The sequence below is a fragment of the Mycobacterium aquaticum genome, assembly GCF_002086485.1.
Lineage (GTDB): Bacteria > Actinomycetota > Actinomycetes > Mycobacteriales > Mycobacteriaceae > Mycobacterium > Mycobacterium aquaticum.
Genome location: NZ_MVHF01000059.1, coordinates 1 through 44,312 on the forward strand (window position 1 = coordinate 1; position 44,312 = coordinate 44,312).

Below are 44,312 nucleotides of genomic sequence, written 5' to 3' on the forward strand. Positions count from 1 at the left end.
TAACCCACGAACATGGGTGAGCGAGGCCCCGGCCCGCAACCCCCGACACAACGCCGACGGTCACTCATACCGTCTAGGCACACGCCCGACGGCACGCCGGGCCGGATAACACCGGCCGCCAGGCGAATACGGGGCGAAGGCGGGTCGATTCGGTAGCACCAGGGCCCGCCCATGGCAGGATTTGCCGGCCGGGCGGGTTCAGCCAACCTGGGATCCGAGGGCGGAATCCGTTCGCGGAGTGTCGGATTCACCGTGTGATTCACACCCGCAAGCGAAAATCAGCCGCGTGACATTAGTCTGGGTTCATGGCTGACGAACGCATCCGGCCACCGTGGTGGCTCAAGTACGTCAACAAGGTGATGATCGGGCTCAACAAGCTCGGCGTCGGCGGTGACAAGGGCCCGGTCGTGCTCACTGTCACCGGCCGTAAGACGGGCAAGCCACGCACGACACCGGTCACCCCGATGACCGTCGACGGCGAGCGCTACATCGTCGCCGGGCTACCCCGTGGGGACTGGGCCGCCAACGCGCGGGCCGCCGGTGAGGCGACCATCAACCAAGGTCGCCGCGCCCAGCGGGTGCGCATGGTCGAGATCCCAGCCGAGGAAGCCCGTCCGCTGCTGCGGCAGTTCCCCATCCTGGTGCCCACCGGCGTCGGGTTCATGAAGAACGCCGGGCTGGTCACCGGGCCGAACCCCGACGAGTTCGAAGCCCTCGCCGGCCGCTGTGCGGTTTTTCGGCTCGACCCGGTGTGACCCCGTGCCTCAGAGGTGCGGCGCCTCCTTGATCTTGCTGTCCTGCTTGCCCGCCGTCTGACAGAACGTCTGCACCGACACCTTGGTACCGGTGATCTCGAGCTGGGCCGCGTCGGTGCCCTTCTCGTCCTTGAGCATCTTTGCCACGGCATCGTTCTGGGTCTTCTCGTCCGCACCCAGGTAGTCCTTGCAGCTGGTGTCTCCCCCGGTGGCAGCCGGCGAGCAGCCGACCAACATCACACCGGCGACCAGACCAGACAACAACATGCCTGCCGAACGTTTCATCGCAGCCCTTTCTGTCCGCGCACAAGACACGCGCACCGTGCTTCATACCCCTGGACCGTGCCGGCCAAACCCCGCTCTACAGTCGAGCAGGTGAGCTCTGATTCCAGCGCAGCCAGTCCGTTCGACCCCGCGGCGTGGGAACCGGTCGCCGGGTTCGCCGACCTGACCGACATCACCTACCACCGGCATGTCGTCGACGGCGCCAAACAGCCGACGGTCCGCATCGCATTCGACCGGCCCGAGGTGCGCAACGCATTCCGCCCGCACACGGTCGACGAGTTGTACCGGACGCTCGACCACGCCCGCATGTCGTCGGATGTCGGTGTGATCCTGCTGACCGGCAACGGCCCGTCACCCAAGGACGGCGGCTGGGCGTTCTGCTCCGGCGGCGACCAGCGCATCCGGGGGCGTACCGGCTATCAGTACGCATCGGGGGAAACCGCCGAGACCGTCGACCCGGCCCGCGCCGGACGGCTGCACATCCTGGAGGTGCAGCGGCTGATCAGGTTCATGCCGAAAGTGGTGATCTGTCTGGTCAACGGCTGGGCCGCCGGCGGCGGGCACAGTCTGCACGTCACGTGCGATCTGACGCTGGCCAGCCGTGAGCATGCCCGGTTCAAGCAGACCGACGCCGACGTCGGCAGCTTCGACGGCGGGTTCGGCAGTGCGTACCTGGCGCGCCAGACCGGGCAGAAGTTCGCCCGCGAGATCTTCTTCCTGGGCCGCAGCTACGACGCCGAGACCATGCACCAGATGGGTGCGGTGAACGAGGTCGTCGACCATGCCGATCTGGAGACCGTCGGCCTGCACTGGGCGGCCGAGATCAACGGCAAGTCACCGCAGGCCATCCGGATGCTCAAGTTCGGCTTCAACCTGATCGACGACGGACTCGTCGGCCAACAGGTATTCGCCGGAGAGGCAACCCGTTTGGCCTACATGACCGATGAGGCAGTGGAGGGCCGCGACGCCTTCCTGGAGAAGCGCGATCCGGACTGGAGCGCGTTTCCACGCTACTTCTGACGGTTATCCGCGGCCCGCGTACGGCATGGCCCGCGCCATCACCGTGATGGACGGAACGGACACCTCCAGCGGCAGATCGACGATGTGGCCGATGGCACGCGCCACGTGGTCGACGTCGAAAGTCGGCTCCGCCGCGAGGCTTCCGTCGGCCTGCAGGGTCTGATGGCTGAACCCGGCGGTCATGTCGGTGGCGGCGTTGCCGATGTCGATCTGCGTCACGCAGATGTCGATATCGCGCAGATCCAACAACATTGACGCGGTCAACCCGCTGATCGCGTGTTTGGTGACGGTGTAGGCCAGGCTCTGGGGGCGTGGGCGGTGCGCGGATATCGAACCGTTGTTGATGATGCGTCCGCCCCGCGGCTGCTGTGCGGCCATGACCCGGGCGGCCTCCCGCGCACAGAACACGGCACCGTCGACATTGGTGCGCCACACGGTGTGCCACTGTTCGTCGTCGATCTCGGCGATCGACGCCGACGGCCCGAACACCCCGGCGTTGTTGAACAGCACATCGACGCGGCCGAATGCTGACACCGCGTCGTCGAACAACGCCCGTACGGAGACCGGGTCGGTCACGTCGGTCGCCACCACCAGCGCATTCGGTCTGCCGTCGGCAGTTTCGCTGAGCGACTCGGGCCTGCGGCCGGCCAGTACCACCTGATGACCGGCGTCCAGGAGCACCCGCGCCGTCGCCCTGCCGATTCCACTGCCTGCCCCGGTAATGACCACAACTTTGTTCACGGGACCGATTGTCGCTCAGGACGGCGTGTACCCCGGCTGCGCCAGCAGATCCCGAATCCCCGCATCGATGAAGTCGGTGTCCGCCGGGTTCACGCCGCCTCCGGCGAAATGACCCCAGATGCCCGGGATGACGCGCACTTCGCCGTGCGGGATGAATTGGCTTGCCCAGTGCTCGTCTTCAGGCGGGAAGTACAGGTCCTTTTCGGCAGGCATCGCCAACAGCGGGCACTTGATGGACGCCAGCGCCTTCTCGACGTCACCGCCGAATCCCGGTGTGTTACCGACGTTTCCGCTGTGCCAAGTTCGCAGCATCGCAATGAGATTGTTGGGATCGCGTCCGTCGCGGAAGAAGTTCTCCCAGAAGCCGTAGAGAAAATCGTCGAACGACGTGAAGCCGAGCTCACGCCACGCTTCCTGCCAGTAGAACGCCTGCGAATAGCCCCAGCCGGAGTAGACCCGAGCGAATGCGCGTAATCCCTTGACCGGCAGCCTGTCCGGGGAGTAATCGCCATCGGCCCACACCGCGTCCGCCGTCAGGGCGAAGATCAACGACTCGAGGAACACCTTGTTGTGTGGCGCGGTGATGCTCGACCCGCAGAACGGCGCTGCGCGCTGCACCATCTCGGGATGGCTCACTGCCCACTGGTAGGTCTGCCCGGCACCCATCGACCAGCCGGTCACAAGTTCGATGGTCGATATCCCGAACTTCTCCGTGACGAGTTTGTGCTGCGCCTCGACCTGGTCGTAGAACGTCACATCGGGAAAGCGGGCCCGGTCATACGGAGCCGGAGTGTTCGACGGCGAGGACGACAGCCCGTTGCCGAGCATGTTGGGCACGATGATGAACCACTCGTCGGGGTTGAGCGCCTTGTCGGCGCCGATGAGCCATTCGTTGTCCGTGTGCCACCCCGAATACCAAGTGGGGTAGACGATCACGTTGGTCTTGTCCGCGTTCAGCGTGCCGTACGTCTTGTACGCGAGGGTTGCGTTGCGCAGCGTGAGACCGCTCTGCAAGGTGAAGTCGCCAAGGTCGAAATATTCGGCATCAGTGGGCGCTGGCACGATGGGGTCCTTCCGGTCTGTCGTTGAGTCGGGACGGGCACAACAGGATTGACGCTTGACAACGGCGCAGGCGTAAGCACCTTTCCGGGCGTCACCGGGCAGTTATTTCCAAATGGGCATAACAGGTCTGAACCTACACGCTCGTCGAGCCGGGTAAGGCGCAACGGCCAAATCGCTCGGACCACCTCAGGCGGCTGGCGGTACGAGCCCGTTCCTAGACTCGACACATGAGCAAGAGCCCGCTGCGCCGGCTGTCCGAACAGCTGTTGCTGACCAGCATGCGTCCGCCCCTGACCGACCGGTTGCACACTCGCGACGACATCGACATCGCCGGGAAGCGCATCCTGCTGACGGGCGCATCCTCCGGCATCGGTGAGGCCGCAGCCGAGAAGCTGGCCGCCCGCGGTGCCACCGTGGTGGCCGTGGCCCGTCGTCAGGAACTCCTCGACGATCTCGTCGGACGGATCACCGCCACTGGCGGCGAGGCCGTTGCGCACGCAGTCGACCTCTCCGACATGGATGCGATCGACGAACTGGTCGCGACAGTGCAGCGCGACCTGGGCGGCGTGGACATCTTGATCAACAACGCCGGACGGTCGATCCGCCGCCCGCTGGCGGAATCTCTGGACCGCTGGCATGACGTCGAACGGACCATGACGCTCAATTACTACTCGCCGCTGCGGCTCATCCGCGGGCTGGCGCCGGGCATGCGGGAGCGGCGCGACGGGCACATCATCAATGTGTCGACGTGGGGCGTGATGAACGAGTCCTCACCGCTGTTCGCGGTCTACAACGCCTCGAAGGCGGCACTCAGCGCGGTCAGCAGGGTCATCGAGACCGAATGGTCCGCGGCCGGCGTCCATTCCACAACGCTCTACTACCCGTTGGTGAAGACCCCGATGATCGCGCCGACCCGCGCCTATGACAACCTGCCCGGGCTGTCGGCGAGCGAGGCCGCCGACTGGATGGTGACCGCGACCCGCACCCGCCCCGTGCAGATCGCGCCACGGATGGCTGTGACGGCCAAAGCGCTCAACACCGTGGCCCCCGGACTTGTCGACGCCATGATGAAAAGGCAGCGCGTCCAGCCGGTCTGACGTGTCGGCGCACACAGACCGTGGCCCGGTGGTAAACAGTCAGCTATGGAGATCCTGGCCAGCCGGATGCTGATCCGGCCGGTGGACTACCCGAAATCGGTGGAGTTCTACCGCGATGGCATCGGGCTGGCGATCGCCCGCGAGTACCCGGGCGGCACGGTCCTCTACGCCGGGCAGTCGCTCATCGAGTTGGCGGGCCATCACTCCCCAGGCGAATCCGGCGTCTTTCCGGGTGCATTGTGGTTGCAGGTGCGCGACGTCTACGCCACCCAGGCCGAACTGGAGGGCCGTGGTGTGCCGATCGCCCGGGCCGCCCAAGAAGAACCGTGGGGTCTGCACGAGATGCACGTGACCGACCCCGACGGCGTGACCCTGATCTTCGTCCAGGTCCCCGACAATCACCCGCTGCGCCGCGACACCCGACAGTGATGGGCCAGACATGACGAAAACCCCTGCCGTGGCAGGGGTTTTCGCGTCATGAGCTCAGCGGGTCGGCGTCGCCAACGGCCAGCCGACCGAGGCCAGCCGGGACGCCACCTGATGAATCTCCTCGGGATTCGGCTCCTTCTCGGTGATCTGGTGGATCGCGCGGTGGATCTCGTCGTCCGTCACCGGCGCATCGCCGTTGCTGGACCGCAGGATCGTCTGCGCGGCCTTGATGACCTCGTCCTCGGTGAGCGAGCGCTTCAGCAACGCCAGCAGCGGGAAATAATCCTTGGGCGGCACGCCTTCGGGATAGCCCTCGTGCAGCCAACCCAGGACGTTGTCGATGACGCTCGTGCCTTCTGTCATGTCAGCTCACTTCCCTGGAATGAACGGGACGGGGTTGAAACCGAAGTGGTGGATGATCGTCGTCTTGGTGATGTACAGGATCGCGATCACGATCACCGCCGCGACCACCGCGAACAGCAGCAGTCCCAGGGCCTTGAGCGCCTGGTTCGGCGCCGAGACCGTGCCGTCCTCGTGCGTGCCACCGGCACCGCTGGAGTACGCCACCAGCCCGCCCGCAAACAGCGCAGGCAGCCCGGCACCGAGAATCAGTCCAACCACCAGCACCTTGAAAATGGCTTCTACATAAGTCATCTGTCAGTCCCTATTCGTTGCGTCTCGGAGTCGCTCAGACCGCTGCGGCTTTGTCGCCGCTTTTGGTGGCCTCGCGGACCTCGGCGGGCACCACCGAGTTGGTCGTGTCGTCCCAATCGGCGTTGACGTTGCTGTGGTCGACCTTCTGCTGCTGCGCCCGCCACCACATGTAGCCGGAGAGGGCGAGCAGGATGACGAAGATCGTGCCGTCGCCGGCAAGCGCGGAACCGGTGAGCGACTCGATGCCCTCGGAGAGCCAGAAGGACAGTGCACCGACGATGCCCGCGGCGGGCAGTGTGACGAGCCAGGCCAGCGCCATGCGGCCTGCGACCGCCCAGCGCACCTCGGCGCCGGGCTTGCCCACGCCGCTACCGAGGATCGAACCGGTCGCCACGTGCGTGGTCGACAGCGCCATACCAGCGGCCGACGAGCTCAGGATGACCACCGCCGAGGACGCCTCGGCGGCGAAGCCCTGCGGGGACTCGATCTCGACGAGACCCTTGCCCAACGTGCGGATGACGCGCCAGCCGCCGATGTAGGTGCCAAGGCCGATGGCCAGTGCGCACGACAGGATGATCCAGAACGGCAGGCCGTCCTTCTTCACGTCGCCGGTCAGATGACCGGTGGTGATGAGCGCGAGCGCGATGACACCCATGGTCTTCTGCGCGTCATTGGTGCCGTGAGCGAGGGCGACCAGCGAAGCGGTGGCGATCTGGCCCCAGCGGAAGCCCTCCTCGCGCCGCTTCTTGATGACGTTGCGGGTGATGCGGTACACCAGCCAGGTGCCTACCGCGGCAACGATTCCCGCGATCAGAGGCGACGCCACGGCCGGAATGAGCACCTTGGAGATGACGCCACTCCAGTTGACGCCACTGCTGCCCAGTGCGGCGATTCCGGCACCGATCAGACCGCCGAAGAGCGCGTGCGACGAGCTGGACGGGATACCGAAGAGCCAGGTGAGCAGATTCCAGAGGATGCCGCCGATGAGGCCCGCGAAGATGATGGTGAGGCCGGTCGACGAGGAGATCGACGGGAGCAGGTGTCCGGTTTTGCCGTCCTGCACCTTCAGCACCGATGTGGTGACGGTGACAGCCACCTCGACGGAGAGGAACGCGCCGACCAGGTTGAGGATGCCGGCGAGGAGAACGGCCACCTTGGGCTTGAGAGCGCCCGTCGCGATCGAGGTCGCCATGGCATTGCCGGTATCGTGAAAACCGTTTGTGAAGTCGAAGGCCAGTGCTGTTGCTATCAACAACACCAGGATGATCAGCTCTGCGCTCATGGCGCTAATTCTGGGGGACCACTGGCAATTTTGACCAGCTGACGCATCACCTCGTTTGGCCCTCCCAACAGGCAATTCAACTTGTTCGGCGATGAGTTCACCGATTGTTCATCTTAGAGCTTCAAGGCGTTTGCCCGTGGCAACAATGCGCCGGACGGCTGCGATATGTTCACTGTGATCCACAGCCCCCGACGGCACTACCATCGATGCAGTCTCCGTCGCATGTCCCGGGATCCCCGCCCGGTCCCCCATCAGGAGTTGCCGCAGTGAACACGTTCCTCGCCAAGATCGCGGCTTGGCTGAAGTCCGGCTATCCGGAAGGTGTGCCCGACGCCGATCGGGTACCACTCCTGGCGCTGCTGGCCCGTCGTCTCACCAACGATGAGGTCAAGGCCGTCGCCCGCGACCTCATCAACCGGGGAGAGTTCGACAAGTTCGACATCGGGGTGCAGATCACCCAGATCACCGATGAATTGCCCCGTGCCGAAGACGTCGAACGGGTACGGGAACGCCTGGCCGCCAAGGGCTGGCCGCTGGACGACCCGCGTGACAGCGAGACCGGCGACGATCGCCCCGACGACAATGAGGGGTCGGCATAGCCACCCTGCGTCCGGTCAGCATCGGGGAAGCGGCGCCACTTCTGCCGGTGCTGGAGAATCTGCTGGCCGGCCGGGATACCGCGATCCTTCCGGTACCCGCAGCCGACGAGCGCCAGGCATCGCTGCTCACCACAGCGCTGCGCGCCGGCTCACCGATCGATGACGATGTCGCAGTGGTGGTGTCGACATCGGGCACCACCGGCGCTCCGAAGGGCGCCCTGCTGACCGCGGCCGCATTGTTGGCCAGCGCCGAGGCCACCCATGACCGGCTCGGTGGTACCGGGCGGTGGCTGTTGGCGCTGCCGGGTTATCACATCGCCGGGCTGCAGGTTCTGGTCCGCAGCGTTGTCGCCGGCACGACTCCGGTGTCGATCGCCCCGTCCTTCGACGTCGACGAACTGCCCGGCGCGATTGCGGCGATGGGCTCCGGACGGCGATATGCGTCGCTGGTCGCGGTGCAGCTCGACAAGGCGCTGCGCGACGCCGGCGCGGCGGCCGCGCTCGCCGAACTCGACGCGGTGCTCATCGGCGGCGGCCCGATGCCCGCAGGCGTTGCCGAACGAGCCGAGGCAGCCGGCATCACGGTGGTGCGGACATACGGGATGAGCGAGACCGCCGGAGGCTGCGTGTACGACGGGGTGGCGCTCGACGGGGTGACCGTGCGCATCGTCGACGGCCGCATCGTCCTGGGCGGTGCCACCGTGGCGAAGGGCTACCGCAACCCGATCAGCCCGGACCCGTTCGCCGAGCCTGGGTGGTTCCGCACCGATGACATTGGCGTGGTGGATGATTCGGGTGCCCTGAGGGTGTTGGGCCGGGTCGACGACGCGATCAGCACGGGCGGCCTGACCGTGTTGCCCCAGCTGGTCGAGTCGGCGCTGGCGACCCACCCGGCGATCGCCGACTGTGCGGTGTTCGGGGTCGCCGATGAACGGCTCGGCCAGCGCGTGGTGGCAGCGGTGGTGCTGTCTTCCGCAGCCGCACCGGAGGTGGCCGAGCTGCGCGCGCACGTGGCCCAGACCCTCGATCCGACCGCGGCGCCCCGCGAGATCCACATCGTCGACGAACTACCGCGGCGCGGCATCGGCAAGCTCGACCGTCGAGCGCTGGCAACCCGATTCGGGTGAACCTCGGCACGGACCGGACAAATCGGTTGCAGGTTTGGGCATCATGGACTCATGCGCCAGGAAGTGACATCGGTGGACCAGCTGCGTGCCATCGTCGGGTTCCCCAACACATACGTGGCCAACAAGGTCTCGCCGCGGCTCTCGGAGGCCCAGCAGGACTGGCTCAAGCACTCCCCGCTGGGCTTCGTGGCCACCACCGACGCCGACGGCCGCGTCGACGTCTCACCCAAAGGTGATCCGCCGGGATTCGTGCACATCATCGATGACACCACCATCGCCATCCCCGAGCGGCCGGGCAACAAGCGCGTCGACGGGTATGTCAATGTGCTGCAGAACCCGCATGTCGGCACGGTGTTCCTGATTCCCGGCCGCGGCGACACCCTGCGGATCAACGGCACCGCCAAGATCCTCTCCGACGCAGACTATTTCGACACGCTGGTGGTCGACGGCAAGCGGCCCATCCTGGCCCTGGAGATCGCCGTCGAGGAGGTGTTCTTCCACTGCGCCAAGGCATTCCTGCGCTCGGACGCCTGGAAGCCCGAATCCTGGAACCCGACGGCGGTGCCGAGCGTGGCGCAGCTGGCCAAGGCGTTCAAGCCCGACCTGAGCCAACGCGAACTCGACGACTACTACAGCGAAGACAACCTGCGCAAGATCCTCTACTAGACAAGGGGTTTCACCAGAACCGCGCGAGTGTAGAGCAGTTGGAAACCGCGCCGCTGCACGTTCTGCTGAGATTGCGAACCGGGCGAGGTGGTGACGACGGCGATGTCACAGCCCGCGGCCGCGGCGTCGGCCAGCCGGGTGGCGAGCAGCGCCGTCTGCACGCCTCGCCTGCGGTAGGCCGGGGCGGTCGCCGCACCGGTGAGCTGGGCGATGCCGTCGGCGAACCGCGCGCTGCCACCGCCGGCCACCACGCCGTCACACAACGCGACATATGCTGTGGCGCCTGCCTTTTCCATGTCCCGCTCGACCCGCTCGATGACGTCGCGGGGAAACTCCTCATGGGTAGGCACACCGACACCGTCCGGGTGCGCGAACCCTTCCACCACCACGTCGACCCACGCCGCCAGATCATCGGCGCGGCGAACCTCGACACCGGGCACCGACTGCTCGTCACCGTTCGGAACCCGGCCGAGAATGTCCTCGAACCCGGTCACGTGGTAACCGCGAGCGGTCAGCATCGCCGCGATCGCGGGGTCCGCCAGAGTGGACAACTCCACCTGGGTGGCCGCACCGCGACCGGCCATCATGTGTTCGACCTCGCCGAGCAGCGCAGTGTCCGGCACGCCGTCGAACCCGAGCCCCACCACCTTGTTCAGCGGTGAGTGGGGTTCTGCGAAGCACGCGTATCCGCCGGCCACCGGCACCGCGAGCACATCGGCGCCGCGGCCGGCCGCCGCGTGCGTTGCGGCGACGATGAGCTGTGTCTCGGCCCGTTCGATACGCGCCGCCAGGTCGGTGCCGCAGAAGAGTACGTCGGTGTCCACGTCGCCCACGATCCCATCTGATTCGGGTCCGTCGCCACCGAAAATTGGGTGAAAGCCGTCACCGAATGGTCAGACACGCCCGGGCGACGTCCCATTAGGGTTGGGCGCATGCAGATCGGACGCCGGGAAGCTGTCGCGGTGGTCATCGGTCTGTTCCTGGTGGTCGCGGCGTTCGTGGTGCCGCACCTACATCTGGGCATCGTCACGCCGTTGATCAACAGCACGGCCACGCAGATTCACAGCTTCGCCGACACCGCACCGATTTTCGGCTGGTGGAACGCGCACGTCGGTTGGGGTACCTTCCCGGCCATCGTCATCGCGGCGGCCGCCGTGTGGTGGGGTCCGACCCTTGCACGGCGGATTCCGTGGCGGGCTCTGCCCGTGGCGGCCTGGGCCGTATCGGGCGGGTGGGCGTTCTCGCTGGCGATGATCGACGGCTGGCAGCGCGGCTTCGCCGGGCGGCTCACCGCGCCGCACGAGTATCTGAACCAGGTGCCGACCATCACCGACATTCCCGAGGCACTCCGCACGTTCTCGTCGAGAATCCCTGGCCATCATCCCGATTCGTGGATCACCCACGTATCCGGGCATCCGCCGGGTGCGCTGCTGACCTTTGTGTGGCTGGACCGCCTCGGGCTGGGTGGCGGCGCGTGGGCCGGGCTGCTGTGTCTGCTGGCCGGATCCAGTGCCGCAGCGGCGATCGTCGTCGCGGCCCGGGCTCTCACCGACGAAGCCACCGCGCGCCGGGTCGCGCCCTTCGTGGCGGTGGCGCCGACCGCCATCTGGATCGCGGTCTCGGCCGACGGCTACTACGCGGGTGTGGCCGCGTGGGGTATCGCCTTGCTGGCCTTGGCAGTACACGGTCGCCACCGCATGCTGTGGGCGGTCGGCGCGGGCCTGTTGCTCGGGTGGGGCATCTTCCTGAACTACGGGCTGGTCCTCATGGCACTCCCAGCGCTGGCCGTGCTGCTCACTGCGCCCGACTGGCGGGCCGGGCTGCGCGTGCTGGGGCCTGCCGCAGTGGCGGCGCTGGCGGTGGTGGCGGTGTTCCTTGCCGCGGGGTTCTGGTGGTTCGACGGTTACACGCTGGTCCAGCAACGCTATTGGGGCGGCATCGCCGCCAACCGGCCGTTCCAGTACTGGTCGTGGGCCAACCTGGCCTCGGTGGTGTGTGCCATCGGACTGGGCAGCGTGGCCGGGATGAGCCGGCTGTTCGACGTGGCGGCGATCCGTCGGCAGCCGGGGCTGCGACTGGTACTGGTCGCCGCGCTCGTGGCGATCCTGTTCGCCGATCTCAGCATGTTGAGCAAGGCAGAGACCGAACGCATCTGGCTGCCGTTCACGGTGTGGCTCACCGCGGCGGGTGCATACCTGCCACCGCGCTCAGCGCGGCTCTGGTTGGCGGTCAACGTGCTCGGCGCGCTCGTGCTCAACCATGTCATCCTCACCAACTGGTGAGAGCCGCTTGCACAAGCCGTACACTAGCACGCTCAGCCACACCACCCCGAGGGAAACCGCCAGTCCCAGTGGGTAATTGCGGTCCAACACTGTCATGTTGTCGCGCCGCATGCCGGGCCGGCCGTACACCGGGATCGCCAACAGCACCAGCACCACGCTGCACAACACCGCCACGGCGACGGGTGACCGGGAACTGGCCGGGATCAGCCGATGACCCACCCACCCCACCGCCGCGCACAGCGGGGCAAAGACGAAATCGTGTACCACCACCGCGACGAGCGCCCACATCACGATCCGGACGATGATCACCGGCGGGTTCTGCAAGGTCAGCAGGGCGCCATAGCCCACCAAACCCAGTCCCATCGCTGCCAGCAGCAGCCGCGTCGTTCTCATCCCACCACCTCGATCCGAGACAGCCATTTCGTCTGCAGCACACCGGGTCTGCTCGGGGCGATCAGCCGGCACGGGTACCCGTGGTCGAGGTTCAAGGGTTCTCCGTTCAGCCGCAACGCGATCAGGGTCGCGCTGTCGCGGGCATGTCGAGCCGGCAGCACCGTGCGCGAGTACGGGCCCGGCGGTTCCAGCGAGATCATCCGCACATCGGAATCCGCGCCGCCGCCGACCGTGGCGACCAGATCGGCCAGCACCACCCCGCTCCATTCCGCGTCGACGCTCCAGCCCTCGACACACGCGATCGGCAGCCTTCGGATGGTCTGCGGCAGGGCCGCGAGTTCGGCGACGGTGAAGGTACGCACCACGGCTCCCCTGGCCACCGTCAGCCGGTAGTCGGGCGAGGTGGCGCTGCGCAGCACACCGGCCGCGATCGCGGACCGATTCACCGGAACCGCTTGCGGCCCTTGCCCAGATCGCGGCGCCAGCACCGACACGCGGCGCAGGAACGGCACGGTCTGGCCGGCCGTGACGATCGTCGCGAGTGCCACCGCGAGCCAGGTACCGCGCAGCACGGTGCGCCGGGTAGGCCCTTGGGGTGCCCGTTCCAGTGGCTCGAGCGGTTCGCCGAGAGCCACGCGGATCACCGGCAATTTGACCGCGACGTGCACCAGCACGGCACCCGCGGCGACGTAGGCCATGGCGTAATGAGCGGTGGTGAAGAAGAACTTGAAGGCGTACCACTGCGCGATGTTCATGAGCCCGGTGGACAGCTGAAACAGCATGGCGCCGACCAGAACCAGGATCGACAGCCGCTCCAGCTGACGGACCACCCCGCCGATCAGTGGGCGCTCGAACAGCTTCGGCCACACCGACCACAGCTTGACCACCAGCAGCGGGATGGCGGCGATACCCGAGATCACGTGCAGGCCTTGGGTCAGCCGGTACAGCCACACCGGCCGGGTGGGCCAGAAGAACCAGGGTTGCGGGTGCTGGATGAAGTGGCTGATCAGTCCCGTCACGAAGCAGACCGCCACCGCGACGCCCAGCGCCGCCCCGACGCGGACGGTGACGGCGGTGCCCCGCAGCGTCACGACGCTTCTCATGCCGCTTCCAAGGCTGCGATCACCCGGGTGCCGACCGGGTGGGTGGACGTCACCGCCAGACCGACGTCCCCCGCCAACCGCGCCGCACAGTCCAACCCGACTGTCGCCCAGCGGAACCAGGGGCCGATGCTGCGCACCGACTCCAACCGGACCCAGGCCGCGTCGACTCCGGTTGCTACCGTGTCGAATTCGACCAGACACCGGCCACCCCTGCCGAGCAGCTCGCCGGCTCGTTGCAGTACCCGCCACGGGTCACCGCCGAGCCCCACGTTGCCGTCGGCCAGCAGCACCGTCTGCCAGCGTCCGGTGCCGGGCAGCGGTGCGAACAGGTCTCGGCAGAGCACCGGTGCGCCACTGCCGCGGGCCAATTCGACGGCAGTGCGCGACAGATCCACGCCGAGGGCGGGCAGCCCCCGGCGCACCAGGCCCGCGACCAACCGCCCCGGTCCGCAGCCGAGATCGAGCGTCGGCCCGGAACACAGGTTCACGATGGTCTGGTCAAACCGGTTGTCGGCACGTGCTCCGCCCAGCCAGGTGTACACCGGCAGATACCGCATTCCGCCGTCGGCGCGCCTGATCCAGCAACGTTCCCCATCGAGCGCCCGGTCGTAGAGTTGTCCGTGCATGTCACAACCCCCGGGTCGCTCGGACGAACCGGCTGCCGAGAGGGCAGGCTCGGCGCACCTCGTCGATATCGTCAACTGTGTCGAAGTCGGCCAGTTCAGTGGTCAGGACCACCATGGCGCCGGTATCACGCAGGGCGGCAAGGGTTTCCGTTCCCGTGTGCGACGTCGACATCTCGACGTCGGTGAGGCACGCCGCCGTGCGGCTGTCCTGCACACCGAGCACCCACCAACCGCCGTCGCGGGCCATGCCGAGCACCGCGTCGGCGTCGGACAGCGCGCCCGCGCACCCGTCGAGCAGGGCGGCGCTCACCTGCGGCGTGTCCATCCCGACCTGCAGCACCGGCAGCCCGGTCGCCGCGGCGGCATCGGCGTGAGCGTTGGCGAGCCGTTCGGCGAAGTTGTCCCCGCGCTGGGGTACCACCATGAAATCGGCCAGCCGATCGCATATCTCGTCGCCGCGGCAGGCTTGCCGAAGGTCGCCGGTCAGCGCAACCACGCGGGCCTCGGTGGCGGCGGCCGCCGCGTCCAGGGTGTCCAGCAGCGCCGCGGCAGCGATGTCCGCGGCGGCAGCGGCACCGATACCCGCGGCCAGCCGGGTCTTGGCCAACCCGGGAACCGGGGCCTTGGCAACCACCAGCACCACGACGGGTTTCATGTGATCGCCCGCCAGAAGTCCACTGCCGCAATGGCACTGCCCCGCACCGACCCACTCACCTTGGAGTGACCTGCTGTGCGCGGCCCGTAGGCCACGTCCTGCTCCACCACGCGCCAACCGGCCTGCGCCGCGCGCACCAAAAGCTCCAGCGGGTAGCCCGACCGGCGATCCGTCACCCCGAGCCCGATGAGGGCATCCCGGCGGGCCACCCGCATCGGTGCGATGTCGTGGACCGGCAATCCGTACCGGTGCCGCAGCCGCCAGCACACCGCCGCCGTGCCGAGCCGGGCATGCCAGGGCCAGCGCAACCCGGCGACCGGCCTGCGCCTGCCGATCACCAGATCAGCACCGCGATCGAGTTCCGCGACGAGTGCCGGGAGCTCTCGCGGGTCGAGCGAGCCGTCGGCGTCGAGCACCGCCACGATCGGCGTCGCAGCGTTGACCACCCCCGCGTGCACCGCAGAGCCGTACCCGGGTCGTGGCTCGGCCACCACCGTCGCGCCCAGCTTCCGGGCCACCTCGGCGGTGCGGTCGGAGCTGTTGTTGTCGACGACCAACGGGCGGTATCCGTCGGGCAGCGCGGCCAGTACGCCTGGCAGCGACTGCTCCTCGTCCAGACACGGCAGCACCACCGTGACGAGCGCCGGTTCAGGGGCCATGCTCTCCGACGGTAGGCCGCCCCGCCCCCGGTGACCAGCGGCCAAACATGACGAAATCGTGACATAGCCGCAGGTCGCGGCGCTGCAGCAGTAACCTCGAACGATGACCCGGGTACTCATCGCCGACGATGACACCGTGGTGCGCGACGTGGTGCGGCGCTATCTGGAACGCGACGGGCTCGACGTCTCGGTCGCGCACGACGGCACAGAGGCCCTGCGGCTGCTGGACACCGTGCATATCGATGTCGCGGTACTCGATGTGATGATGCCGGGTTCCGACGGCTTGTCGCTGTGCCGAGACCTGCGCCGCGACGGTGACTACAGCATGCCGGTGATCCTGCTGACCGCGCTCGGCGAGGAGGACGACCGCATCGCCGGCCTGGAGGCCGGCGCCGACGATTATCTGACCAAGCCGTTCAGCCCCCGCGAACTCGCGTTGCGGGTGCGTTCGCTGCTGCGGCGCAGTTCCGGGCTGGTCGGGTCGGTGCCCGCGGAACTCGCCGTCGATGATCTGCGCGTATCGACCGCGGCACGCTCGGTCACCTTGGCGGGGCGGCCGGTCAGCCTGACCAACCGCGAGTTCGACCTGCTGGTGTTCCTGCTGACCAACAGCGACACCGTGTTCTCCCGCGAGGATCTGCTCAAACGGGTGTGGCGCTGGGACTTCGGCGACCTGTCGACCGTGACGGTGCACATCAAGCGGTTACGCTCCAAACTCGGTGACCGGCACCGAATACAGACCGTATGGGGGCGCGGCTACCTGTGGAGTGGTGATGAGCGCTTGCGCGAAGATCAGAGGATCTAGTGCAGAACCTCGCTGAGATCATCGGATGGGCACTGGCCTGCTCACTGCCGGTGGTGCTGGCCGGGGCGATCATCATCCGCTTCGCGCGGTCGTGGTCGCTGGCGCTGAGCATGGTGGTGCTGGTGCTGATCCCGACGCTGGCGACGTTCACGGGTGTGCTCGGCGCCAGCGGATTCATGATCACCGAGACCTTCGAGCAGACCGCCGTGGTGCTGGTGATCGTGTCGGTGGTGACCATCCCCGCGGCGGTCATGCTGGCCCGATACCAGGCCCGCCGCACGGTGTGGGAACAGGAAATTCGCGATTCCGAACGCGCGGCCGAATATTCGCGCCGCCAGTTGGTGGCGTTCGTCAGCCACGACCTGCGTACCCCGCTGGCCGGTATCCGCGCCGTCTCGGAGGCCATCGCCGACGGCGTGGTCACCGACGATGAAGTCAGGACCCAGGCCAAACACATTGAGCAGGAATCGATCCGGCTCTCCGAGATGGTCGATGACCTCTTCGAGATGTCGAAGATCAACGCGGGTTCGGTGCAACCGGTGCGCGAGCAGGTGGCCCTCGACGAGGTGGTGGCCGACGTGATCTCGGCCCACCGGATCGCGGCAGGCCGCGCGGGCGTGCGGTTGACGGCTGAACTGCCGCCTCAGCCCGTGCGGGTACTGGGCAGTGACCGTGCCTTGGTGCGGGTGCTGTCGAATCTGGTGGCCAACGCCATCGCGCACACACCCGACGGCGGGGCCGTGACGCTGACCCTCGGTGCGGACGCCGCCGGTGCGTGGGCACACGTCGACGACACCGGCGTCGGCATCGACGAGGCCGACCTGCCGCGCGTCTTCGACGTCGCCTACCGGGGCTCCAACGGCCGTGTGCCCCGCGCGGATTCGTCGCTGCCCAGCGGATCGGGGCTGGGGCTGACCATCGCGGCCGGCTTGGTCCAGGCGCACGGCGGCACGCTCTCGGCACGCAACCTGGACACCGGGGCGCGGTTCGAGGTGCGCTTGCCGCTGGCGCTCGACACCGCCGAGTAGCGCACACTCATCGGATTCATATCCACGGCTGAGCTGATCGACAGCTGCGACGCGGACCGTGGCCACATGCTCATCACATCCCGCTCGTCGCGCTACATCGTCGTCACCCTCGCCGGATTCGCCGCGCTCTCGTTGGCCGCCTGCGGCTCGTCGAGCACATCGTCCGCTCCCAGCTCCGCGACCATCGGCTCGACGTCGACGTCGGCCGTCGCCGGTCCCCCGCCCGCAACCGGTGGACACAACGGCAAGGACCGGGTGGACGGCCTGGTCAGCGCCGTATCGGGCGGCACGGTGACCGTGACAGGACGGCAGGGCCCGGCCACCGTGAACATCACCGGATCAACGCACATCGTCCAGCTCAGCGCAGCGCAGCTCACCGACGTCACCCAGGGCGAGTGCATCCAGGTCCATCCGACCAAGGACAGCGGCACCGCCGCGGCAGTCGTCATCGCGCAGAACGCCGGGACCCAATGCGGACACAAGGGCGGCGATCAGCAACACGGCGTCGCCGGAACCGTCACTTCGGTGAATGGCAACTCGATCGTGGTCACCGAGGCCGACAACAGCACCGCAACGGTGACAGTGACCGCCAACACCCGATACGAAAAGCGTTCGGGCGCAGATTCTTCGGTGGTCGCCACCGGTGTTTGCCTGGCCGCCCACGGCACCAAGGACAGCAGCGGCGTGCTGCAGGCCAGTGGTGCGACGGTTCGGCCCGCCACCAACGGCAGCTGTGGCGGCGGGCGCCCGCAACACTAATCGGGCAGGCTGTTGCTCAGCCGTTCCGTGGCCGCCACGTAGTCCTCGATGAACTCGCGGACGACCTCACGCGCCGGCTTCACCTTGTTCATCAGCCCGACACCCTGCCCGACGAAGTAGGTCGCCAGTGCTTGGGCACCCGGATGGCCTTGTGCGGCAAGTACATCGATGCGGCGGATGACGGGCTCGGCGAGCATGTTCTGCAGCGGGAGCGGAAGTGTCTGGTGTCCAGCAGGATTCGGCTGCCACGCGTCGGTCCATTCGGAGACCAGCTGGCGCGCAGGCTTGCCGGTGCGGCCCGTCGACCGCACGGTGTCGCGCGACGTCGCGGCGAGCATCTTCTGCACGGTGTGCGGCGCCGTCTCGGCCTCCTCGGTGGTCAGCCACACCGATCCCGTCCAGGCGCCGGCGGCCCCCATCGCGACGGCGGCCGCCATCTGCCTACCGGTCACGATGCCGCCCGCGGCCAAAACGGGAATGCTGCTGCCCGCCTCGGCCAGCGCTTCGAGGACTTCGGGGACCAGCACCAGTGTCGACACCTCACCGCAGTGGCCGCCGGCCTCGGTGCCCTGCGCGATGATCATGTCGACGCCGGCGTGCACCTGTTTGACGGCGTGCTCGCGGGCACCCACCAGGGCCGCGACGGGAACACCGCGGTCACGCCCCGCTTCGATCATGTAATCCGGCGGCACACCGAGCGCATTGGCGATCAGCTTGATCGGATGGCTCAGCGCGACCTCGAGCAACTCCTGCCCGGTGTCCCCCGACAACGACGAACCACCCAGCCGCGGGTTGGGATCGGGCTCGATGCCGTGCTGGGCGAGCAGTTGCGCCACGAAATCGCGGTATTCACCCGGGATTCGGTCCGCCAGCTGGCTGCGCGACAGGTGCTCGCCCTTGCCCTCGAATTTCGCCGGGACGATGATGTCGGCGCCATACGGCTTACCGCCCACGTGCTGGTCGATCCAGGTCAGTTCGCGGTCCAGTTGCTCGGGCGTGTAGGCGGTGGCACCGAGCACGCCGAAGCCTCCGGCGTTGGTCACCGCGGCCACGACGTCACGGCAGTGACTGAAGGCGAAGAGCGGAAAGTCGATGCCGAACTGCTCACAGATGGCGGGTTTCACCACGTCAGTATTGCCACGTGGAGTTGACGGGTGTCAAGAGTGGGCGAGCATTGCCAAAGGCCCGCGAGTGTGCCGGGTCTGCGAAAAATCGGCCGTTTTCTCGCAGAGGATTCACACTCGCGGATCACACCCGCAGCGGCGCGAACGCGAACTCCCCTAAGCCGTCACGCGGATCGATCGCGGCCCGGAACCCCAATGTCTGCACCGCATGCGCAGGCGAGGCCACGATGTGCCGGACGTCCCCGCTGCGGTATTGACCGGTGATGACGGGCGGCTGTGCCCCGCGGGCCTCGCACAGCCGGGTCGCCACGTCCATGATCGAGATGGGCCGCCCCGAGCAGACGTTGAACGCGTTGAAGCCCTCCAGCCCGGCGTCGACCGCGGCGACGTTGGCGGCCGCGACATCGTCGACGTGCACGAAATCGCGCATCTGCCCGCCATCTTCGAAAACCCTTGGCTGGTGGCCGGATTCGAGCTGCGATCGGAAGATGGCCGCGACGCCCGAGTACGGGGTGTCGCGCGGCATGTTGGGCCCGTAGACGTTGTGATAGCGCAGCGCAACCACCGACCCGGCGCCGGACTCCACCCAGGCCAGCGCGAAATGCTCCTGCGCGGTCTTGCTTGCGGCGTACAGACTGCGGGGGCGCAACGGCGCATCCTCGCCGACGAGGCGCCACCGCAACGGTTCTCCGCCGATCGGGCAGCGATGCTCGAACACTCCCGCGTCCAGATCCGCGCGGGTACGTGGCGTGGGGTCGACCGGCCCGTGCTCGGGGCAGTCGTAGCCGCCCTGCCCGTACACCACCATCGACGATGCGAGCACCAGCCGCGTGCAGCCCGCGGCATACATCTCGGCGAGCAGCACCGCCGTGCCGAAGTCGTTGTGCCCGGCGTACGCCGGCGCGTCGGCGGCATCGACCCCGGCCCCGACCACGGCAGCCTGGTGGCACACCACGTCAATGCCACTGAGCAGCGGTTTCAGCGCATCGCGGTCCCGGATGTCGACCAGGTGACACTGCGGCGGAGGTTCGGCGCCGGGGCCGTGCGCGGCGGGCAGCATGGCGTCGGCGGCGACGACCTCGTGGCCCGCGGACCGCAACGCGACCGCGATGCGGGACCCGATGAAACCTGCTGCGCCGGTGAGCAGAACCTTCACGGCAACTCGAAAGGCAGCTTCACCCCGTCATGGGCCAGGCAGTGGGTGCACGTGCGCTCGACGTCGACGGCCTCGAGAGCCTCGTGCACCAACTTCTTGAACGGCACGATGTTCCGTTCGAATTCGGCGAACACGTCGACCGCTCTCACCCCTTCGCCGCTTTCGATGCCAGCGTCCAGATCGGTCACCAAAGCGATGGCGGCATAACACATTTCGAGTTCACGTGCCAGCACCGCCTCCGGGTAACCGGTCATGTTGACCAACCGGAAGCCCTGGCCCGCGAACCACTGGCTCTCCGCACGCGTCGAGAAGCGCGGCCCCTGGATCACCACCATGGTGCCGCCGTCGACCACACCGGGCAGCCCGGCCGCCGCCGCACGCAGCGTCGGACAGTAGGGATCGGCGAAACTCACATGGATGCCGCCGGAATCGAAATAAGTGTCGGGGCGCGCGCTGGTGCGGTCGACCAGTTGATCGGGCACCACCATCGACCCCGGACCGAGGTCAGGGGTCAAGCTACCGACCGCGCACGGCCCGAAGATGCGTCGCACCCCCAGGGCCCGCAGCGCCCACATGTTCGCCCGGTACGGCACGGTGTGCGGCGAATACTCGTGATTCACACCGTGTCTCGGGAGAAACGCGACCTCATGCTGGCCGACGGTGCCGACTGTGATGGGTGCGCTGGGAGCGCCGTACGGCGTGTCCACGCTGACACTGCGCGCGTCCGCGGAGAAAAATGTGTAGAAGCCGCTACCGCCGACGACTCCGAGCACTAGTCGGTCTTGTCGCCGAGGTCCTGGGTTTCGGGAACGTCGGTGGGCTTGACCTCGACGACGTCCTCTTCGACGTCTTCGACGTCCGCGGGGGCGTCCACGTCGAGATCGTCATCGAGCTGGGCCCGGGCCTTGCGCGCACTGTCGCGGATCTCGAACGCATCGGTGGCCAGGCCGCCGATGGCCGCCGCCACGTCCTTGACCGCCGTCGTGATGATGTGGGTCACCTCACCCACGGTCGACGCCACGGCCTCGACGGATTCCTGCAGCACATCCTTGCTGATCTCAGTCTTGCTGAGCCGGTCATTCATGCCGCCAGTGTAGGTCGGGTTCCTGGAGTCCTCATACGATGGCGATCGTGGCCAGTTTCGCTCAATGGATCGAGGGCGCCCGGCCCCGCACCTTGCCCAACGCCGTGTCCCCCGTGATCGCCGGGACCGGTGCGGCGGCGTGGCTCGGCGCGGCGGTGTGGTGGAAGGCGCTGCTGGCCCTGGCCGTCGCGGTGGCCCTGATCATCGGCGTCAACTACGCCAACGACTACTCCGACGGCATCCGCGGCACCGACGACGTGCGATCCGGCCCGCTGCGACTGGTCGGCTCCCGGTTGGCGTCACCCCGCGCAGTCCTGACAGCGGCGCTTTCGAGTCTGGCGGTGGGCGCCGTCACGGGCCTGGCGCTCGCCGCGGTGAGCGCGCCGTGGCTGATCGCCGTTGGCGCGGTGTGTATCGCCGGAGCGTGGCTCTATACCGGCGGCAAGAAGCCCTACGGCTACCTCGGGCTCGGCGAGATCGCGGTCTTCATCTTCTTCGGCCTGGTGGCCGTGCTGGGCACGCAGTACACCCAGGCGCTGCGGATCGATTGGGTCGGCGTGGTGATGGCCGTGGTGGTGGGCTCGTTGTCGTCGGCCGTGCTGGTCGCGAACAATCTGCGCGACATCCCGACCGACGCGGAGTCCGGCAAGATCACGCTGGCCGTGCGGCTGGGTGATGCCCGCACACGGGTGCTCTACCAGGTGCTGCTGGGCGTGGCGCTGGTCGGGACGCTGGCGCTGAGCGCCGCCACCCCGTGGTGCCTGGTGGGTCTGCTCGCCACGCCGCTCGCGGTGCGCGCGGCCCGGCCCGTGCTCGGAGGCAGCGGGGGCGCCGCGCTGATCCCCGTGCTACGCGACACCGGGCTCACCATGCTGGTATGGGCCGTTGCGGTGTCTTTGGCCGTGGGTTTGGCGGGCGCCGGTTTCTAGGGCGAACAGACACTGCGGTACGCGACACGCCGCGTTTCCGGTACCGCCACGACTGCTCGCCGAAAAAATCCGGCAGGTTATCCACAGATTGGACCTGGGCTCTTCAATCGCAGGCGGTAAGACGGTCAGCATCAACGGGTGCCCAGAGCTGCAATCGATCTCGAGGACTTCTTTGCCGCCAACGGCGGTGTGGCCACCACTGCACAGTTGCGGTCGGTCATGTCGCGCAAGACGCTTGCGGCGCTTGTGCACTCAGGGCAGATCCTGCGCGTCTGCCGCGGCGTGTACTCCGACCATGTCCCCGACACGATCGATCGACTTGCGGCCTTGGACCTCCTGACCTCGATGCCGATCGTGGCCTGCATGAACACCGCTGCCGCACTCTATGGCTTCGACACCGAGCACGACGACCGCATTCACATCCTCGATCCCGGCCTGCGGATCCGCCCCGCCGACGGGCTGATGGTGCATCAACGTGTCGGCGCACCGTTGAAAAGAGTCTCCGGCCGGCTGGCGACAAGCCCGGCGTGGACGGCCGTCGAACTCGCCCGCACCCTACGCCGACCGCGGGCGCTTGCCGTCCTTGATGCCGCGCTGCACGTCGGAGCTTGCAGCACCGAAGAATTGGCGTCCGCGGTGCGGGAACAGAAGGGCCGCAGGGGCATCGTTGCGGTGCGAGACCTGTTGGTTCACGCCGACGCTCGCGCCGAGTCGCCGATGGAAAGCGAGATGCGGCTGGTGTTCATCGACTGGTGCGTGCCGACGCCGGAGCTGCAATACGAGATCATCGACCGCCACGGTGAGCGCTGGCGCGTGGACTTCGCCTGGCCCGACGCGAAACTGGCCGCCGAATACGACAGCGTGGCATGGCACGCCACACCCGAAGGCTTCAAACACGACCGGCTCAAGGCCGCCCGGCTGCAGGAGTGTGGCTGGCGCACGGTCTCCGCGACGGGCGATGACATCCGCAGGCGTCCCGAAGAATTGGTGCGCCGGGTGATGTGGCACCTCGACGACGCCGCACTTGCCGGCTGATTCCCCGCACGAGCAGACAGCTAGGTACGCGAAAACCGGCGTGTCGGGGGACCTGAGTGTCTGTTCGGCGATATCGAAGTAACGTTGCTCCTCGACCGGCCGACCGTCTGGAGACGCGCATGACCGTTTCGACCGCACACCCGCCACCGCCGTCGGGCCCGGCGGCGACTCGCAGGGCCATCTGGAACACGATCCGCGGCTCGTCGGGCAATCTCGTCGAGTGGTACGACGTCTACGTCTACACGGTGTTCGCGACGTACTTCGAGAAGCAGTTCTTCGACCCGGCCGACCAGAACTCGACGGTCTACATCTACGCGATCTTCGCCGTCACCTTCGTCACCCGGCCGATCGGCTCATGGTTCTTCGGCCGGTTCGCCGACCGCCGTGGCCGCCGCGCGGCGCTGACCTTCAGCGTGTCGCTGATGGCGTTGTGCTCGCTCGTCATCGCGCTGGTGCCTGCCCGCGACAGCATCGGCGTGGCGGCCCCGATCATCCTCGTGCTGTGCCGGTTGGTGCAGGGCTTCGCCACCGGCGGTGAATACGGAACGTCGGCCACCTACATGTCCGAGGCCGCCACGCGGGAACGCCGCGGCTTCTTCTCGTCGTTCCAATACGTCACGCTGGTCGGCGGCCACGTGCTGGCCCAGTTCACGCTGCTGATCATCCTCACCGTGTTCAGCGCGGCACAGGTGGGCGAATTCGGTTGGCGCATCGGATTTGCCGTCGGAGGCGTGGCCGCGGTCGTGGTGTTCTGGCTGCGCCGGACGATGGACGAATCGCTGTCGGAGGAACAGCTCGCGGCGGTCAAGGCCGGGCAGGACAGCAGCTCGGGTTCGATGAAGGAACTGCTCACCAGCTACTGGAAACCGCTGCTGTTGTGCTTCCTGATCACCATGGGCGGCACGCTGGCGTTCTACGCATACAGCGTCAACGCCCCCGCGATCGTCAAGGCCACCTACAAAGACCAGGCGATGACGGCCACCTGGATCAACCTCATCGGGTTGATCTTCCTGATGGCGCTGCAACCGGTCGGCGGGCTCATCAGCGACAAGGTGGGGCGCAAACCGCTGTTGCTGTTCTTCGGGTTCGGTGGCGTCGTCTACACCTACGTGCTCTTCACCTACCTACCCCAAACCCGTTCGCCCATCATGTCGTTTGTGCTCGTCGCGGTCAGCTACGTGCTGCTGACCGGCTACACCTCCATCAATGCGCTGGTGAAATCCGAACTGTTCCCGGCCCACGTGCGGGCGCTGGGCGTGGGAGTTGGCTACGCACTGGCCAATTCGATATTCGGTGGCACCGCTCCGGTGATCTACCAGGCGCTCAAGGAGAAGCATCAGGTTCCGCTGTTCATCGCCTACGTGACGTTGTGCATCGCGATCTCACTGGTGGTGTACCTGTTCTTCCTGAAGAACAAGGCCGACACCTACCTGGACCGCGAGAAGGGCTCGGCATTCGGCACGGCAGAATCAATGAGATGAGTGCGCTGCGGGTCATCGTCGCCGACGACGATGTGTTGCTCCGGGAAGGCCTCGCGAGCCTGCTCGACCGGTCCGGTTTCGACGTGATCGGCCAAGCCGGTGACGCGACGGAACTGCTTGCCCTGGTGCGGGATCAGAAACCGCAACTGGCCGTGGTGGACATCAGGATGCCCCCGACGCACACCACCGAAGGCCTCGATGCCGCGAAAGTCATCCGCGACGAGTCCCCCGACACCGGCATTCTGGTGCTCTCGGCGCACGTCGAGGTCGAGCACGCCACCGAGCTGCTGGCCAGCGGCCACGGCATCGGATACCTGCTCAAGTCCAGGGTCACCGACGTCACCGATTTCGTAGAGACCCTGGAACGCATCGCCAAGGGCGCGTCCGTGGTGGACCCGGCGCTGGTGTCCGAACTGGTGTCCGCGCGGCGACGCAACGATCCGCTCGCAGTGCTCAGTGCCCGCGAACAGGAAGTGCTCATGCTGATGGCCGAGGGCCGCTCCAACGCGGGCATCGCGCGACGGCTGTGGGTCACCGAGGGCACCGTGGAAAAGCACGTCCGCAGCATCCTGACCAAACTGAACCTGGCCGGGACCGCCGACGATCACCGCCGGGTCCGCGCCGTCATCACCTACCTGGAAGCGCGGTAGCGACCAGATCCTCGATGGCCGCCGCAGACAGCGCGAACTTGGGCAGGAAGCCGATCGCCGGACTGGTCTCGATCATCTCGGTCAGGTCCTGCTCGGCGTACGTGGACACCAGGACCACCGCGGGACGGCGCGGCAAGTCGCTGCTCTGCAGCTGTTCTGCGAGGTCGAACCCGCTTTCCGCGCCGAGCATGACGTCGACGACCGCGACGTCGGGCTGCAATTCGCGGCACAGCCTCACGGCGTCGCTGCTGTTGGTCGCGGACGCGACGACCTCGACGCCGCCGCGGGCCAACATGCGGCACGCGGCGTCGCGGAAACCGGCGCTGTCATCGACGATGAGGCAGCGCATGGCGTCTCCCGGGGCCGGTCATGCATCCAGCGTCGCATCGGAGGGCTCCGGCGTCATTACCGCTAGCGGGAATTCCCGTCACCGCTGAACCATCGGTGCTCGCCACACGTCATCATCTAGGTGAGTGTGGCCACCGCATTACCCGCGCCTTCCCCTGCGCGCTCCCGTGCCGTGGGTGCACGGATGCTGGCGCTGCTGCTGCGACCCAGCGCCCCACCGACGATGGTGGGTGTCGCGGTGGCCGCGGCGTTCATCACCGCCGAGACGCTGCTGTCCTTCGTGGTGCGGCAACTGGCCCCGGGCAGCGCCTGCGGAGCACTGTTCCTGTTCGGTGTGCTGGTGATCTCGGCCGGCTGGGGGATCCGGCTGGCCGTGGCGACCTCGCTGGCCAGCGCCGCGACGTACGTGCACTTCCACATGCAGACCACCGGCGGGATGCTGCCCGCCCACGCCGAGGACGTGGTCGCACTGACGATCTTCTTGCCGCTGGCGTTCTTGATCAATGTGCTGGTGGGCCAGGCGCGGCTGCGAACCATCGAGGCCAGAGCCGGCAGGCGCGCGGCCGATCTGGTCGCCGGGCAGCAGGCCGCGCTGCGCCGGGTCGCCACCCTGGTGGCCCGCGGATCCGGCCCCGAAGAGGTGTACCCCGCGGCGGTGACGGAGCTGGCCGGCGGGTTGGGCATGGATCACGTGGCGCTGTTGCAGTTCGGCGACGACGCGGCAGCACCCGTGGTGCTGGCCTCTCGGGACCCGGTCGGCGCCCCGAAACTGACTGTGGGTGAACGTTTTTGGCTCGACGGCGGCAGCGTGGCCGGTGCGGTCGCCGAAACCGGGGCGGCGGCGCGCATCGACGACTACGACGAGGTCGACGGCGCCACGGCGGCCCGCATCCGCGCCATCGGGATCCGCTCTGCGGTGGGCGCGCCGATCATCGTCGGCGGACAGCTGCGCGGGGTGCTGGTGGCCGGTTCGACGCAACGGCACGCGTTCGGGGCCGAGACCGAGGCCCACGTCGGGGATTTCGCCGACCTGGTCGCCACCGCCATCAGCAACGCCGAGACGCGGGCCGCACTGACCGCGTCGCGGGCCAGGATCGTGACCGCGGCCGATCAGGCGCGACGCGGATTCGAACGCGATCTGCACGACGGTGCCCAGCAGCGGGTGGTGTCCCTTGGCCTGGCCGTGCGGGCCGTCGAGGCGTCGGTACCGGCCGATCAGCCGATGCTGCGTCGCGACATCGCCCGGCTCGCGGCCGGTTTGTCGGCGTTGTCCACTGAGTTGCAGGATGTTTCGCGAGGTATCCACCCGGCGATCCTGTCCAAGGGCGGGCTGGGTCCGGCGCTGCGTTCGCTGGCCCGACGCTCCCCCATCCCGGTGGACCTCGACCTCGACCTCACCCGACCCGTGCCCGAATCCGTGGGCGTGGCAGCCTATTACGTCGTCGCCGAGGCGTTGACCAACGCCGCCAAACACGCCGAGGCCTCCGGTGTCGACGTGCGAGCCGTCACCGAGGGAGCCGAGCTGGCGCTCTCGATCAGCGACGACGGAATCGGCGGTGCCACAACCGGTGCCGGGTCCGGATTGACCGGACTCACCGACCGGGTCGAGGCCTTGAGCGGGCACCTGACGGTGATCAGCCCACGCGACATCGGCACCACGTTGACGGCACGGATCCCGCTGCGCTGCATCGAGCCTCGCAGTCCACAGCTCGCGGGATAGCGGTCACCGTCCCAGCGCGTCGAGCAACCGATCGAGATCGTCCTCGGTGTTGTACAGGTGAAAACCGACCCGCACGGCCCCGGCCCGCATCGACGCGCGAATTCCCGCCCGCTGCAACCGTTCTGCCGCATCAGCGATCGGAATCGACACGATCGCCGAATCCTGTTGGGGCAGCTCGATCGCCGCCCGCAACCGGTTGGCCAGCCCGAGGACATGCTGTTTGACCGCGACCTGATCCAGGGACGCGAGCCACGGCAGCGTCAGCCCGGCTCCCAGCACGCTGAACCAGGCCGGCGAGGCGTCGAACCGGCGCGCGTCGGCCGCCAACCGCAGCGGCAGCCCGTAGATCGACTCCCAGGGCTGCTCACCGGCGTACCAGTTGGCCGCGTGCGGCGTCATGGTCGCAGCCACGCGCTCGCTCAACGACATCCACGCGGTACCGCGCGGCGCCAGCAGCCACTTGTACACCGCGGCCACCGTGACGTCGACCCAGCTCACATCGGGGCACGCCCAACCCAGGGCCTGCGTCAGGTCGACGACGGTGAGCGTGTCGGCGCCCTGCACGGTGGCGCGCAATGCTGCGAGATCCAGCACGGCACCGTTGGCCGACTGCACGAGACTGACCGACACCACATCGAAGTCCGCGGCGCGCTCGATGAGCTCGGGCAGCGTCAGCTCGGTGACGGTGATGCCGCGGCCCTGCGCGGCGAACGGGAAGGTGGTGCTGGTGAATTCGCCCGCGAGCACGGCGACGCGGCTACCGTCGGGAACGGCGGCGGCCACCAGACCGAGTGCCGCCGAGACGTTCCCGGCCATCGCCACCGACTCGACGGGAACCCCGGCCAGCTGCGCATAACCGGCCCGCCCGGCGCGCACGGGTTCGTCGAACGATGCGGCCTGCATGGTCCCGGCCTGCCATTCGGCTATGCAGCCCTGCAGGGCGTCGAGCAGGAACTGTGGCGGCAGCCCGAACGTGGGCGTGTTGAGAAACCCTTCGGCACCGGCGAATTCGGCGCCGAAGGCGGTTCTCACGACTTGGGGTCCTCGCCGCGCAGCCGCGCCTGAAGTTGTTCACGGTCGGCGCGTCGACGCTCGTCGAGGGCCGCGATGGACGCGGTGGCACGCTCGCGCAACGGGCGGAACAACCAAATCCCCAGCGGGAGCGCGATCACGAATGCGAACAACAACGCCACCACGATCGGGAACTCACGCACACCGAGCAGGTGGCCGCCGGCGAAGATCACTCCCGTCAACACCGCGACGAGGACCAATCGGGCAGCGACGTAAACCAACACATCGGCGACCAAGCGGGCCACCGGACGACTTCCTGACACCACCCGAGCCTACCGACGACGCGTATATTCAGGTAAAGGAGGTTTCGAGTGGCTTACCTACTCCTGTTGCTCGTCTTGGGCTGCCTGGTTTATGTCGGATGGCGGCTGGCGCGGGCGACGGCGACCAAACCCAAGACTCGCGTGATCGGCCCCGACGACGATCCCGAATTCTTGCGTCGGCTCGGACACGGCGACAACCCGCGCCCCTGAGCGGCCGCGGGTTCGTGCAGCACGTCAGCCGCGCAGCTCACTGCGGCGCTGCCGCGGCTTGGCAAAGTCACTGGCGACCACCGCAGCCAACTCGATCAACGCTTCGCGCGTCTTCGGCTTGAGCCGCTCCAAGCTGATCTCGGCGCCCTCTTCCAGGTGCGGATCGAACGGCACCAACCGCACCGCGCGGCACCGCCGCGAGAAGTGATCCACCACCTTCGACAGATCCACCTTGCCGGACCGCGGCCGTACCGCGTTGACCACCGCGATCGAATTACGCACCAGATCCTGATGCCCGTGCGCGTCGAGCCAGTCCAGCGTCGCCGACGCGCTGCGCGCCCCGTCGACCGAGCCGGAGCTGATCACGACCAGCACGTCGGCCTTGGACAACACCGCCGACATCGCCGAGTGCATCAGGCCCGTGCCGCAGTCGGTCAGCACCAGGCTGTAGAACCGCTCCAGCACCTCCAGGGTGCGCACATAGTCGTCGGAGCTGAACGCCTCCGACACCGCGGGATCGCTCTCCGAGGCGAGCACCTCCAGCCGGCTGGGCCCCTGCGAGGTGTAGGCCCGCACATCGCTGTACCGCTCGATTCCCTCGGCGTCGCGCAGCAGGTGACGCACCGTCGCGGCGGTCTCCAGCGGAACCTTCTGGCTGAGCGTGCCCCGATCCGGGTTGGCGTCCACGGCCACCACCCGATCACCGCGGATGGAGGCGAACGTGGCACCCAGTGTCGCGGTGATCGTGGTCTTGCCGACACCGCCCTTGAGCGACAGCAGCGCGATGCGGTAGCAGCCCTGCAGCGGCTGACGGACCTCGGCCAGCAGATCGTTGTGGTGGTTGACCTTGGGGCTCTCCCCCACGTTGACCAGTTTGAACGTCGACAGGTACAGCAGCTTGCGCCAACCCGACGACGGCGGATTCTTGCGCTGTCCGAGCAGCGCCGTGGTCGACAGGTCGCGGTACGGCGACGAGAAATCGGGCTGCGCAGGCTGTGCCGGTGCCTGCTGTGGAGCCTCGGCCACGGGCGGCGCGACCACGGGAACACCGTGCGGCGGGGTCGGGGCCGTCCACTCCGGTGGCGGTCCCGCGCTGGTCGCCGGGTCGCTGAACCGCTGCTGCCCGCGGAAACCGGCCACGGCCGAGGTCGGCTGCTCGACTACCTGTGCTGCCGGAGGGGACCCGACGTGACTGATCGTCGGCTCGTCCGGGGCGGTCGTGGACACATCCACCGTGCCGTGCTCAGTTGACTCGGACATGGAATCTCCCCTCCATACGGGCGCGATGCGCTATCCGCGCACCACATCACCTAACCAACGCCGGCGTACGAGTGCAGCCCGACGGTAACCAGATTGATGAAAAACAGGTTGAACACCATCGCAACGAAGCCCACCACGTTGATCCAGGCGGCCTTGCGGTCGCGCCAACCGGCGGTCGAACGGGCATGCAGGTAGGCGGCGTACACCACCCACGCGATGAACGACACCGTCTCTTTGGGATCCCAGCCCCAGTAGCGGCCCCACGCCTCCTCGGCCCAGATGGCGCCGAAGATCACCCCGAAGCCGAAGATCGGGAACGCGAAGATGGTCGTCCGGTAGGCGATGCGGTCGAGGGTCTGTGCGTCGGGCAGACGCTGGATGACCCGACCGAACGCATTGTCACGGTCGGCCAGGGGCGACATCTTGACCAGGAACAGAATGCTCGCGACACCGGCCACCAGGAACACCCCGGAGCCCAGGCTCACGACCGACACGTGGATCGGCAGCCAGTAGGACTGCAGCGCGGGCATCACCGGCGCGGCGTTGGTGTAGAGCCAGTGCCCCGACACGGCCAGCAGGATGAGTACCGGGACCAGCACGAACACCCACAACGCGCGGTACTTGCCTGCGCGCCCCGCCCGCCCCAAGCGCAGCACGATCGCCGACGCGATCAGCCCCGCGAAGCAGGTCAGGTTGATGAACTCGTACATGTTGCCCCACGGCACCCGGGCCGTGGCCAGACCGCGCAGCACGATGCAGGCGAACAACAGCGCGATACCGACGTAGACCAGGGCCAGACCGGCGCGACCGATCCGCTCGTCGGTGGACCGCGTGGGGACGTCGGCGATGACGCCGGGGGTGGCGCTGTCGGCACCGACCGTGGCGCCGACCAGCTCCCGAACTTCGACCTTGCGGCCACGGCTGTAGGCGAGCTCGACCGCCAGCAACAGCAGGGCGCCCACCAGAACCACCACCGACGAGGTGAAAGCCCAGTCCGAGTACCGGGCCAGCCCGATATCGATGTGCTCTGTGTTCATTCGCGCGTCACTCTCCCAGCAGCCGTTGCGTCAATCGCTCGAACTCGTCGCCCCATCCGGAGTTGTCGGTGCGCGCGAGCCCGCCCAGCTCGACGCTCACGGTACCCGGCGCAGCGGGTTGGATCCGAACCCAGACCCGACGTCTGCGCACCACCAACGACACCAGCAACCCGGCCATCATCGACATGGCGAAGACCAGCACCCACACCTGGGCGGGATCGTGCGATACCTGCAGGTTGATGAACGGCACGGCGCCGTCGAACCGGACCGTGGTGCCGTCGTCGAGGCGGGTGACCTGTCCCTTGGTCAGGTTGACGCGCGCCACCTTGGTGAGCCGCTTCTGCTCGATGAGGCGCGGATCCAGCGAGAACAGGGACTGCGGCCTGCCGGTGTCCAGGCCCGTGTCGCCGCGATAGATGTCGACGGCGACCGCCGGATCGTTGAGCGCCGGGAAGCTGGACGACAGCAGCGTGCCCTCGAGCTGCTTGGTCGGCGCGAACAGGCCCTGGATGGCGATCTGATGTTTGCGCCGCTCGTCGGCGTCGGGGTAGCTGCCGCCCGGCGGATCGATCCGCACCACGCCGGAGGACAGCAGGGTCAGCGGTTCCTCGGGCTTCCACTGCACGGTCTGGCTGCGGGTTTTCCCGTCCGGGAAGGTGACGGTGAACGACGGCGCGTAGCCGTGCCCCTGCAGGTAGATCCGGTTGCCGCCGATGCGCAGTGGATGGTTGACCTCGAGCCGGTAGGGCTGCCAGGTGTTGGCCGCCAGGTCGTGGCCGGCCTGATAGTCGATGTTGGCCGCGAACGACAAGGCCTGGCCCGACGGCAGATAGTGCGCGTCGAAATCGTTGACCCGCAGGCAGATGGGGTCCAGCGAGGTGCCGTCGACGGTGTTGCCTGCCCGGAACGAGTCGAACGCCGCCGGGGAGGCCGAGCAGAAGCCGGGGCCGCCGTCGGCGATGACGATGACGTTGCCCTCGTAGCCGAACAGCTTGCCCGCCGCGACCGCGACCAGTAGGCCGAGCAGCGAGAAGTGGAAGACGATGTTGCCGAACTCGCGCAGATAGCCCTTTTCGGCCGAGACCTCGGTGACGCCGTCTTCGGTGCGGGTGACCGTGCGCCAGCCCTTGAGCCGCTGCGTCACCCGCTCGGCCAGCTTCTCCGGATCGCCGCTGACCTGGTCGGAGTGGTACTTCGGCAGCCGGGCCAGGTTGCGCGGCGCGGCCACCGGAACCGCCCGCAGGGTGCGGACATGCTCGAGCATCCGCGGGGTCAGGCAGCCGACCAGCGAGATGAACAGCAGCACATAGATCGCGGTGAACCAGAAGCTGGAGAAGACGTCGAAAGCCTGCACCCGGTCCAGCCACGGGCCGATGGTCGAGTGCTTGGTGAGATATTCGTCGACCTTCGACGAGTTGAGGCTGCGCTGCGGCAACAGGGCACCGGGGATGGCGCCGAGCGCCAGCAGGAACAGCAGCACCAGCGCGGTGCCCATGGACGTCAGCGTCCGCCAGGTGTTCCGTATCACCGCGAGCAGACGCTGAGGTACCCCGACACGCCGTGTTTCGGGGACTTGCGCGTCTGCTCGCGCGTCGGTGTCGGTCATATCGGCAACCTGACGTCACTGACGAAGGCGTCACGCACCCAGGACACGAAGTCGTTCCACAGGCCCGTGACGAGGGCGGTACCCACGAGGATCAGCAGGATCCCGCCGAAGATCTGGATGGCGCGGGTGTGACGGCGCAACCAGCCCAGCCCCTGCACGGCGCGCGCCGAGCCGAGGGCCAGCAACACGAACGGGATGCCCAACCCGAGGCAGTAGGCCAGCACCAGGGTCACACCGCGCGCGACGCTGGCGCCGTCGGTCGCCGAGGCGACCGCGATCACGCCCGTCAGGGTCGGCCCAAGGCACGGCGTCCAGCCCAGCGCGAACACCGCGCCCAGCAGCGGGGCCCCCGCCAGCGTCGACCACTGCCGCGGCGTGAACCGGGCCTGCCGCTGCAGCATCGGCACGAACCCGACGAACACCAGACCCATCACGATGGTGACGATGCCGCCGATGCGTTGCAGCAGCAGCTGGTTGGCGATCAGCGTGGTGGTCATGCCGAGGACCGCGACGGCGCCCAGCAGGAACACCACGGTGAACCCGGCGACGAACAACGCCGCCGCCCCGGCCACGCGCAGGCGCGCGGTCTTGACTCCGACCGTGCCAGACGCTGCTTCGGATTCGTCGACGCCGACGACGGCGGCCAAGTACGAGAGATAGCCCGGCACCAGCGGCACGACGCACGGCGACGCGAACGACACCACACCGGCGAGCACGCTGACCCCCAGGGCCAGCAGCACCGGCCCTGCTGCCGCGATCTCGGCGAATCCGGTCATGCCTTGGGCTCCGGCTCGGCTGCCAGCTTCTCCACGACCGGCTGCAGATCCTCGGCCAGCAACTCCCGCAGGAACACCGCGGCGACGCGGTGCTGACGGTCCAGCACCACGGTCGACGGGATCACCGTGGTCGGGTACTTGCCGCCGAACGCGATCATGGTGCGCATCGCCGGGTCATAGATCGACGGGAAGCTGACCTTGCGGTCGGTGACGAAATCGACTGCGGCATCACGGTTGTTGTCCCGCACGTCGATGCCCAGAAATGCCACGCCCTTGTCGCGGGTGGCCTCGTAGACCTTCTGCAACTGGCTGATCTCGGCACGGCACGGCCCACACCACTGGCCCCACACGTTGATCACCACGACCTTGCCCGCGAAATCGTCGAGCGACAGCGTCTTGTTCGGATCGGTGAGCTCCGGACCACTGAGTTTGCCTGGGGTGCCGCGCTTTTCAGGTGGATCGTAGAAGATGTCGGTCTTGCCGCCAGGGGCCACGAACTCGAAGGTGCCGCCCTGCGCGACGGCGTCGTCACCGGTCGAACAACCGGAGACGAACAGCACCGCCGCAAGCAGCGCGACCAACCACTTCACTAGATACCCCAGGGCTCCGAATATCCCCAGCGGACCAGGCGGTCGTCGTCGAACGTGAACGACGTGAGGGAGGACAGATTGCACAACCGGCTGTGCGGCAGCGGCAGATGCGCGAGCTTTCGCCCGGTCATCGCGCGGCGCAGAGTCTCGACCGGAAGTTGGTGGCTCACACACACCGCCTCGTGGCCCGCGGCCTTCTCGCGAGCCCGGTTGAGCGCAGCCATCATTCGCGGGGCGATCTCGTCGTAGGGTTCGCCCCACGACGGCTTCATCGGGTTGCGCAGCCGCGGCCAGTTCCGCGGATCGCGTAGCGCGCCGTCACCGGGCGACACCCGCTCCCCCTCGAACTGATTCCACGATTCGATGAGGTCGTCGTCGACGTTGATGGGCAGGCCGTGGCTTTCGGCGATGGGTGTCGCCGTCTCCTGCGCCCGCTCCAGCGGCGAGGCAACCACATACACGATGTCGTTGTGCGCCAACCAATCCGCGGCCGCCTGGGCCTGGGCCCGACCCCGGTCGGACAGGTGGTAGCCCGGCAGGCGCCCATAGAGCACCTTCTCCGGGTTGAACACCTCACCGTGCCGCATGACGTGCACGGTCGTCCGAACTGTCACGCCGTGGCCTCCGCGGCGGCACGCGCCGCACCCGGCAGGGCGTCGGCGATGCGCTCGAACGCCGCATCGTCCAAAATGCTTGAGACGAACCAGGTTTCGAACGCGCTACACGGCGGATAGACGCCGGCCTCCAGCAGCGCATGGAAGAACGGTGGGAAGCGCCAGGTCTGCGTCGCCTTCGCGGCGGCGAAATCGTGTACCGGCTCGTCGGTGAAGAACACGCTGAGCATGTTCCCGGCCCGCTGCACCTGGTGCGCGACGCCGGCATCGGTCAGCGCGGAGGTCAGCAGGCCCGCCAACGTGTCGGCGTTGGCGTCGAGCCGGGTGTAGGCCGCGTCGTCGGCGTTGCGCAGCGTCGCCAGCCCGGCGGCCATCGCCACCGGGTTCCCCGACAGGGTGCCCGCCTGGTAGACGGGGCCCAGCGGGGCCAGCCGGCCCATCACCTCGGCGCTGCCGCCGAACGCCGCGGCGGGCAGGCCGCCGCTCATGACCTTGCCGAACGTGTAGAGATCCGCGTCGACGGGATCCAGCCCGTACCAGCCGGCCTTGCTGACCCGGAACCCCGTCATCACCTCGTCGAGGATCAGCACCGCACCGTGCTCGGCGGTGATGCGGCGCAACGCGGCGTTGAAGCCGGGCAGCGGGGGCACCGTGCCCATGTTGCCGGGGCTGGCCTCGCTGATGACGCACGCGATCTCGTCGCCGAAGCGCTTGAACACGTCCTCGACCGCTTGGACGTTGTTGTACGGCAGCACGATGGTGTCGGCTGCCGCGGCGCCGGTGACGCCGGGCGAGGACGGCAGACCCAGGGTCGCGACGCCGGAGCCGGCGTCGGCCAGCAGTGCGTCGCTGTGGCCGTGGTAGCAACCCGAGAACTTGATGATCTTGGCGCGGCCGGTGTACCCGCGGGCCAGCCGGATGGCGCTCATGGTGGCCTCGGTACCGGAGTTCACCAACCGCAGCTTCTCGACAGGCGCGACCCGCCCGATGATCTCGGAAGCCAGCTCGGTCTCCGACGGTGTCGGGGCGCCGAAGCTGAGCCCGTGCGCCGCGGCCTGCTGAACCGCCTCCACGACGGCGGGGTGCGCGTGGCCGAGCAGCGCCGGGCCCCATGAGCAGACGAGGTCGACGTAGCGGTTGTCGTCGGCGTCGGTGAGCCAGTAGCCCTGCGCGGAGGTGATGAACCTCGGCGTACCGCCCACAGAGTTGAAGGCCCGGACCGGGGAATTCACTCCGCCGGGGATGACGGCGCAGGCATCGGCGAACAGTTCGGCCGAGCGCTGGGTGACAGGCATGGCCACCAGTGTCCCAGCCGGTGCAAACCCGTCAACTACAGGGTGTAATAGTGGCCGGTCCGCGCGGACGAACCCTCGCCGGAATCGGGCCCTTGGCGACAGTGGTGAACGGCACTTCGACGGGGAACTCGGCGCAGGTCGCGACCACCTCGACGGCGCGCACGATGGTGGCGAGCGCCAGCGTCGTCTCAAGCCGTGCGAAATGCTCACCGATGCACGACCGCGCGCCACCGGCGAACGGGATGAAATGCCAGCGGTCCCGCTGCCGGGTGTTCTCCGGGCTGAACCGGTCGGGGTCGAACACCTGTGGGTCGGGCCACAGCTGCGGGTCGTGGTGTACGGCGTAGATACCCAACGCCACCAGGCTGCCCGCCTGGACCCGGTATCCGTCCACTGCGATGTCGCGCAGCGCCAGCCGGCCCACCCCGGCGGCAGGTGGGCACAGCCGCAGGGCCTCGTTGAGCACCTGCACGGTATAGCCGAGGCTCGGTACGTCGGCCGGGGTCAACTCGCGGTCCCCGAGGGCAGCGGCCTCGGCAGCCACCCGCTCCTGGATCTCGGGATGCCGACCCAATTGCCACAGCGCGTAGGTCAGTGCCGTCGCGGTCGTGTCGTGCCCGGCCAGCATGAAGATCAACAGGTCGTTGGCGATGTCCTCGTCGGACAGCGGCAGGCCCGTCTCCGGGTCCGCGGCCGCGATGAGGGCCTGCACCAGCGGCGCGTCGCGGTCCGGATCGGAGCGACAGGCCCGCAGGATCTCGGTGGTCACCTCACGCATCGCCGCGACCGCGGCCCGAGCGCGGGCGCGCGCCGGGGTGGGGAGCCACCTCGGCGCACGGACCGGCCGCAGCGCCCGGTCGGTGGTGTACGACGACGCGACGTGCATGTGCTCGACGATGACGCCGGCCCGCTCGTTGAGGTCGATGCCCAACACCGACCGGCCCAGCGACTGCATGGTGACCCGACGGCATTCGGCGTCGAGGTCGATCGCGCGCCCGCCACCCCAGCTGTCGACCGCGGTCTGCGCGGCCCGCGACATGTGGCCACCGAACGCCCGCACGTTCTGCTTGGTGAAGACCGGTTGCAATGCTCTTTTCCTGGGCCGCCACTGCTCGTTGGGCAGTACGAACAGGCTGTCACCGGCGGCGTGCCGCACTTCGTCGTGCACGATGCACCGCTCGGCGAACGCGTCGTTGCGTCCCAGCACGTCCTTGATGCCGTCCGGGGAGAACACCGCGACAAGCGGCGGCATGAGCCGTGCGGGCCCGAACTGCACGCGGGTGACGGGCCCGCCCGCCGCACGCAGCAGCAGCTGCCCCCTGTCCAGTTGCCGCACGGCGTTTGCCAGTTGCCGGATCGACAGCGGATTGCGGGGTGCAAGCGGCAGGGTGCTGACGTCATCGACATTCGCTGCGGCGTTCATCACCATCAGTTGTAGCCGAACGTGTCACCCAGCCCGGGTCAGCGCGAACACCGGGTGATCCGCGTCGTCTGGCAGCTGCTGCCAATAGCCGTCGACGACCTTGCCTGCCAGCGGCCGGTAGGCGGCGATGATCGGCGCCCGCCGATCCACGGGGACCTCTGCCGCGAGGTAGCTGTCCGACCCCAGGGTGACGCGCGGGTTGGCCCGCACATTGCGCACCCATTCGGATTCACCGCGGGTGGAGACCAGGTACTTGACCCCGTCGACCTCGGGAACCACAACGGGAATCTGCTGAGGCCGTTTGCTGACTCGTGTTGTGACAGTGAGTGTCTGGCTTTCGCCGACGTGGGTGGCCATAGCGATCCGGTTGAACACTGTGCGAACAAACCATCCAGGCTTGAGATAGGCCATAACGCACGAGTTTGATGGGAGTATGCAGTTACCGCAATCGTTGGCTCGCTTCAATCGCCACGTGACCAATCCCATCCAGCGGCTGTGGGCCGGCTGGGCCCCGACGTTCGGAATCCTCGAGCACGTGGGCCGCAAGTCGGGTAAGACCTACCGCACCCCGCTGAGCGTGTTCAGCACTGATGAGGGCGTGGCGATCATGCTGACCTACGGCCCGGATCGGGACTGGTTGAAGAACCTCACCGCCGCGGGTCACGCTCAGATCCGCCGCCACGGCAAGACCATTCAGGTGCAGGACCCCCGGGTGGTGACCAAGGAAGAGGCCGCCGAGCACGTGACCGGCGTGATGCGTCGCCCGTTCGCGCGGTTGCCGTTCGAGCAGGCCGTCCTACTGACCAAGGTGTAGCAGGCCGCCCTGCCACCCGCTCGTGTCAGCCTTCGGCCGCCGCCTTGCGGGCTGGGCGGGCCCACCTGGCGGATTCAGCCAGCGCAGCGTCGACCACCGAGTCGGCTGTCGCGAACAACGGTGTGTTGCGATCGGCACTGGCGATGGGCAGCACCGCGGCACAGCGCATCACCAGCGCTCCGAGCGCCAGCGACGTTCTCGGCGGCACCACCAGCAACGTGATGTCAGCGTTGCGCCCGGTCACCCTGATCAGGCGCAGCCGCTTGGGACGCGTCACGGTTGCCCAACGACTACCGACGACCATTGCGTCCAGGTCGAGCTGCCCATCGGTCTCCGACCAGTTCAGGCAGATCTCCATGATCTCGCCCAGCTGCTGCTGCAGGGCCGCGACCAGGTTCGGCAGTTCGGTGGCCAGCGACCCGGAATAGGGCCACCAGGCCCCGTCGATGTCGGCCCCCAAGTGCTTCGCCAACACGACCCGTACCGGTCGCGCTGAGCGCCGGGGACCTTCCAAACCGTTCATGATGTCGTCGGACCGGCCAGGGGCTGACTGTCAGCGGTGTCCGAAAAAAGCGGCGCCTCAACGGGTGTGGCGACGTTGGCGTCGTCGTGCGTGTCGACGGGCGGACTGAGATGAGAAAAGATGACGGAAGACTGCATATAAGCCCGCTCCTAGTTCGGTGTGGGTCCGGCCGCGTGCGGTACGGATCAGGCGGTGGGAACCAATCGATACATGATCTGCAGGCTGATCGCGTCGACAATGGGAGGACCCGAGCGGCGGAAACCGCCGGCTACCCCGCTGAGAGATGTGACGCCTACCTGCACCAAACTACACCCACTCCGGTCACAGCTCACGCTCGTCAACATCCACATAGGCGGCCAAACCAAACCACATCAGCGCATACCGCGTACGCTTGAGGCCATCGGCGGTACTTCGTCACGTGACTGGTCATAGTTGCGTCGTCGCCGATTCGAAGAATGTGACCGGTTCGCGGTCAAGGCGGGAGCGTCACGATGACGCCGCAACTGCACCCCACTAGTCAACAGCGCCGCGCATCGCCAGAGCACACACCGCGACTGCGACTGAAGCCCAAAGCTTCCCGCAGCGGATATGTCGACGGGGCGTGGTGGCCGCACACCAGTGACCTCAGCACCGAACTGCCGGACCTCTTGGCCGTATTGTCAATTCGCCTCGGGCAGATCGATCGCGTCTTATACAACATGGGCGAATGGCCTATATCCCCCGCCAAACTCTCAACCGGCGGACGGCGAGTGCGGCTCGACGGGTACCGGCGACAGCCGGTCAACACCATCGAAGTCATTGGACTCGGACGCGACAGGATCGTCCTCATGACGGTGCCGGCTCGCACTGATCCCGGCGAAGCCCATTGTGCGCTCATGCGCGCTGCACGGCCCGAGGACTGCTCGACGGTGGCCGACCTTCTGGGTTCGGCGCAGCACGACGGCTAGCCACCGGACCCTCAACAAGATTTGGACGCACTGCCGTGCGGTCATCAACGACAACAGAAAGTAGAACCAGCATGACCGAAGGAACCGTGAAGTGGTACAACGACGACAAGGGCTTCGGCTTCATCACTCAGGATGGCGGCGCGCCGGACGTATTCGTTCACCACACCGATCTTCAGAACGGCGACCAGGCCTCGCTGCAGGTGAACCAGCGGGTGAAGTTCAATGTCACTCAAAGCGCCAAAGGGCCTCGGGCCGTTGATGTTACATCCCTCTGACGCCCCGCAGAGCGGTTCGGGTGTGTGGTAACTCAGTGCTTCTTGGGAGGCAAAAGTTTGTCGGTAGACGATATGTCAGCGGCTTTGGCCCGCTTGACCGCTCGCTTCTCTTTGAGCGACTTGCCGGATTTCTTGGTCATACTCTGCCGTGGCGACTTGTCGGACATATGTGCCCCTTTGATATGGGGCCTACAGTGGTCCCGATTTCTCGACCCTACGCGCCCTTTGACAGGCGGGCAATGTCGCCTGTCAAGGCGATGTCGTTGTAGGACAACCGTGTTGAGAGGGCCTGTAGCGTGGCGCCGCACCGCGAGTCATCGGCAACCCCGCATGACGACACGAACCTGCACGGGATCATGAAACGCGACGTGGGCGTCCAGCTCGGCGTCGACATCGTCGAGCCGACATCGCTGGAGTTTCAGATCACCGTCGCGCGGCAGGCGAATATCAAAGTATTCGAATCGCTTTCCTTCGAAATGAACGGCGAGCAGCTACGGCCGACCGAGGTTATCGGTGCGCACGGCAGCCGGGTCCACAAACTGGATGCCGCGCAAGGGCGGCTCACGGTCGACTACACTGCCACGGTTGTCGGCCGCGGAGACCCCGCGCCGGTGACCGACTACGACCTCTCGGTGTACCTGCGCCCCAGTCGCTACGCCGAATCGGACAAGTTCTTCGGCTTCGCCGCAACGGAATTCGGCAGCTACCGGGACTCGGCGACACTATTGGCGAAAGTCTCGGCGTGGGTGGGCAGCAGGCTGAGCTATGTGCCCGGTTCCAGCGATCCAATCGACGGAGCTGTCGACACCCTGCTGGCGGGCGCCGGAGTGTGCCGCGATTTCGCCCACCTGGCGGTAGCGCTGCTGCGGGCAGTCAACGTACCCGCGCGGATGGTTTCGGTGTACGCACCCGGGTTGCGGCCCATGGATTTTCATGCGGTCGCCGAGGCATACGTGGACGGCTTCTGGCGCGTGGTCGACGGGACGCTGCTGGCTCCAAGGCAGAGCCTGGTCCGGATTGCCACCGGCCGCGACTCCGCAGACACCGCATTTCTCGACAACCACGGGGGGTCGGTCGCACTGTGCACCATGAGCGTGTTCGCCGTCGTCGACGGTGAACTCCCCAGAGATTCGGTCGGCCAGTTGGTATCAATCGGCTGACGCACGTAGCGGCGGTATGAGGCTCGGGCGACGCCACCGCACCGACCGTGATCCCGAAAAGGAACACCGCTCCTGTCGTCCCTGTGACACGAAAGGTCGAACAGGGAGAAGCTTTCGGTCGGTGGGCGGGCCGCCCGGCCCTGGCATTTCCGCTGATCAATTGCGGCCTCTGCTGCCTTCCAGTAGACGCCGAGATCCGGGCCCTGTCAACGATCCGCGTGCTCCTATGGATCTGGACGCCGTAATCAATTGCGGCACCGCTGAATAACGACATGGTGGAGCCAGTGCGGCGGATCACCTGAACCGCGGGACAGGCCGTCAGCCGATACGAAAATGCTCGCCCTACCGCACATTTGACTGCTGATCACCCGTAGACTCACTCGGATGGCGCCGAATTGCCCCCGATGCGGCAGCACCGGCATGTATCCACTTCCCAATACCAATCCCAAAGCCGCCGCAGGCGGCATCGGTGGGCGGCGATGGGAGTGTTTCGAGTGCGGCAAGAACGTTTTCCGCAAAGCACCCGATCCTGACACACCTCCGCTTGACGAGACGTGACGCGGCCGAGCACACAGCCGGAGGATTCCGATCGAGGGCCGCCATCGGCCGATTTGGATGCACCACGTACACTTCAAGTAATTCGGCGGTACTCCGTCGCCTGACTGGTCAAAGTCAGGCCGTCGCCGATTCGAAGAATGTGGCCGGTCGCGGTCAAGGCGGGAGCGTCGCAATGACGCCGCAAAATGACTGCACCACGGTCCGGAAACAACGCACGGCACCCGAGCACACACCGCGGTTACGGTTGAAGCCGAAAGCTTCCCACAGCGGGTACGTGGACGGGGCGTGGTGGCCGCACACCACTGACCTCAGCACAGAACTGCCAGACCTCTTGGCCGTACTGTCAATTCGCCTCGGACGGATCGACCGCGTGCTGTACAACGTCGGCGAGTGGTCGAAGGCGCCCACCAAACTCGCCACTTGCGGACGGCGAGTGCGGCTCGACGGATACCAACGACAACCGGTCAACACCATCGAAGTCGTCGGGCACGACCGAGCGAAGATCGTGCTGCTGACAGTGCCGGCGGGCACCGATCCAGCGGAAGCCCATTCTGCGCTCATGAGTGCTGCACGGCCCGACAACCGCTCGACAGCGGTCGACATCCTGATCTCCGCGCAAGACGCCGACTAGTAGTCCACCAACGACTTGTCCGTTGGGCACCAGATTTGGACGTATCAACATGCGTTCATCGAAAAAAGAGAAAGTAGTACAGCATGACCGAAGGAACCGTGAAGTGGTTTAACAACGACAAGGGCTTTGGCTTCATCGCCCCGGATGGCGGTGCGTCAGACGTGTTCGTTCACCACTCCGAGATCCAGGGTGGCGGTTTCCGCTCACTCGAAGAGAACCAGCGGGTGAAGTTCGAAATCACCCAGGGCGACAAAGGCCCGCAAGCCGTGGGCGTAACCGCCCTCTGATCACCTGATCATCTCCGGAACCCCGGGACCAAGCGTGCGACGTCCCGGGGTTTCGTGCGTCGAGACCGCCGCGGCACAAGTGCGCGCAACGTGCGCCGAACAGCCGGCCGCCGCCAGGTGCACATGGGATCGAATTCGTAGGTCAAGAAACTCCGTCCAACTGCGAAAAGGCCGATCTTGATGAGGCAGGCAGAGCGCACTTACCGGGTCGACCACGCGTCGGCATGTCCCATGAGTGGGACGGCAAATCGGATTTGGCCGCAAAACCAGGTACCTTACACGTGGCTATCTAGGCAGACATCGCGGACACGCACCGGTCGGGCTAACACTGAAGGGGAACCTGTTGCAGAGACATTTGACCGACGTCGAGATTCTCAAGGAACTCGAGCCGGTTGCTGAGGCAGGTCTCAATCATCACCTGAAGGTCGCCAAGGAGTGGCATCCGCACGACTACGTCCCGTGGGACCTGGGCCGGAACTTCGCGGCCCTGGGCGGCGAGGACTGGGACCCCGAGCAATCCCGGCTGTCCGAAGTCGCCAAGGTCGCGATGGTCACCAACCTGCTCACCGAGGACAACCTGCCGTCCTATCACCGGGGCGCGGCCAACCACTTCTCTCTCGACGGCGCCTGGGGCCACTGGGTCAACCAGTGGACCGCCGAAGAAAATCGGCACGGCATCGTCATCCGCGACTATCTCGTCGTCACCCGCGGAGTGGACCCCGTGGCCCTGGAGCGCATGCGCATGGAGCACATGCGCAACGGCTACGACCCCGACGAAGAAGAACGCGAAATCCATGAGCCCGGCCCGCTGATGATTTCGGCGTACGCGACGCTGCAGGAACTCGCCACCCGCGTGAGCCACCGCAACACCGGCAAGATCTGCGACGACCCGATCGCCGAATCGATGCTGCAGCGTGTCGCGACCGACGAGAACCTGCACATGGTCTTCTACCGCAACATGTTCTCGGCCGGTTTCGACCTCGCCCCTGACCAGGCGATGGAAGCGGTCTGCGCCATCATCGAAGGGTTCCGGATGCCCGGACGCGGCATGCCGAACTGGCGGCGCAACAGCGTGATCATGGCCAAGCACGGCATCTACGATCTGCGCCAGCACCTCGAAGAGGTCGTCATGCCCAACGTCAAGAAGTGGCGGATCTTCGAACGCACCGACGTGACCGCCATCGGCGAGAAGCGCCGCGAGCAGCTCGCCGACTACCTGGAGGACCTGCAGAAGCAGGTCGTCAGGTTCGAGGAGCAGCGTGATCGCATGCTCGCCCGCGAGGCCGCCAAGGCCGAGCGCTCGGCGTAGCCCCGCCCACTGGCCAGTTGATGCACCCATCGCGGGCTGTTGCGGAATCGTGTGGGGGTCAGTGCAACGGATCTCGTCAGTGGTGGCGGGTGGCCGGGCCCGAGGTCGG

53 protein-coding genes are annotated in these 44,312 nt (G+C 67.2%); 24 read left to right on the forward strand and 29 right to left on the reverse strand.

The features are described from left to right. The first annotated feature begins 305 nt into the window (after window positions 1-305). Window positions 306-755 carry a nitroreductase family deazaflavin-dependent oxidoreductase gene (locus BST13_RS34530; RefSeq protein ID WP_083170229.1) on the forward strand — a complete coding sequence of 150 codons (450 nt, stop codon included), beginning with the start codon at window positions 306-308 and terminating at the stop codon, window positions 753-755. Window positions 756-764: 9 nt separating this feature from the next. On the opposite strand, the gene BST13_RS34535 is transcribed toward BST13_RS34530, so the two are convergent. Continuing rightward, on the reverse strand, window positions 765-1,040 hold the full coding sequence (locus BST13_RS34535) for a hypothetical protein (protein ID WP_083170231.1): 276 nt from the start codon (window positions 1,038-1,040) through the stop codon (window positions 765-767). A gap of 90 nt (window positions 1,041-1,130) precedes the next feature. On the opposite strand from BST13_RS34535, the gene BST13_RS34540 reads away from it, so the two are divergent. After that, window positions 1,131-2,060, forward strand: coding sequence for a 1,4-dihydroxy-2-naphthoyl-CoA synthase (locus BST13_RS34540; RefSeq protein ID WP_083170233.1), 930 nt, complete (start codon window positions 1,131-1,133; stop codon window positions 2,058-2,060). A 3-nt stretch (window positions 2,061-2,063) separates the two neighbouring features. Here BST13_RS34540 and BST13_RS34545 read toward each other — a convergent pair whose 3' ends face one another. Both BST13_RS34545 and BST13_RS34550 read right to left on the reverse strand, forming a co-directional pair. Next, window positions 2,064-2,810, reverse strand: coding sequence for an SDR family oxidoreductase (locus BST13_RS34545; protein ID WP_083170235.1), 747 nt, complete (start codon window positions 2,808-2,810; stop codon window positions 2,064-2,066). Window positions 2,811-2,816: 6 nt separating this feature from the next. Then, window positions 2,817-3,863 carry an alpha/beta fold hydrolase gene (locus BST13_RS34550; protein ID WP_083170237.1) on the reverse strand — a complete coding sequence of 349 codons (1,047 nt, stop codon included), beginning with the start codon at window positions 3,861-3,863 and terminating at the stop codon, window positions 2,817-2,819. Window positions 3,864-4,090: 227 nt separating this feature from the next. Here BST13_RS34550 and BST13_RS34555 point away from each other — a divergent pair, with 227 nt between their 5' ends. Both BST13_RS34555 and BST13_RS34560 read left to right on the forward strand, forming a co-directional pair. Next, window positions 4,091-4,960 carry an SDR family oxidoreductase gene (locus BST13_RS34555; protein ID WP_083170239.1) on the forward strand — a complete coding sequence of 290 codons (870 nt, stop codon included), beginning with the start codon at window positions 4,091-4,093 and terminating at the stop codon, window positions 4,958-4,960. A 45-nt stretch (window positions 4,961-5,005) separates the two neighbouring features. Further along, entirely contained in the window at window positions 5,006-5,389 is a 384-nt protein-coding gene (locus tag BST13_RS34560) for a VOC family protein (protein WP_083170241.1), read from the forward strand. Between the two features lie 54 nt (window positions 5,390-5,443). Here BST13_RS34560 and BST13_RS34565 read toward each other — a convergent pair whose 3' ends face one another. The 3 genes from BST13_RS34565 to BST13_RS34575 are packed head-to-tail and all read right to left on the reverse strand — an operon-like array spanning window position 5,444 to window position 7,325. Next, a complete protein-coding gene (locus BST13_RS34565) occupies window positions 5,444-5,752 on the reverse strand; it encodes a DUF3349 domain-containing protein (protein ID WP_083170243.1) in 309 nt (102 codons plus the stop codon). Between the two features lie 6 nt (window positions 5,753-5,758). Continuing rightward, window positions 5,759-6,043, reverse strand: coding sequence for a hypothetical protein (locus BST13_RS34570; protein WP_083170245.1), 285 nt, complete (start codon window positions 6,041-6,043; stop codon window positions 5,759-5,761). A 34-nt stretch (window positions 6,044-6,077) separates the two neighbouring features. Beyond that, on the reverse strand, window positions 6,078-7,325 hold the full coding sequence (locus BST13_RS34575) for an inorganic phosphate transporter (RefSeq protein ID WP_083170247.1): 1,248 nt from the start codon (window positions 7,323-7,325) through the stop codon (window positions 6,078-6,080). Between the two features lie 266 nt (window positions 7,326-7,591). Here BST13_RS34575 and BST13_RS34580 point away from each other — a divergent pair, with 266 nt between their 5' ends. From BST13_RS34580 to BST13_RS34590, 3 genes are read left to right on the forward strand one after another with little or no spacing between them, the layout of a single operon-like run. Continuing rightward, the gene (locus BST13_RS34580) at window positions 7,592-7,924 is read left to right on the forward strand and encodes a DUF3349 domain-containing protein (RefSeq protein ID WP_083170249.1); all 333 of its coding nucleotides are present in this window, start codon (window positions 7,592-7,594) and stop codon (window positions 7,922-7,924) included. A gap of 41 nt (window positions 7,925-7,965) precedes the next feature. Further along, on the forward strand, window positions 7,966-9,051 hold the full coding sequence (gene menE / locus BST13_RS34585; protein ID WP_425437093.1) for an o-succinylbenzoate--CoA ligase: 1,086 nt from the start codon (window positions 7,966-7,968) through the stop codon (window positions 9,049-9,051). A 51-nt stretch (window positions 9,052-9,102) separates the two neighbouring features. Further along, complete coding sequence (locus BST13_RS34590) at window positions 9,103-9,717, forward strand: pyridoxamine 5'-phosphate oxidase family protein (protein WP_083170253.1); 615 nt, start codon at window positions 9,103-9,105, stop codon at window positions 9,715-9,717. Here BST13_RS34590 and BST13_RS34595 read toward each other — a convergent pair. After that, window positions 9,714-10,541: a GNAT family N-acetyltransferase gene (locus tag BST13_RS34595; protein ID WP_095533833.1), complete on the reverse strand. Its 828-nt coding sequence runs from the start codon at window positions 10,539-10,541 to the stop codon at window positions 9,714-9,716. The two genes, BST13_RS34590 and BST13_RS34595, sit on opposite strands and share 4 nt — an antisense overlap. A 108-nt stretch (window positions 10,542-10,649) precedes the next feature. Between BST13_RS34595 and BST13_RS34600 the strand changes: the two genes are divergently transcribed. Then, window positions 10,650-11,999: a hypothetical protein gene (locus BST13_RS34600; RefSeq protein WP_083170257.1), complete on the forward strand. Its 1,350-nt coding sequence runs from the start codon at window positions 10,650-10,652 to the stop codon at window positions 11,997-11,999. On the opposite strand, the gene BST13_RS34605 is transcribed toward BST13_RS34600, so the two are convergent. Genes BST13_RS34605 through BST13_RS34625 form a run of 5 tightly spaced genes read right to left on the reverse strand, consistent with a single transcriptional unit; the run spans window position 11,925 to window position 15,435 of the window. Further along, entirely contained in the window at window positions 11,925-12,392 is a 468-nt protein-coding gene (locus BST13_RS34605; RefSeq protein WP_083170259.1) for a hypothetical protein, read from the reverse strand. The two genes, BST13_RS34600 and BST13_RS34605, sit on opposite strands and share 75 nt — an antisense overlap. Further along, on the reverse strand, window positions 12,389-13,495 hold the full coding sequence (locus BST13_RS34610) for a molybdopterin-dependent oxidoreductase (protein ID WP_083170261.1): 1,107 nt from the start codon (window positions 13,493-13,495) through the stop codon (window positions 12,389-12,391). Before BST13_RS34610 ends, BST13_RS34605 begins: the two co-directional genes overlap by 4 nt. Next, window positions 13,492-14,121, reverse strand: a complete 630-nt coding sequence (locus BST13_RS34615; RefSeq protein ID WP_083170263.1) for a methyltransferase domain-containing protein — start codon at window positions 14,119-14,121, stop codon at window positions 13,492-13,494. The genes BST13_RS34610 and BST13_RS34615 overlap by 4 nt, the downstream gene beginning before the upstream one ends. A gap of 1 nt (window position 14,122) precedes the next feature. Next, the gene (locus tag BST13_RS34620) at window positions 14,123-14,776 is read right to left on the reverse strand and encodes a TIGR04282 family arsenosugar biosynthesis glycosyltransferase (protein WP_083170265.1); all 654 of its coding nucleotides are present in this window, start codon (window positions 14,774-14,776) and stop codon (window positions 14,123-14,125) included. Continuing rightward, a complete protein-coding gene (locus BST13_RS34625; RefSeq protein ID WP_083170267.1) occupies window positions 14,773-15,435 on the reverse strand; it encodes a glycosyltransferase family 2 protein in 663 nt (220 codons plus the stop codon). The genes BST13_RS34620 and BST13_RS34625 overlap by 4 nt, the downstream gene beginning before the upstream one ends. 103 nt (window positions 15,436-15,538) lie before the next feature. Between BST13_RS34625 and BST13_RS34630 the strand changes: the two genes are divergently transcribed. From BST13_RS34630 to BST13_RS34640, 3 genes are all read left to right on the forward strand, one after another. Further along, entirely contained in the window at window positions 15,539-16,240 is a 702-nt protein-coding gene (locus tag BST13_RS34630) for a response regulator transcription factor (protein WP_083170269.1), read from the forward strand. After that, window positions 16,240-17,268, forward strand: a complete 1,029-nt coding sequence (locus BST13_RS34635) for a sensor histidine kinase (RefSeq protein WP_083170271.1) — start codon at window positions 16,240-16,242, stop codon at window positions 17,266-17,268. The genes BST13_RS34630 and BST13_RS34635 overlap by 1 nt, the downstream gene beginning before the upstream one ends. Window positions 17,269-17,334: 66 nt before the next feature. Next, on the forward strand, window positions 17,335-18,027 hold the full coding sequence (locus BST13_RS34640; protein ID WP_083170273.1) for a DUF5666 domain-containing protein: 693 nt from the start codon (window positions 17,335-17,337) through the stop codon (window positions 18,025-18,027). Here BST13_RS34640 and BST13_RS34645 read toward each other — a convergent pair. The 4 genes from BST13_RS34645 to BST13_RS34660 form a co-directional block, all read right to left on the reverse strand. Continuing rightward, a complete protein-coding gene (locus tag BST13_RS34645; protein ID WP_083170320.1) occupies window positions 18,024-19,151 on the reverse strand; it encodes a nitronate monooxygenase in 1,128 nt (375 codons plus the stop codon). The two genes, BST13_RS34640 and BST13_RS34645, sit on opposite strands and share 4 nt — an antisense overlap. 124 nt (window positions 19,152-19,275) lie before the next feature. Further along, complete coding sequence (locus BST13_RS34650) at window positions 19,276-20,307, reverse strand: NAD-dependent epimerase/dehydratase family protein (protein ID WP_083170275.1); 1,032 nt, start codon at window positions 20,305-20,307, stop codon at window positions 19,276-19,278. Next, window positions 20,304-21,080 carry an S-methyl-5'-thioadenosine phosphorylase gene (locus BST13_RS34655; RefSeq protein ID WP_083170277.1) on the reverse strand — a complete coding sequence of 259 codons (777 nt, stop codon included), beginning with the start codon at window positions 21,078-21,080 and terminating at the stop codon, window positions 20,304-20,306. Before BST13_RS34655 ends, BST13_RS34650 begins: the two co-directional genes overlap by 4 nt. Further along, window positions 21,080-21,391: a hypothetical protein gene (locus BST13_RS34660; protein WP_083170279.1), complete on the reverse strand. Its 312-nt coding sequence runs from the start codon at window positions 21,389-21,391 to the stop codon at window positions 21,080-21,082. The genes BST13_RS34655 and BST13_RS34660 overlap by 1 nt, the downstream gene beginning before the upstream one ends. A gap of 47 nt (window positions 21,392-21,438) precedes the next feature. Here BST13_RS34660 and BST13_RS34665 point away from each other — a divergent pair, with 47 nt between their 5' ends. From BST13_RS34665 to BST13_RS34680, 4 genes are all read left to right on the forward strand, one after another. Beyond that, the gene (locus BST13_RS34665) at window positions 21,439-22,320 is read left to right on the forward strand and encodes a 1,4-dihydroxy-2-naphthoate polyprenyltransferase (protein ID WP_083170322.1); all 882 of its coding nucleotides are present in this window, start codon (window positions 21,439-21,441) and stop codon (window positions 22,318-22,320) included. A gap of 138 nt (window positions 22,321-22,458) precedes the next feature. Further along, window positions 22,459-23,355 carry a type IV toxin-antitoxin system AbiEi family antitoxin domain-containing protein gene (locus tag BST13_RS34670; protein WP_083170281.1) on the forward strand — a complete coding sequence of 299 codons (897 nt, stop codon included), beginning with the start codon at window positions 22,459-22,461 and terminating at the stop codon, window positions 23,353-23,355. Window positions 23,356-23,474: 119 nt separating this feature from the next. Beyond that, the gene (locus BST13_RS34675; RefSeq protein WP_083170283.1) at window positions 23,475-24,836 is read left to right on the forward strand and encodes an MFS transporter; all 1,362 of its coding nucleotides are present in this window, start codon (window positions 23,475-23,477) and stop codon (window positions 24,834-24,836) included. Next, window positions 24,833-25,486 (forward strand): response regulator, encoded by a 654-nt coding sequence (locus BST13_RS34680; protein WP_083170285.1) that lies wholly within the window; start codon window positions 24,833-24,835, stop codon window positions 25,484-25,486. The genes BST13_RS34675 and BST13_RS34680 overlap by 4 nt, the downstream gene beginning before the upstream one ends. Here the strand turns inward: BST13_RS34680 and BST13_RS34685 are convergent. Continuing rightward, on the reverse strand, window positions 25,464-25,835 hold the full coding sequence (locus BST13_RS34685; protein WP_083170287.1) for a LytR/AlgR family response regulator transcription factor: 372 nt from the start codon (window positions 25,833-25,835) through the stop codon (window positions 25,464-25,466). The genes BST13_RS34680 and BST13_RS34685 overlap by 23 nt on opposite strands. 183 nt (window positions 25,836-26,018) lie before the next feature. Between BST13_RS34685 and BST13_RS34690 the strand changes: the two genes are divergently transcribed. Then, on the forward strand, window positions 26,019-27,554 hold the full coding sequence (locus BST13_RS34690) for a GAF domain-containing sensor histidine kinase (protein ID WP_083170323.1): 1,536 nt from the start codon (window positions 26,019-26,021) through the stop codon (window positions 27,552-27,554). A gap of 3 nt (window positions 27,555-27,557) precedes the next feature. On the opposite strand, the gene BST13_RS34695 is transcribed toward BST13_RS34690, so the two are convergent. Together BST13_RS34695 and BST13_RS34700 are read right to left on the reverse strand one after the other, a co-directional pair. Further along, window positions 27,558-28,586, reverse strand: coding sequence for an aminotransferase class V-fold PLP-dependent enzyme (locus tag BST13_RS34695; protein WP_083170289.1), 1,029 nt, complete (start codon window positions 28,584-28,586; stop codon window positions 27,558-27,560). Further along, complete coding sequence (locus BST13_RS34700) at window positions 28,583-28,888, reverse strand: DUF4229 domain-containing protein (protein ID WP_083170330.1); 306 nt, start codon at window positions 28,886-28,888, stop codon at window positions 28,583-28,585. Before BST13_RS34700 ends, BST13_RS34695 begins: the two co-directional genes overlap by 4 nt. A gap of 48 nt (window positions 28,889-28,936) precedes the next feature. On the opposite strand from BST13_RS34700, the gene BST13_RS38520 reads away from it, so the two are divergent. Further along, window positions 28,937-29,098 carry a hypothetical protein gene (locus BST13_RS38520; protein WP_087073968.1) on the forward strand — a complete coding sequence of 54 codons (162 nt, stop codon included), beginning with the start codon at window positions 28,937-28,939 and terminating at the stop codon, window positions 29,096-29,098. A gap of 24 nt (window positions 29,099-29,122) precedes the next feature. On the opposite strand, the gene BST13_RS34705 is transcribed toward BST13_RS38520, so the two are convergent. The 9 genes from BST13_RS34705 to BST13_RS34745 all read right to left on the reverse strand — a co-directional run bounded on the left by BST13_RS34705 (window position 29,123) and on the right by BST13_RS34745 (window position 38,110). Further along, window positions 29,123-30,358: a MinD/ParA family ATP-binding protein gene (locus BST13_RS34705; RefSeq protein WP_083170291.1), complete on the reverse strand. Its 1,236-nt coding sequence runs from the start codon at window positions 30,356-30,358 to the stop codon at window positions 29,123-29,125. 50 nt (window positions 30,359-30,408) lie between these two features. Next, entirely contained in the window at window positions 30,409-31,395 is a 987-nt protein-coding gene (gene ccsB / locus BST13_RS34710) for a c-type cytochrome biogenesis protein CcsB (protein WP_083170293.1), read from the reverse strand. A gap of 7 nt (window positions 31,396-31,402) precedes the next feature. Continuing rightward, on the reverse strand, window positions 31,403-32,890 hold the full coding sequence (locus BST13_RS34715; protein WP_170064371.1) for a cytochrome c biogenesis protein ResB: 1,488 nt from the start codon (window positions 32,888-32,890) through the stop codon (window positions 31,403-31,405). Between the two features lie 107 nt (window positions 32,891-32,997). Beyond that, window positions 32,998-33,777, reverse strand: coding sequence for a cytochrome c biogenesis CcdA family protein (locus BST13_RS34720; protein ID WP_083170296.1), 780 nt, complete (start codon window positions 33,775-33,777; stop codon window positions 32,998-33,000). Beyond that, window positions 33,774-34,367: a TlpA disulfide reductase family protein gene (locus tag BST13_RS34725; protein ID WP_083170298.1), complete on the reverse strand. Its 594-nt coding sequence runs from the start codon at window positions 34,365-34,367 to the stop codon at window positions 33,774-33,776. Before BST13_RS34725 ends, BST13_RS34720 begins: the two co-directional genes overlap by 4 nt. Beyond that, on the reverse strand, window positions 34,367-34,954 hold the full coding sequence (locus BST13_RS34730) for a histidine phosphatase family protein (protein WP_083170300.1): 588 nt from the start codon (window positions 34,952-34,954) through the stop codon (window positions 34,367-34,369). The genes BST13_RS34725 and BST13_RS34730 overlap by 1 nt, the downstream gene beginning before the upstream one ends. Window positions 34,955-34,977: 23 nt before the next feature. Then, a complete protein-coding gene (hemL, locus tag BST13_RS34735) occupies window positions 34,978-36,276 on the reverse strand; it encodes a glutamate-1-semialdehyde 2,1-aminomutase (protein ID WP_083170302.1) in 1,299 nt (432 codons plus the stop codon). A 31-nt stretch (window positions 36,277-36,307) separates the two neighbouring features. Further along, window positions 36,308-37,699, reverse strand: a complete 1,392-nt coding sequence (locus BST13_RS34740) for a cytochrome P450 (protein WP_083170332.1) — start codon at window positions 37,697-37,699, stop codon at window positions 36,308-36,310. Window positions 37,700-37,723: 24 nt separating this feature from the next. Further along, window positions 37,724-38,110 carry a nitroreductase/quinone reductase family protein gene (locus BST13_RS34745; RefSeq protein WP_083170304.1) on the reverse strand — a complete coding sequence of 129 codons (387 nt, stop codon included), beginning with the start codon at window positions 38,108-38,110 and terminating at the stop codon, window positions 37,724-37,726. 22 nt (window positions 38,111-38,132) lie between these two features. Here BST13_RS34745 and BST13_RS34750 point away from each other — a divergent pair, with 22 nt between their 5' ends. Continuing rightward, on the forward strand, window positions 38,133-38,513 hold the full coding sequence (locus BST13_RS34750; protein WP_083170306.1) for a nitroreductase family deazaflavin-dependent oxidoreductase: 381 nt from the start codon (window positions 38,133-38,135) through the stop codon (window positions 38,511-38,513). 25 nt (window positions 38,514-38,538) lie between these two features. Here the strand turns inward: BST13_RS34750 and BST13_RS34755 are convergent, their stop codons facing one another. After that, a complete protein-coding gene (locus BST13_RS34755; RefSeq protein WP_425437092.1) occupies window positions 38,539-38,988 on the reverse strand; it encodes a DUF5994 family protein in 450 nt (149 codons plus the stop codon). 539 nt (window positions 38,989-39,527) lie between these two features. On the opposite strand from BST13_RS34755, the gene BST13_RS34760 reads away from it, so the two are divergent. The 6 genes from BST13_RS34760 to BST13_RS34785 all read left to right on the forward strand — a co-directional run bounded on the left by BST13_RS34760 (window position 39,528) and on the right by BST13_RS34785 (window position 44,203). Beyond that, the gene (locus BST13_RS34760) at window positions 39,528-39,983 is read left to right on the forward strand and encodes a DUF5994 family protein (RefSeq protein ID WP_083170310.1); all 456 of its coding nucleotides are present in this window, start codon (window positions 39,528-39,530) and stop codon (window positions 39,981-39,983) included. A 71-nt stretch (window positions 39,984-40,054) separates the two neighbouring features. After that, window positions 40,055-40,258 (forward strand): cold-shock protein, encoded by a 204-nt coding sequence (locus BST13_RS34765; protein WP_083170312.1) that lies wholly within the window; start codon window positions 40,055-40,057, stop codon window positions 40,256-40,258. A gap of 356 nt (window positions 40,259-40,614) precedes the next feature. Then, window positions 40,615-41,418: a transglutaminase-like domain-containing protein gene (locus BST13_RS34770; RefSeq protein WP_083170333.1), complete on the forward strand. Its 804-nt coding sequence runs from the start codon at window positions 40,615-40,617 to the stop codon at window positions 41,416-41,418. Window positions 41,419-42,148: 730 nt separating this feature from the next. Then, window positions 42,149-42,607 carry a DUF5994 family protein gene (locus tag BST13_RS34775; protein ID WP_083170314.1) on the forward strand — a complete coding sequence of 153 codons (459 nt, stop codon included), beginning with the start codon at window positions 42,149-42,151 and terminating at the stop codon, window positions 42,605-42,607. A gap of 83 nt (window positions 42,608-42,690) precedes the next feature. After that, window positions 42,691-42,894 (forward strand): cold-shock protein, encoded by a 204-nt coding sequence (locus tag BST13_RS34780; protein ID WP_083170316.1) that lies wholly within the window; start codon window positions 42,691-42,693, stop codon window positions 42,892-42,894. 343 nt (window positions 42,895-43,237) lie between these two features. Next, complete coding sequence (locus tag BST13_RS34785) at window positions 43,238-44,203, forward strand: acyl-ACP desaturase (RefSeq protein ID WP_083170318.1); 966 nt, start codon at window positions 43,238-43,240, stop codon at window positions 44,201-44,203. Window positions 44,204-44,312 lie beyond the last annotated feature (109 nt).

What these genes read in the sequence shown, in the direction of transcription:
- BST13_RS34530 (WP_083170229.1), top strand. Translation starts at nt 306, where the DNA reads ATGGCTGACGAACGCATCCGGCCACCGTGGTGGCTCAAGTACGTCAAC.
- BST13_RS34535 (WP_083170231.1), bottom strand. Translation starts at nt 1,040, where the DNA reads ATGAAACGTTCGGCAGGCATGTTGTTGTCTGGTCTGGTCGCCGGTGTG.
- BST13_RS34555 (WP_083170239.1), top strand. Translation starts at nt 4,091, where the DNA reads ATGAGCAAGAGCCCGCTGCGCCGGCTGTCCGAACAGCTGTTGCTGACC.
- BST13_RS34560 (WP_083170241.1), top strand. Translation starts at nt 5,006, where the DNA reads ATGGAGATCCTGGCCAGCCGGATGCTGATCCGGCCGGTGGACTACCCG.
- BST13_RS34565 (WP_083170243.1), bottom strand. Translation starts at nt 5,752, where the DNA reads ATGACAGAAGGCACGAGCGTCATCGACAACGTCCTGGGTTGGCTGCAC.
- BST13_RS34570 (WP_083170245.1), bottom strand. Translation starts at nt 6,043, where the DNA reads ATGACTTATGTAGAAGCCATTTTCAAGGTGCTGGTGGTTGGACTGATT.
- BST13_RS34575 (WP_083170247.1), bottom strand. Translation starts at nt 7,325, where the DNA reads ATGAGCGCAGAGCTGATCATCCTGGTGTTGTTGATAGCAACAGCACTG.
- BST13_RS34590 (WP_083170253.1), top strand. Translation starts at nt 9,103, where the DNA reads ATGCGCCAGGAAGTGACATCGGTGGACCAGCTGCGTGCCATCGTCGGG.
- BST13_RS34600 (WP_083170257.1), top strand. Translation starts at nt 10,650, where the DNA reads ATGCAGATCGGACGCCGGGAAGCTGTCGCGGTGGTCATCGGTCTGTTC.
- BST13_RS34605 (WP_083170259.1), bottom strand. Translation starts at nt 12,392, where the DNA reads ATGAGAACGACGCGGCTGCTGCTGGCAGCGATGGGACTGGGTTTGGTG.
- BST13_RS34610 (WP_083170261.1), bottom strand. Translation starts at nt 13,495, where the DNA reads ATGAGAAGCGTCGTGACGCTGCGGGGCACCGCCGTCACCGTCCGCGTC.
- BST13_RS34615 (WP_083170263.1), bottom strand. Translation starts at nt 14,121, where the DNA reads ATGCACGGACAACTCTACGACCGGGCGCTCGATGGGGAACGTTGCTGG.
- BST13_RS34620 (WP_083170265.1), bottom strand. Translation starts at nt 14,776, where the DNA reads ATGAAACCCGTCGTGGTGCTGGTGGTTGCCAAGGCCCCGGTTCCCGGG.
- BST13_RS34625 (WP_083170267.1), bottom strand. Translation starts at nt 15,435, where the DNA reads ATGGCCCCTGAACCGGCGCTCGTCACGGTGGTGCTGCCGTGTCTGGAC.
- BST13_RS34630 (WP_083170269.1), top strand. Translation starts at nt 15,539, where the DNA reads ATGACCCGGGTACTCATCGCCGACGATGACACCGTGGTGCGCGACGTG.
- BST13_RS34640 (WP_083170273.1), top strand. Translation starts at nt 17,335, where the DNA reads ATGCTCATCACATCCCGCTCGTCGCGCTACATCGTCGTCACCCTCGCC.
- BST13_RS34660 (WP_083170279.1), bottom strand. Translation starts at nt 21,391, where the DNA reads ATGAATGACCGGCTCAGCAAGACTGAGATCAGCAAGGATGTGCTGCAG.
- BST13_RS34675 (WP_083170283.1), top strand. Translation starts at nt 23,475, where the DNA reads ATGACCGTTTCGACCGCACACCCGCCACCGCCGTCGGGCCCGGCGGCG.
- BST13_RS34680 (WP_083170285.1), top strand. Translation starts at nt 24,833, where the DNA reads ATGAGTGCGCTGCGGGTCATCGTCGCCGACGACGATGTGTTGCTCCGG.
- BST13_RS34685 (WP_083170287.1), bottom strand. Translation starts at nt 25,835, where the DNA reads ATGCGCTGCCTCATCGTCGATGACAGCGCCGGTTTCCGCGACGCCGCG.
- BST13_RS34690 (WP_083170323.1), top strand. Translation starts at nt 26,019, where the DNA reads ATGCTGGCGCTGCTGCTGCGACCCAGCGCCCCACCGACGATGGTGGGT.
- BST13_RS34705 (WP_083170291.1), bottom strand. Translation starts at nt 30,358, where the DNA reads ATGTCCGAGTCAACTGAGCACGGCACGGTGGATGTGTCCACGACCGCC.
- ccsB (WP_083170293.1), bottom strand. Translation starts at nt 31,395, where the DNA reads ATGAACACAGAGCACATCGATATCGGGCTGGCCCGGTACTCGGACTGG.
- BST13_RS34715 (WP_170064371.1), bottom strand. Translation starts at nt 32,890, where the DNA reads ATGGGCACCGCGCTGGTGCTGCTGTTCCTGCTGGCGCTCGGCGCCATC.
- BST13_RS34720 (WP_083170296.1), bottom strand. Translation starts at nt 33,777, where the DNA reads ATGACCGGATTCGCCGAGATCGCGGCAGCAGGGCCGGTGCTGCTGGCC.
- BST13_RS34730 (WP_083170300.1), bottom strand. Translation starts at nt 34,954, where the DNA reads ATGCGGCACGGTGAGGTGTTCAACCCGGAGAAGGTGCTCTATGGGCGC.
- hemL (WP_083170302.1), bottom strand. Translation starts at nt 36,276, where the DNA reads ATGCCTGTCACCCAGCGCTCGGCCGAACTGTTCGCCGATGCCTGCGCC.
- BST13_RS34740 (WP_083170332.1), bottom strand. Translation starts at nt 37,699, where the DNA reads ATGAACGCCGCAGCGAATGTCGATGACGTCAGCACCCTGCCGCTTGCA.
- BST13_RS34745 (WP_083170304.1), bottom strand. Translation starts at nt 38,110, where the DNA reads ATGGCCTATCTCAAGCCTGGATGGTTTGTTCGCACAGTGTTCAACCGG.
- BST13_RS34750 (WP_083170306.1), top strand. Translation starts at nt 38,133, where the DNA reads ATGCAGTTACCGCAATCGTTGGCTCGCTTCAATCGCCACGTGACCAAT.
- BST13_RS34760 (WP_083170310.1), top strand. Translation starts at nt 39,528, where the DNA reads ATGACGCCGCAACTGCACCCCACTAGTCAACAGCGCCGCGCATCGCCA.
- BST13_RS34765 (WP_083170312.1), top strand. Translation starts at nt 40,055, where the DNA reads ATGACCGAAGGAACCGTGAAGTGGTACAACGACGACAAGGGCTTCGGC.
- BST13_RS34770 (WP_083170333.1), top strand. Translation starts at nt 40,615, where the DNA reads ATGAAACGCGACGTGGGCGTCCAGCTCGGCGTCGACATCGTCGAGCCG.
- BST13_RS34775 (WP_083170314.1), top strand. Translation starts at nt 42,149, where the DNA reads ATGACGCCGCAAAATGACTGCACCACGGTCCGGAAACAACGCACGGCA.
- BST13_RS34780 (WP_083170316.1), top strand. Translation starts at nt 42,691, where the DNA reads ATGACCGAAGGAACCGTGAAGTGGTTTAACAACGACAAGGGCTTTGGC.